At 67.2% G+C, this 56,131-nt stretch carries 52 protein-coding genes (2 of these 52 running past the window's edge); 22 read left to right on the top strand and 30 right to left on the bottom strand.

Going from position 1 to position 56,131, the window contains the following annotated elements; all coding sequences use genetic code 11:
• A protein-coding gene (gene trmFO / locus JF542_RS16495) for a methylenetetrahydrofolate--tRNA-(uracil(54)-C(5))-methyltransferase (FADH(2)-oxidizing) TrmFO (protein ID WP_040544808.1) crosses the window boundary here: on the top strand, positions 1-194 show its final stretch. Its footprint begins 1,159 nt before the window's first position; only the last 194 of its 1,353 coding nucleotides appear in the window; the start codon falls outside the window, past its left edge; it ends in the stop codon at positions 192-194.
• Positions 191-412: a hypothetical protein gene (locus JF542_RS16490; RefSeq protein ID WP_207076641.1), complete on the top strand. Its 222-nt coding sequence runs from the start codon at positions 191-193 to the stop codon at positions 410-412. The genes trmFO and JF542_RS16490 overlap by 4 nt, the downstream gene beginning before the upstream one ends.
• 56 nt (positions 413-468) lie before the next feature.
• On the opposite strand, the gene JF542_RS16485 is transcribed toward JF542_RS16490, so the two are convergent.
• Positions 469-1,002 carry a YbhB/YbcL family Raf kinase inhibitor-like protein gene (locus JF542_RS16485; protein ID WP_207076640.1) on the bottom strand — a complete coding sequence of 178 codons (534 nt, stop codon included), beginning with the start codon at positions 1,000-1,002 and terminating at the stop codon, positions 469-471.
• 178 nt (positions 1,003-1,180) lie between these two features.
• Between JF542_RS16485 and gluQRS the strand changes: the two genes are divergently transcribed.
• Positions 1,181-2,038 carry a tRNA glutamyl-Q(34) synthetase GluQRS gene (gene gluQRS, locus JF542_RS16480; RefSeq protein ID WP_207076639.1) on the top strand — a complete coding sequence of 286 codons (858 nt, stop codon included), beginning with the start codon at positions 1,181-1,183 and terminating at the stop codon, positions 2,036-2,038.
• A 123-nt stretch (positions 2,039-2,161) separates the two neighbouring features.
• Here gluQRS and hisI read toward each other — a convergent pair whose 3' ends face one another.
• Positions 2,162-2,524 carry a phosphoribosyl-AMP cyclohydrolase gene (gene hisI, locus JF542_RS16475; protein WP_207076638.1) on the bottom strand — a complete coding sequence of 121 codons (363 nt, stop codon included), beginning with the start codon at positions 2,522-2,524 and terminating at the stop codon, positions 2,162-2,164.
• 69 nt (positions 2,525-2,593) lie between these two features.
• Between hisI and JF542_RS16470 the strand changes: the two genes are divergently transcribed.
• A complete protein-coding gene (locus tag JF542_RS16470; RefSeq protein WP_007800225.1) occupies positions 2,594-3,046 on the top strand; it encodes an iron-sulfur cluster assembly scaffold protein in 453 nt (150 codons plus the stop codon).
• 525 nt (positions 3,047-3,571) lie between these two features.
• Here JF542_RS16470 and recG read toward each other — a convergent pair.
• The 4 genes from recG to sciP all read right to left on the bottom strand — a co-directional run bounded on the left by recG (position 3,572) and on the right by sciP (position 9,152).
• Entirely contained in the window at positions 3,572-5,662 is a 2,091-nt protein-coding gene (recG, locus tag JF542_RS16465; protein WP_207076637.1) for an ATP-dependent DNA helicase RecG, read from the bottom strand.
• A 4-nt stretch (positions 5,663-5,666) separates the two neighbouring features.
• Positions 5,667-7,940 carry an NAD-dependent DNA ligase LigA gene (ligA, locus tag JF542_RS16460; protein WP_207076636.1) on the bottom strand — a complete coding sequence of 758 codons (2,274 nt, stop codon included), beginning with the start codon at positions 7,938-7,940 and terminating at the stop codon, positions 5,667-5,669.
• A gap of 72 nt (positions 7,941-8,012) precedes the next feature.
• The gene (ctrA, locus tag JF542_RS16455; RefSeq protein ID WP_207076635.1) at positions 8,013-8,729 is read right to left on the bottom strand and encodes a response regulator transcription factor CtrA; all 717 of its coding nucleotides are present in this window, start codon (positions 8,727-8,729) and stop codon (positions 8,013-8,015) included.
• A 123-nt stretch (positions 8,730-8,852) separates the two neighbouring features.
• The gene (gene sciP, locus JF542_RS16450; protein ID WP_007800123.1) at positions 8,853-9,152 is read right to left on the bottom strand and encodes a CtrA inhibitor SciP; all 300 of its coding nucleotides are present in this window, start codon (positions 9,150-9,152) and stop codon (positions 8,853-8,855) included.
• A 143-nt stretch (positions 9,153-9,295) separates the two neighbouring features.
• Here sciP and mnmA point away from each other — a divergent pair, with 143 nt between their 5' ends.
• Positions 9,296-10,438, top strand: a complete 1,143-nt coding sequence (mnmA, locus tag JF542_RS16445) for a tRNA 2-thiouridine(34) synthase MnmA (RefSeq protein ID WP_207076634.1) — start codon at positions 9,296-9,298, stop codon at positions 10,436-10,438.
• A 321-nt stretch (positions 10,439-10,759) separates the two neighbouring features.
• Here mnmA and JF542_RS16440 read toward each other — a convergent pair whose 3' ends face one another.
• Positions 10,760-10,987: a hypothetical protein gene (locus tag JF542_RS16440; RefSeq protein WP_242533797.1), complete on the bottom strand. Its 228-nt coding sequence runs from the start codon at positions 10,985-10,987 to the stop codon at positions 10,760-10,762.
• Between the two features lie 236 nt (positions 10,988-11,223).
• On the opposite strand from JF542_RS16440, the gene JF542_RS16435 reads away from it, so the two are divergent.
• The 3 genes from JF542_RS16435 (at position 11,224) to JF542_RS16425 (ending at position 14,679) form a co-directional block, all read left to right on the top strand.
• Positions 11,224-11,583 carry a DMT family transporter gene (locus JF542_RS16435; protein ID WP_207076633.1) on the top strand — a complete coding sequence of 120 codons (360 nt, stop codon included), beginning with the start codon at positions 11,224-11,226 and terminating at the stop codon, positions 11,581-11,583.
• A gap of 534 nt (positions 11,584-12,117) precedes the next feature.
• Entirely contained in the window at positions 12,118-13,935 is a 1,818-nt protein-coding gene (gene typA, locus JF542_RS16430) for a translational GTPase TypA (protein ID WP_207076632.1), read from the top strand.
• Positions 13,936-14,022: 87 nt separating this feature from the next.
• Entirely contained in the window at positions 14,023-14,679 is a 657-nt protein-coding gene (locus JF542_RS16425) for a DUF6639 family protein (protein ID WP_207076631.1), read from the top strand.
• Positions 14,680-14,824: 145 nt separating this feature from the next.
• Here JF542_RS16425 and JF542_RS16420 read toward each other — a convergent pair whose 3' ends face one another.
• Together JF542_RS16420 and JF542_RS16415 are read right to left on the bottom strand one after the other, a co-directional pair.
• The gene (locus JF542_RS16420) at positions 14,825-15,490 is read right to left on the bottom strand and encodes an alpha/beta hydrolase (protein ID WP_040545432.1); all 666 of its coding nucleotides are present in this window, start codon (positions 15,488-15,490) and stop codon (positions 14,825-14,827) included.
• Positions 15,487-16,116, bottom strand: coding sequence for a DNA-3-methyladenine glycosylase family protein (locus tag JF542_RS16415; RefSeq protein ID WP_207076630.1), 630 nt, complete (start codon positions 16,114-16,116; stop codon positions 15,487-15,489). Before JF542_RS16415 ends, JF542_RS16420 begins: the two co-directional genes overlap by 4 nt.
• Positions 16,117-16,222: 106 nt before the next feature.
• Here JF542_RS16415 and JF542_RS16410 point away from each other — a divergent pair, with 106 nt between their 5' ends.
• Positions 16,223-17,437 carry an MFS transporter gene (locus tag JF542_RS16410; protein ID WP_207076629.1) on the top strand — a complete coding sequence of 405 codons (1,215 nt, stop codon included), beginning with the start codon at positions 16,223-16,225 and terminating at the stop codon, positions 17,435-17,437.
• Positions 17,438-17,446: 9 nt separating this feature from the next.
• On the opposite strand, the gene JF542_RS16405 is transcribed toward JF542_RS16410, so the two are convergent.
• From JF542_RS16405 to JF542_RS16365, 9 genes are all read right to left on the bottom strand, one after another.
• Positions 17,447-18,223: a squalene/phytoene synthase family protein gene (locus tag JF542_RS16405; RefSeq protein WP_207076628.1), complete on the bottom strand. Its 777-nt coding sequence runs from the start codon at positions 18,221-18,223 to the stop codon at positions 17,447-17,449.
• Positions 18,224-18,261: 38 nt separating this feature from the next.
• The gene (locus JF542_RS16400; RefSeq protein ID WP_207076627.1) at positions 18,262-18,978 is read right to left on the bottom strand and encodes a class I SAM-dependent methyltransferase; all 717 of its coding nucleotides are present in this window, start codon (positions 18,976-18,978) and stop codon (positions 18,262-18,264) included.
• Complete coding sequence (cimA, locus tag JF542_RS16395) at positions 18,962-20,599, bottom strand: citramalate synthase (protein ID WP_242533796.1); 1,638 nt, start codon at positions 20,597-20,599, stop codon at positions 18,962-18,964. The genes JF542_RS16400 and cimA overlap by 17 nt, the downstream gene beginning before the upstream one ends.
• 115 nt (positions 20,600-20,714) lie before the next feature.
• The gene (gene cysS, locus JF542_RS16390; protein ID WP_207076625.1) at positions 20,715-22,100 is read right to left on the bottom strand and encodes a cysteine--tRNA ligase; all 1,386 of its coding nucleotides are present in this window, start codon (positions 22,098-22,100) and stop codon (positions 20,715-20,717) included.
• A gap of 208 nt (positions 22,101-22,308) precedes the next feature.
• Positions 22,309-22,689 (bottom strand): VOC family protein, encoded by a 381-nt coding sequence (locus JF542_RS16385; RefSeq protein ID WP_007800099.1) that lies wholly within the window; start codon positions 22,687-22,689, stop codon positions 22,309-22,311.
• 128 nt (positions 22,690-22,817) lie between these two features.
• Positions 22,818-23,726 (bottom strand): DMT family transporter, encoded by a 909-nt coding sequence (locus JF542_RS16380; protein ID WP_207076624.1) that lies wholly within the window; start codon positions 23,724-23,726, stop codon positions 22,818-22,820.
• A gap of 127 nt (positions 23,727-23,853) precedes the next feature.
• Positions 23,854-25,014: an endolytic transglycosylase MltG gene (gene mltG / locus JF542_RS16375; RefSeq protein WP_207076623.1), complete on the bottom strand. Its 1,161-nt coding sequence runs from the start codon at positions 25,012-25,014 to the stop codon at positions 23,854-23,856.
• A gap of 1 nt (position 25,015) precedes the next feature.
• A complete protein-coding gene (fabF, locus tag JF542_RS16370) occupies positions 25,016-26,272 on the bottom strand; it encodes a beta-ketoacyl-ACP synthase II (protein WP_207076622.1) in 1,257 nt (418 codons plus the stop codon).
• A gap of 81 nt (positions 26,273-26,353) precedes the next feature.
• The gene (locus tag JF542_RS16365) at positions 26,354-27,154 is read right to left on the bottom strand and encodes a glycosyl transferase (protein WP_207076621.1); all 801 of its coding nucleotides are present in this window, start codon (positions 27,152-27,154) and stop codon (positions 26,354-26,356) included.
• A gap of 327 nt (positions 27,155-27,481) precedes the next feature.
• Here JF542_RS16365 and JF542_RS16360 point away from each other — a divergent pair, with 327 nt between their 5' ends.
• Positions 27,482-27,688: a cold-shock protein gene (locus JF542_RS16360; protein WP_007800089.1), complete on the top strand. Its 207-nt coding sequence runs from the start codon at positions 27,482-27,484 to the stop codon at positions 27,686-27,688.
• A gap of 120 nt (positions 27,689-27,808) precedes the next feature.
• Here the strand turns inward: JF542_RS16360 and JF542_RS16355 are convergent, their stop codons facing one another.
• The 6 genes from JF542_RS16355 to JF542_RS16330 all read right to left on the bottom strand — a co-directional run bounded on the left by JF542_RS16355 (position 27,809) and on the right by JF542_RS16330 (position 35,443).
• Positions 27,809-28,975 carry a M20 aminoacylase family protein gene (locus JF542_RS16355; protein ID WP_007800087.1) on the bottom strand — a complete coding sequence of 389 codons (1,167 nt, stop codon included), beginning with the start codon at positions 28,973-28,975 and terminating at the stop codon, positions 27,809-27,811.
• A 212-nt stretch (positions 28,976-29,187) separates the two neighbouring features.
• A complete protein-coding gene (locus JF542_RS16350) occupies positions 29,188-30,537 on the bottom strand; it encodes an NAD(P)/FAD-dependent oxidoreductase (RefSeq protein ID WP_207076620.1) in 1,350 nt (449 codons plus the stop codon).
• Positions 30,534-31,700: an acetylornithine deacetylase gene (gene argE / locus JF542_RS16345; protein WP_207076619.1), complete on the bottom strand. Its 1,167-nt coding sequence runs from the start codon at positions 31,698-31,700 to the stop codon at positions 30,534-30,536. Before argE ends, JF542_RS16350 begins: the two co-directional genes overlap by 4 nt.
• A 110-nt stretch (positions 31,701-31,810) precedes the next feature.
• A complete protein-coding gene (locus tag JF542_RS16340; protein WP_207076618.1) occupies positions 31,811-32,731 on the bottom strand; it encodes an endonuclease/exonuclease/phosphatase family protein in 921 nt (306 codons plus the stop codon).
• An 8-nt stretch (positions 32,732-32,739) separates the two neighbouring features.
• The gene (locus JF542_RS16335; RefSeq protein WP_207076617.1) at positions 32,740-33,534 is read right to left on the bottom strand and encodes an aldolase; all 795 of its coding nucleotides are present in this window, start codon (positions 33,532-33,534) and stop codon (positions 32,740-32,742) included.
• A gap of 88 nt (positions 33,535-33,622) precedes the next feature.
• Complete coding sequence (locus JF542_RS16330; RefSeq protein WP_207076616.1) at positions 33,623-35,443, bottom strand: ABC transporter ATP-binding protein; 1,821 nt, start codon at positions 35,441-35,443, stop codon at positions 33,623-33,625.
• 245 nt (positions 35,444-35,688) lie between these two features.
• Here JF542_RS16330 and JF542_RS16325 point away from each other — a divergent pair, with 245 nt between their 5' ends.
• From JF542_RS16325 to JF542_RS16315, 3 genes are all read left to right on the top strand, one after another.
• Complete coding sequence (locus JF542_RS16325; protein ID WP_007800075.1) at positions 35,689-37,395, top strand: peptide ABC transporter substrate-binding protein; 1,707 nt, start codon at positions 35,689-35,691, stop codon at positions 37,393-37,395.
• Positions 37,396-37,674: 279 nt separating this feature from the next.
• Complete coding sequence (locus JF542_RS16320; protein ID WP_007800073.1) at positions 37,675-38,712, top strand: ABC transporter permease; 1,038 nt, start codon at positions 37,675-37,677, stop codon at positions 38,710-38,712.
• Positions 38,705-39,709, top strand: coding sequence for an ABC transporter permease (locus JF542_RS16315; protein ID WP_207076615.1), 1,005 nt, complete (start codon positions 38,705-38,707; stop codon positions 39,707-39,709). The genes JF542_RS16320 and JF542_RS16315 overlap by 8 nt, the downstream gene beginning before the upstream one ends.
• Positions 39,710-39,983: 274 nt before the next feature.
• Here JF542_RS16315 and JF542_RS16310 read toward each other — a convergent pair whose 3' ends face one another.
• A complete protein-coding gene (locus JF542_RS16310) occupies positions 39,984-40,682 on the bottom strand; it encodes an anti-sigma factor (protein ID WP_207076614.1) in 699 nt (232 codons plus the stop codon).
• The gene (locus JF542_RS16305; RefSeq protein WP_007800063.1) at positions 40,679-41,236 is read right to left on the bottom strand and encodes a sigma-70 family RNA polymerase sigma factor; all 558 of its coding nucleotides are present in this window, start codon (positions 41,234-41,236) and stop codon (positions 40,679-40,681) included. The genes JF542_RS16310 and JF542_RS16305 overlap by 4 nt, the downstream gene beginning before the upstream one ends.
• Before the next feature lie 157 nt (positions 41,237-41,393).
• On the opposite strand from JF542_RS16305, the gene cobS reads away from it, so the two are divergent.
• The 6 genes from cobS to JF542_RS16275 all read left to right on the top strand — a co-directional run bounded on the left by cobS (position 41,394) and on the right by JF542_RS16275 (position 47,768).
• Complete coding sequence (gene cobS / locus JF542_RS16300) at positions 41,394-42,377, top strand: cobaltochelatase subunit CobS (protein ID WP_007800061.1); 984 nt, start codon at positions 41,394-41,396, stop codon at positions 42,375-42,377.
• Between the two features lie 166 nt (positions 42,378-42,543).
• Positions 42,544-42,951 (top strand): hypothetical protein, encoded by a 408-nt coding sequence (locus tag JF542_RS16295; protein ID WP_207076613.1) that lies wholly within the window; start codon positions 42,544-42,546, stop codon positions 42,949-42,951.
• 53 nt (positions 42,952-43,004) lie between these two features.
• Positions 43,005-44,882: a cobaltochelatase subunit CobT gene (gene cobT / locus JF542_RS16290; protein WP_007800056.1), complete on the top strand. Its 1,878-nt coding sequence runs from the start codon at positions 43,005-43,007 to the stop codon at positions 44,880-44,882.
• Between the two features lie 82 nt (positions 44,883-44,964).
• Positions 44,965-45,288 carry an SH3 domain-containing protein gene (locus tag JF542_RS16285; protein ID WP_207076612.1) on the top strand — a complete coding sequence of 108 codons (324 nt, stop codon included), beginning with the start codon at positions 44,965-44,967 and terminating at the stop codon, positions 45,286-45,288.
• A gap of 300 nt (positions 45,289-45,588) precedes the next feature.
• Entirely contained in the window at positions 45,589-47,364 is a 1,776-nt protein-coding gene (locus tag JF542_RS16280; protein WP_207076611.1) for an aminopeptidase P family protein, read from the top strand.
• Between the two features lie 59 nt (positions 47,365-47,423).
• Entirely contained in the window at positions 47,424-47,768 is a 345-nt protein-coding gene (locus JF542_RS16275) for a DUF427 domain-containing protein (protein ID WP_040544788.1), read from the top strand.
• Positions 47,769-48,079: 311 nt separating this feature from the next.
• Here the strand turns inward: JF542_RS16275 and JF542_RS16270 are convergent, their stop codons facing one another.
• The gene (locus JF542_RS16270) at positions 48,080-48,631 is read right to left on the bottom strand and encodes a CHAP domain-containing protein (protein WP_207076610.1); all 552 of its coding nucleotides are present in this window, start codon (positions 48,629-48,631) and stop codon (positions 48,080-48,082) included.
• A 215-nt stretch (positions 48,632-48,846) separates the two neighbouring features.
• Complete coding sequence (locus JF542_RS16265) at positions 48,847-50,523, bottom strand: chloride channel protein (RefSeq protein ID WP_207076609.1); 1,677 nt, start codon at positions 50,521-50,523, stop codon at positions 48,847-48,849.
• Between the two features lie 111 nt (positions 50,524-50,634).
• Between JF542_RS16265 and JF542_RS16260 the strand changes: the two genes are divergently transcribed.
• The 3 genes from JF542_RS16260 (at position 50,635) to JF542_RS16250 (ending at position 54,339) form a co-directional block, all read left to right on the top strand.
• Entirely contained in the window at positions 50,635-52,008 is a 1,374-nt protein-coding gene (locus tag JF542_RS16260) for an FAD-binding oxidoreductase (protein WP_207076608.1), read from the top strand.
• A gap of 150 nt (positions 52,009-52,158) precedes the next feature.
• A complete protein-coding gene (locus JF542_RS16255) occupies positions 52,159-53,433 on the top strand; it encodes an NAD(P)/FAD-dependent oxidoreductase (protein ID WP_207076607.1) in 1,275 nt (424 codons plus the stop codon).
• A 6-nt stretch (positions 53,434-53,439) separates the two neighbouring features.
• A complete protein-coding gene (locus JF542_RS16250) occupies positions 53,440-54,339 on the top strand; it encodes a LysR family transcriptional regulator (protein WP_207076606.1) in 900 nt (299 codons plus the stop codon).
• A gap of 7 nt (positions 54,340-54,346) precedes the next feature.
• On the opposite strand, the gene JF542_RS16245 is transcribed toward JF542_RS16250, so the two are convergent.
• Both JF542_RS16245 and JF542_RS16240 read right to left on the bottom strand, forming a co-directional pair.
• Complete coding sequence (locus tag JF542_RS16245; protein WP_207076605.1) at positions 54,347-55,627, bottom strand: TRAP transporter large permease; 1,281 nt, start codon at positions 55,625-55,627, stop codon at positions 54,347-54,349.
• Positions 55,628-55,631: 4 nt separating this feature from the next.
• Positions 55,632-56,131: the 3' portion of a TRAP transporter small permease gene (locus JF542_RS16240; RefSeq protein ID WP_207076604.1), read on the bottom strand. 10 nt of this gene lie beyond the right edge of the window; 500 of the gene's 510 nt are visible here — the last part of the coding sequence; its start codon lies off the right edge, out of view; its stop codon occupies positions 55,632-55,634.

Raw genomic sequence — 56,131 nt, 5'->3', positions numbered from 1 at the left:
CACTGATCCACCACATCACCGGCGGCGCCGAGGCCAAGACCTTCCAGCCGATGAACGTCAATTTCGGCCTGTTCCGCCCGGTCGACGGGCTCAAGGGCGGGCGCCGCGGCCGCAAGGACCGCTATAAGGCCTACACCGACCGCGCCAAGGCGGAATGGACCGGCTGGCTCGCGACGCAGGAGGTGCCCGCATGAATTACGTCCTCGCGCTGCTACTGCCGCCGCTGTCGATCCTGTTCACCGGGCGGCCGATCCTGTCGATCGTGGTGTTTCTCGTCTGGGTGCCGGCGATCATCTTCTCGGGCGGACTGACCCACCCGATGTTCATTCTGCTGGCCTGGATCCTGATCTACCAGTCCGGCGAAGAGCGCCGCACTCGCCGCATCGAGCGCGCCTGGCGCGACGAGGACTGAGCGAGACAAACACACGAGGGCGGCCCGCAAGGCCGCCCTGTCTTCTTGGCCGCAGCTCAGCGCCCGTAGGTGCCGCTCAGAACCGCCTTGTCGAGCGCCTTGGCATTGACGGTGAAGCCGATCACCGCCTTCGAGGCGCCCTCCATCGGGCCAAGCGCCTCGGGCAGCGCGTAGAGCGTGATGTTGTAGCGATGGGCGCCGTCGCCTTCGGGCGGGCACGGGCCGCCCCAGCGCTCGGCACCGAAATCATTGGCGATCACCGTCACGCCCTCGGGCATGCCCTCGGCGCTGGCGTTCTGCCCGAGCCCGTCGGTGTCGGCGGGGATGTCGAGCACGATCCAGTGCCAGAAGCCCGCACCACCGGTCGGCGCGTCCGGGTCGTGCACCATCAGCGCATAGGACGCCGTGCCCTCCGGAGCGCCGGACCAGGACAGCTCCGGCGACACATTCTGGCCGGGACAGCCCCAGCCATCGAAGACGAACCTCTCGTCTATGGGTGCGCCATCGCCGATATCGGGGCTGGTCAGATCGAGGGCAAAGGCCGGTGTGCCGGCGCAGAGCGCGGCAAGACAAAAGACAAATCTCTTCATCTGAACTCTCCATTGCAAAGAAACAGGACAACCCAAAAATGCATATCGCGAGTCGCCTGCACCCATAGAGTGCCAAACGCGCAAGAACGTAAAGGCCCGCGCGCCCTGCCCCCGCATGCCTTGCCATTGTGTCGCAGGCGCTTGCCGCCGCGCGAGGCTCCGCCTAGGGTCGCGCGCCATGATCACCCGCTTCGCCCCCTCGCCCACCGGTCCACTGCATCTCGGCCACGCCTACTCGGCGCTGCTCAACTTCGACATGGCCACGGCGGCGGGCGGCACCTTCCTGCTGCGCATCGACGATCTCGACCGCAGCCGCGCCCGCCCGGAATGGGAGGCGCAGCTCAAGGACGACCTGCGCTGGCTGGGCCTCGACTGGCCCGCCCCCTGCCGGCGCGAATCCGAGCATCTCGACGCCTACGACGCCGCGCTCGACCGGCTGTGGGAGAGCGGCTTGCTTTATCCCTGCCACTGCACCCGCCGCGACATCCGCGAAGCGCTCTCCGCGCCGCAGGAGGGCGCGCCGCTCACCGGACCGGACGGGCTGATCTACCCCGGCACCTGCCGCCCTGCCACGCCGCCGACCGGCCCCCGGCCAGAGGACACAACGCTGCGGCTCGACATGGCCCGCGCTTGCGCGACCCTGACCCGGCCGCTGCACTTCGTGGAAACCGGCGCCGGTCCCGACGGCCAGACCGGCGCGATCGAGACCTCGGCGCACGAGATGATCACCACCATCGGCGACGTCGTGCTGGCGCGCCGAGAGATGGGCGCCGCCTACCACCTCGCGGTGGTGATCGACGACGCGGCGCAAGGCGTCACCGACGTGGTCCGCGGCCGCGACCTTTTCGAGGCCACGCGCATCCACGCGCTGCTCCAGGGCCTTCTGGACCTCACAACCCCGCGCTACCACCACCACCGCCTGATCCGCGACGAGAGCGGCAAGCGTCTCGCCAAACGCGACGACGCCCGCGCCATCGCGCTCTACCGCAGCGAGGGCCGCACCCCGCAGGAGATCCGCAGCATGGTCGGCCTATGAGCCCCACGCCCCGATCTTCTCTGGTTCAAAAATACCTCGGGGGAGTCGCGGCAAGGCCGCGACGGGGGCAGCGCCCCCAAACCGCCATCGCCGCCAGCGCACCCGGCGGACAGAGCGCCCGGCTCACTCCGCCATCGGCGCCATGATCTCGACCTCGTCCCCGTCGCGCAGCGCGGTATAGAAACACGAGCGCCGGTTCGTGTGGCAGGCCGGTCCGGTCTGGCGCACCAGCGCGAGCACGCAGTCGCGATCGCAATCGACACGCAGCTCCACCAGTTCCTGCAGGTGGCCCGAGCTCTCGCCCTTGACCCAGAACGATGCGCGCGAGCGCGACCAGTACGTTACCCGGCCGGTCTCCAGCGTGCGTGCCACCGCATCAGCGTTCATCCACGCCATCATCAGCACCTCGCCGGTCTCGGCCTCCTGCGCGATGCAGGGGATGAGGCCCTTGGCATCGTAGACCAAAGTCTCGGGATCGAAGCTCATGGGGCAAAAATCCTTTTGCAGCCGGGAAATCCGCCCCTATTTAGGAGACAAGACCGGAAAGGGAAAGCCATGTCCGCCGAGACCGACCTCATCAAACTCTATTCGCAGCGCATCCTCGCCCTCGCGGCAGACATTCCGCGCACCGGCCGGCTCGAGGCGCCCGATGCCAGCGTCAAGAAACGCTCGCCGCTCTGCGGCTCGACGGTGACGGTCGACCTGACCATGCGCGATGGCGTGGTGTCGGATTACGCGCAGGACGTGAAGGCCTGCGCGCTTGGCCAGGCCTCTGCGGCAGTGGTGGGCGACGCCATCGTCGGGCGCACCCCGGAAGAGATCGCCGCGGCGCGCGACGCGCTGCGCGCGATGCTGAAGGAAGACGGCCCGACCCCGCCGGCGCCGTTCCAGGAGCTCGAGGTGCTGCGTCCGGCGCAGGCCTACAAGAACCGCCACGCCTCGATCCTGCTGGCGCTCGACGCCGCCACCGAGGCCGCAAGCCAGGCCGCCGAAGCGCAAAGCGCCTGAGGCCTCGGCGGCCCGCCCGCACCCCTCGCAAACTCCCTTAGCACATAAAAAAACCGCCGCGCTCCGGGGGACATGGAGGCGGCGGTCAGTGGCGTGTCTTATCAAGGGTCGGACCGGCCATCGCTCCCAGGCAGTGGAGCATCAGGCGGGGACAGCCGCCGCGCATCGGGGACAGATGACGCGCAGACCGGACCGACCGGAAAGACCGCAGGCAGAAACTGTCAGAAACCGGGCAGGTGAAGCGCCCCCATCAGGATGACGACCAGAGAGACGCCGCCGATCATATCGTGGATCAGCGTGTTGTCCGTGCGCGAAAGAACCTTGCGAAGCGTATCAATCATGGTGTCGATCCCTGTTCTCAATTTTGTTGCCACTTTGTTCTCACAGGGGGAACGGCCTGTAAAGAACTTTTTGAGAACATATGTGAACACGAAGAGGAACATGCGGACAGATCGCTGCTAAGACATTGATTTTCCGAAGATCGCAGGTGTGAACAAAATAGGAACAGTCGGACGCAGAACGGGGCTACCCGACCGAAATCAGCCGGATCGCCTCGTCCTGCCGCATCAGCCAGAGCAACATCTTCGCGGCCCGCCCGCGCGGGCTCTCGAGCGTCGGGTCGTCGGCCAGCAGCTTGCGCGCGTCGCTCTGCGCCATCGCCATCAGGCCGGACTGGTGCTCGAGATCGGCCACCTTGAAGCGTGGCAGGCCCGATTGCGCCGTGCCGATAAGGTCACCTGCGCCGCGCATCTCGAGGTCGACCTCCGAGATACGGAACCCGTCCTCGGTTTCGCGGAGGGTCTTGAGGCGCCTCATGCCCGCCTCACCCAAGGGGGGCTGGTACATCAGCAGGCAGGTGCTGTCGCCCTCGCCCCGACCCACGCGGCCGCGCAGCTGGTGCAGCTGCGCCAGACCGAACCATTCGGCGCGCTCGATCACCATGATCGTGGCGTTTGGCACGTTGACGCCAACCTCGATCACCGTGGTCGCCACGAGGACCTGAGTCTCGCCCGCAACGAAGCGTGCCATGGCGGCGTCCTTCTCCGCCGGTGGCATCTGTCCGTGAACAAGGCCGACCATGCCCTCGCCCAGGACCGCGCGGAGCCGTTTGAACCGCTCCTCGGCCGCGGTCAGGTCGACTGCCTCGCTCTCCTCGACCAGCGGACAGACCCAATAGGCCTGCCGCCCCTCGGCCACCGCCTGTACGAGATGCTCCACCACCTCCTGCATGCGCTCGGCCGAGACCAGCGCGGTGCGGATCGGCTTGCGCCCCGGCGGCTTCTCGTCGAGCACCGAGACATCCATGTCGCCGTATTGTGCCAGCGCGAGGCTCCGCGGGATCGGCGTCGCGGTCATCACCAGAACATCCGCGCCGGCTCCCTTGCGCCCCAGCTCGAGCCGCTGCCGCACGCCGAAACGATGCTGTTCGTCGACGATGGCGAGGCGCAGGTCACGGAACGCAACGTCGGCCTGAAACACCGCATGCGTGCCCACGAGGATCTGGATGTCGCCGCGCTCCAGCGCCGCCAGCTTGGCCTTGCGCTCACTGCCCTTGTCGCGCCCGGTGAGGATCTCGACCACCACGCCGGCGCTCTCGGCAAGGGGTCGCAGCCCCTCGAGATGCTGCCGCGCGAGGATCTCGGTGGGGGCCATCATCACGCCCTGCCCCCCGGCCTCGACCGCAACCAGCAGCGCCATGAAGGCCACCAGCGTCTTGCCGGCGCCCACGTCGCCCTGCAGCAGGCGGTTCATGCGCTCACCGCCCGCCATGTCCTCGGCGATCTCGTCCATCGCCCGCATCTGCGCGCCTGTGGGCCGGAACGGCAGCGCCGCCAGCACCTTGCGCCGGAGCGCCCCGTCACCGCGCGTGGACCGCCCCTTGCCCTTTCGACGATGCACCCGAGCCAACGCGAGGGTGAGCTGATGCGCCAGCAACTCGTCATAGGCCAGCCTTGCCCGCGCAGGCGCCGCCGGGGACAGAGCGTCGGCGCCATCGGGGGCGTGTGCCGCCTCCAGCGCCGCGCGCCAGTCCGGCCAGCCTTCGCGCGCTTTCAATGGACCGTCGATCCATTCGTCGAGCTCCGGCGCCTTGGTCAGTGCATCCGCGCTGGCCCGTGCCATGAGCTTCTGCGTCACCCCGCCGGTGAGCGGATAGACCGGCTCGAAGGCGGGCAGGCTCGCGGCCTCATCGGGCGGCAGGATGTGGTCCGGGTGGACCATCTGCGCCATGCCGTCGAAGAGCTCGACCCGCCCGGACACGATGCGCCGCGATCCCTCAGGCAACACCCGTCCGAGATAGTCCGAGCGGCCGTGGAAGAACACCAGCTGGAAGCCGGTCTGCGCGTCCTCGACATGAATGCGATAGGGGCGCCCCTTCTGCGCCGGCTTCATGTGCCGCCCAACCGTGACCTCGACCGTGACCACGCCCGGAAGGTTTGCATCCTGCACACTGTCGCGCGGGCGGCGGTCGATCACCCCGTGCGGCAGAGTGAAAAGCAGATCACGCGGCGCGACGATGTCGAGCCCCTCGAGCGCCTGCGCGGTCTTCGGCCCGACCCCGTCCAGCGTCTTGAGCTCGGCGAAGAGCGCCCAGAGGGCTTCGGGCCTCTGGCTCATCGGCTCAGCCTCCGATCAGCGCCAGCCAGGCGTCCTCGTCCATCAGCTCGACCCCCAGTTCGCGCGCCTTGGCCTCCTTCGACCCCGCGCCCGGGCCCGCCACGACGATGTCGGTCTTCTTGCTCACCGAGCCCGAGACCTTGGCGCCGAGCGCCTCGGCCCGCGCCTTGGCTTCGGCGCGGGTCATCTTTTCGAGGCTGCCGGTGAAGACCACGGTCTTTCCGGCGACAGGGCTGCCGTCGGTGGCTGGCCGCTCGGCATCCTGAATGTCGAGCTGAGCCACCAGCCGGTCGATCGAAGCGCGTTCTGTGGGCTGGCCCATGGACGTGACCAGCGAAACCGCAACCGTTTGGCCGATGCCGTCGACACCGACGAGATCGTCCCACGCGGCGCGCGCTTCGGTCGAGACCGCCGGGTCTTCGGCCCAGGCGGCATCGCGGATCTCCTTGAGCCGGGCACGGCGGCCCTCGGACTTGGCCGCCACGCGCTCGGCCTCGACCGCCTGCTCGGCACGCCGATAGCGCTCGGCGGCGGGGCGCGCCGCGTCGATGGCGGCGATCATCGCGGACCAGCTCAGGTAGTGGCGCGCGAGATCGTTGGCGACCACCTCGCCCACGTGGCGGATCCCGAGCGAGAAAAGCACGCGACCGAGTTCTATTTTCCGTTTTTCATCAATGGCATCAAAGAGGTTATTCGCGCTCTTCTCCCCCCAGCCCTCGCGGTTCTTGAGCTGCTGCAGCCCCGAGCCGTAACGCTCTCGCAACGTGAAGATTTCCGCCGGTTCAGAAATCCAGCCGTCACGGTAGAACTGCTCGACCTGCTTGGCCCCGAGCCCCTCGATATCGAAGGCGGATCGAGACACGAAATGCTTCATCTTTTCAACCGCTTGCGCTGGACAGATAAGACCACCCGAGCAGCGACGTACGGCGTCGCCCTCCTCGCGGATCGCCTCGGAGCCGCATTCCGGGCAGGTCTCGGGGAAGGCGTAGGGCTCGGCCTCGTCGGGGCGCTTCGACAGGTCGACATCGGCGATCTTCGGGATCACGTCGCCTGCGCGATAGACCTGCACCCAATCGCCGACGCGGATGTCCTTGCCGTCGCGGATCGGGTTGCCGCTGGCGTCGCGCCCGGCGATGTAATCCTCGTTGTGCAGCGTGGCGTTCGACACCACGACACCGCCCACCGTCACCGGCGTGAGCCGCGCCACCGGCGAGAGCGCGCCGGTGCGACCGACCTGAATGTCGATGGCCTCGAGCCGGGTCCATGCGAGCTCGGCGGGAAACTTGTGGGCGATGGCCCAGCGGGGTGTGGTCGAGCGAAAGCCGAGCCGCGCCTGCAGCGCGAGATCGTTGACCTTGTAGACCACGCCGTCGATGTCATAGCCCAGCGTCGCGCGCTGTTCCTCGATCTGGGCGTAATGATCCAGCATGTCCTGCGGGCCATCGCAAAGCCGGGTCAGCGGGTTGGTCTGGAAGCCGAGCTGGGCCAGACGCTCGATGGCGTTCATCTGGGTCTCGGCCAGCGGCGCGGAGAGCTCTCCCCAGGCATAGGCGAAGAATTTCAGCGGGCGCGCACGGGTGATCTCGGGATCGAGCTGCCGCAGCGAGCCGGCGGCAGCGTTGCGCGGGTTGGCGAAGGGTTTGCCGCCGCGCGCCTCCTGCCGTTCGTTCAGCGCCTCGAAATCGGCGTGGCTCATGTAGACCTCGCCGCGCACCTCGAGCAGCTCAGGCGCACCCTCGAGCTGTTGCGGAATGTCGTCGATGGTGCGGGCATTGGCGGTGACGTTCTCGCCCGTGGCCCCGTCGCCGCGGGTCGCGGCCTGGATCAGGGCACCGTTCTCGTAGCGCAGCGACAGCGACAGCCCGTCGATCTTGGGCTCGGCGGTGAAGGGCAGCGGCGCGTCCTCGGCGAAACCGAGATAGCGGCGGATCCCCCGGTCGAAGTCGCGCACCTCGTCTTCATCGAAGGCATTCGACAGCGACATCATACGCTGCGCGTGACGGATCTTGCCGAACCCCTCGGCCAGCGCGGCGCCGACCTGCTCGCTTGGGCTGTCCTCGCGCTTGAGCTCGGGGAATCGCTCTTCGATCGCGACGTTCCGACGCTTCAGCGCATCGTAGTCGGCATCGCTGATCTCGGGCGCGTCCTCGGTATGATAGGCGAGGTTTGCCTGCGCCAGAAGCCCCGCCAGCCGCTCAAGCTCGGCCCGCGCCTGATCTTCGCTCAGGGCCTCGACGTCAATCTCGCCCGTGGTTTCGCCTATCGCCTGCTCTGCCATCTCGGGGCCCCCGTCTTTCAGCCGTCTGGCGGAAGGTTTAGGGCGCGGGAGCGGCGGCGTCCAGCCGACAGCTCAGGCGGAGGCGGCCATCGCGGGCGGCTCATCCGATCGCGGCTCGGGATCGCGCAGCACGTAGCCCCGGCCCCAGACGGTTTCGATGTAGTTCTCGTCGCCCGTCGCTTCGCTCAGCTTCTTCCGGAGTTTGCAGATGAACACATCGATGATCTTGAGCTCGGGCTCGTCCATGCCGCCATAGAGGTGGTTGAGGAACATCTCCTTGGTGAGCGTGGTGCCCTTGCGCAGCGAGAGCAGCTCGAGCATCTGGTATTCCTTGCCGGTAAGGTGCACCGATTTGCCGCCCACCTCGACGGTCTTGGCGTCGAGATTGACGGAGATCTTTCCGGTGCGGATCACCGACTGGGAATGCCCTTTAGAGCGGCGGATGATCGCATGAATGCGCGCCACCAGTTCGTCGCGATGAAACGGTTTGGTGAGGTAATCGTCGGCGCCGAAGCCGAAGCCCTTGATCTTGCTGTCCGTATCATCGGCCCCGGACAGGATCAGGATCGGCGTGCTGATCCGCGCCATGCGCAGCTGGCGCAGCACCTCATGCCCGTCGATGTCGGGTAGATTGAGATCGAGCAGGATCAGGTCGTAGTCGTAGAGCTTGGCCAGATCGATCCCCTCTTCCCCGAGATCGGTGGCGTACACGTTCAGATTGGCATGGGTCAGCATCAGCTCGATGCTCTTCGAGGTGGTCGGATCATCTTCCACAAGGAGGATTCGCATTGAAGGTTCTCCGCTTGTTCTGTCCTGTCGATCCGACCCTGAGGCAAATAAGTTAATGCTTCTTTACTGTAGACATCCGGATTTTCTTTTCAATCATCGGTTGCGATTTCAGGAGGGGCGAGATCAGGGATCGGACGGTTCGGCGCCCGGCGCGCGAAAGCGCTGCACCAGCGTTGCCTTCAGCGCCTCTTCGCCGTGATGGGCCACCGCGCGCACCCATTCGCCAAGCTCCTCCGCGCTCAGCCCGTAGCGATCCATCGCCTGGTTTTCCGAAAGCAGCCCGTATGTTACCGCCTTGACCACCGCGGCCTTGCGGGAGGCGACCCAGCGGCGCGTCTCGGCCGGGGGCAGATCGGCGCGGGTCATGATGGTGCCGTCAGGGAGCGTCACTGCGCGCGGGCCTTTGATCTTCTTGAGGTACATCCCGTTTCCGTTCCGCTCTGTTCTGTCCCGCTGTTTCCGGCTGGACGCTATTTGAGCGCGGTGGATTTAACGCGGTCTAAAAACCGCCCCTTGAGAGTGCAAAGCATTTTCCTATATTCGCGACCTGTTCCCAGGAGACCGCCATGCCCCTCGATGCCCCGCCCCTCAATTCGCTCGGCCTGCCCAAGCCGCCGTCCGAGACGCGTGTCGTGGTCGCCATGTCCGGCGGCGTCGACAGCTCCGTGGTGGCCGCGATGCTGGCCGAGGAAGGCTATGACGTCGTCGGCGTCACCCTGCAGCTCTATGATCACGGCGCGGCGCTGGCCAAGAAGGGCGCCTGCTGCGCCGGCATCGACATCCACGATGCCCGTCGCGTCGCCGAGCAGATGGGCTTTCCGCATTACGTGCTCGATTACGAGAACATCTTCCGCGACGCGGTGATCGACGAATTCGCCGAGAGCTATCTCGGCGGCGCCACGCCGGTGCCCTGCATCCGCTGCAACGAGCGGGTGAAGTTCAAGGACCTGCTCGAGACCGCCAAGGATCTCGACGCCGACTGCATGGCGACCGGGCATTACATCCAGCGCATGGTCGGAGACCAAGGTGCCGAGCTGCACTCGGCGGCGGATGCCAACCGCGATCAGAGCTATTTCCTGTTCTCCACCACGCCCGAACAGCTCGATTACCTGCGCTTCCCGCTCGGACACCTCAAGAGCAAGGCCGAGACCCGCGAGCTGGCAGCGAAATACGGGCTGAGCGTGGCCGACAAGCCGGACAGCCAGGACATCTGCTTCGTGCCCGACGGCAATTACGCGAGCGTGATCGAGAAGCTGCGCCCGGGCGCCGCCGAGCCGGGTGAGATCGTGCACGCGGATGGCCGCGTGCTGGGAGAGCATCGCGGCGTGATCCATTACACCATCGGCCAGCGCCGGGGCCTCGGGATCGGCGGCCTGACGGAGCCGCTTTACGTGGTCAAGCTCGACGTCGACAACAAGCAGGTGATCGTCGGCCCGAAAGAAATGCTGGCGACCCGCAAGGTGCCGGTGCGCGAGATCAACTGGCTGGGCGACGCGCCATTCACCTCGCGCGAGGAATGGCATCTCTCGGTCAAGGTGCGCTCGACGCGCCCCCCGCGGGAGGCCATCGTGCGGCCGATCTCGGAAACCGAGGCCGAGGTCGAACTCGTGGTCGCCGAGGAAGGCGTCTCGCCCGGCCAGGCCTGCGTGTTCTATGATCCGGACAGCAGCCGGATCTTCGGCGGCGGCTGGATCTGGCGCGGGTATTGAGGGCGTCGGTGGCGCATTTAGCGTAGCATCTCCCCAAGATCCCACGAGCGGCCCTAAGACGCCGCCGCGCATCGCCGGTCCGCGGGGTAGCGATCTTACTTCGGACTCCCTCGATTTGTCCCGGCCACGTCCGAAGGACCTCGAAGCTGTGCACCCAGCGCCCCCAAATCGCCGGCCCGGGGGGACGGGTCATGCCGGAGGCATGCTTTCACCATGACCGATGCGCGGCGGCCTTCGGCCTTGAGTCCGCGCGGGTGGTTCGCGCGCGGATCGTGGCGTAACGTCCACCTCACCGTGGCGAGCGTGAACGGCCTTGGCCCGCTACCGCCCCTGCCCGCGCCGGCTGAGGAAGGTGTGCAGCAGCGCCCCCGCCAGCCCCAGCAGCGGCGACAGCGGCACCGTCATGGCGGCGACGTAGAGCGAATTCCCGAAGCAGCTCACGAAGCGGCCCCGGTCGAGGGCGCGCAGCACCGGGTCGGCGCGCAGCGCCTCCTCGGGCATCCAGAAGAACCCGTACCACGTGGTGAAGAAGCCGCGCCACCAGGTCACCGAGGGGGCGAGATGTCGTTGAAGGACGACAGGATCATCGGCAAGCGCGGCAGGACCATGAGCACGGTTCGTATTCATAGCTGTGACGAAGTGGTAACAAGCGGATGACGGCTGGCAATGGATTGATCCACCTATGGGCAACCTTGACCCGACGTCGCTCAAGGCAGCATGCCACCGACGGCAGCGCCCGGAACAGGCGGTTCCGACAGGGCTGGCCCTCGGGCGCGATCCGGTCCATGAGTGGCCACCACCCCCGGAGTTTCGCCATGACCTACGTGATCCTCGCCTTCGCCGTGCTTGCCGAGACCATCGGCACCGCCGCTCTGCAGGCCAGCCAGCAATTCACCCGCCCCCTGCCTTCGGTGCTGGTGGTGATCTCCTACGCTCTGGCCTTCTGGCTGCTCTCGATCGTGCTGCGCAGCTTCCCGGTCGGCATCGCCTATGCGCTTTGGTCCGGGCTCGGCATCGTGTTCATCGCGATCATCGGGCTGGTGGTGTTCGGGCAGCGGCTCGACTGGCCGGCGATCATCGGCATCGGGCTGATCCTTGCGGGGATCGTGGTGATCAACCTGTTTTCCGCCACCACGGGGCATTGAGGGGAGCGAGACGACCAGCCCCTCCGGCAGGGCACGAGACTGTGCGCCGTAGACATCGGGGGGACTTCGGTCCCGCTCGACCAAGCCCCAATGCCATCGCTCTCGCCAGAGCCCCAGAAAACCACGAGCAACCGCGGGACGCCGCCGCGCCATCGCCGGCCCGCGGGATGGCGAAATGCCTCACGAGCCTCTCGATTTATCCATGCCAAATCCGAAGGACCTCAACACGCGGCGCTGACGTCATCAAGTCGCCAGCCCGATGGGGCAGGCCTTGCCGGAGGCGCGCTTCCAACATGACGTTGGCGCGGCGGCTTCTCCTCGATTCCGCGCCGGGGCAACGACCGACCCTCCGCCTCGGCGGTCCCGGCACGCACCGCGCGGCAGGCGACCCAACCTCCCTCGACGCCCCGCCCAAACCCGCGCCCACGCGGAAACGCATCGCCAGTATATGAAGGCGCAACGGGCAAGCGGCTTGCCTTTTGCGGGGTTCCCCGGTAGGGGGGCGCGCAACCCTCCCCTTTAAAGGCTCTCCTTATGGACCTGCGCAATATCGCAATCATCGCTCACGTGGACCACGGCAAGACCACGCTTGTCGACGAATTGCTGAAACAATCCGGCGCATTCCGCGAAAATCAGGCCGTCGCCGAGCGCGCGATGGACAGCAACGACCTCGAGCGCGAGCGCGGCATCACGATCTTTGCCAAGCCGACCTCGGTCGAGTGGAAGAACACCCGCATCAACATCGTCGACACCCCCGGTCACGCCGATTTCGGCGGCGAGGTGGAGCGCATCCTGAGCATGGTCGACGGTGTCGTCCTGCTGGTCGATGCCGCCGAAGGCCCGATGCCGCAGACCAAGTTCGTGACCTCCAAGGCGCTGGCGCTTGGCCTGCGCCCGATCGTGGTGCTCAACAAGGTCGACAAGCCCGACGCCGAGCCCGACCGCGCGCTCGACGAGTGCTTCGACCTCTTCGCCTCGCTCGATGCCGACGAAGACCAGCTTGATTTCCAGCACATGTACGCCTCGGGCCGCAACGGCTGGGCGGATGCCGAGCTTGACGGACCGCGCAAGGACCTGTCGGCGCTGTTCAACCTGATCGTGAACCACGTGCCTGCGCCGAAGCAGATCAAGCATTACGACGACGATTTCCGCATGCTGGCCACCACGCTCGGCTCCGACCCGTTCGTCGGCCGCCTGCTGACCGGCCGCATCGAGACCGGTCGCGTCAAGGTCGGCCAGACGGTGCAGGCGATCTCGCGCATCGGCCAGAAGATCGAACAGTTCCGCGTCACCCGCGTGCAGGCCTTCCGCGGCCTTGCCCAGGCCGACATCGAGGAAGGCCTTGCAGGCGACATCGTCAGCCTCGCCGGCATGTCCAAGGCCACCGTGGCCGACACGATCTGTGCGCTGGCGGTGGACGAGCCTCTCGACGCCCAGCCGATCGATCCGCCGACCATCACCGTGACCTTCGGCATCAACGACAGCCCGCTGGCGGGCCGTGACGGCAAGAAGGTGCAGTCCCGCGTGATCCGCGAGCGCCTGATGAAGGAAGCCGAGGGCAACGTCGCGATCAAGATCCAGGACACCCCCGGCGGCGAGGCCTTCGAGGTCTCGGGCCGCGGCGAACTGCAGATGGGCGTCCTCATCGAAAACATGCGGCGCGAGGGCTTCGAGCTCAGCATCTCGCGCCCGCAGGTGATCATGAAGGAAGAAGACGGCCAGCTCATGGAGCCGGTCGAGGAAGCCACCATCGACGTCGATGACGAGTACTCGGGCGCAGTGATCGAAAAGCTCACCGGCAACCGCAAGGGCGAGCTGGTCGAGATGCGCCCCGCTGGCGCCGGCAAGACGCGCATCATCGCGCATGTGCCCTCGCGCGGCCTGATCGGCTATCACGGCGAGTTCCTCACCGACACCCGCGGCACCGGCGTTCTGAACCGCGTGTTCCACGGCTGGACCGAGCACAAGGGCTCGATCCCCGGCCGCCGCGCCGGCGTGCTGATCTCCATGGAGAACGGCGAGACCGTGGCCTACGCGCTCTGGAACCTCGAGGACCGCGGCAAGATGTTCCTCGGTGCCCAGGCCCCGGTCTACCAGGGCATGATCATCGGCGAGCACTCGCGCGAGAACGATCTCGAGGTGAACCCGCTCAAGGGCAAGAAGCTGACCAACGTCCGCGCTTCCGGCACCGACGAAGCGGTCCGCCTGACCACGCCGGTCACCCTGTCGCTGGAAGAGGCCATCGCCTATATCAACGACGACGAGCTGGTGGAAGTGACGCCGAACGCCATCCGCCTGCGCAAGCGCTATCTCGACCCGCACGAGCGCAAGCGCATGTCGAAGAGCCAGTAAGCCAGCACCCCCTCTGAGGCGGGCCCATCGCGGCCCGCCTCAGTTCTTTGCGCTCCCGAAGCGGTGCGGCTGTGCTACTCTCGCGCCATGCGCCTGCCGTTTCAGCTCTTCGCCCTGGTCCTCGCCCTGCCTGTCGCCGCCGAGACGCGGTGCGAGGGCACGCCGGTCAGCATTGCCGCCCCGCCGCTCCATGCCGAGCGCCTCTGCACCGCTGTGCAGGCGGCGCTGCCGAAGCTCGCGGCCTGCGGGCTGGCACTTGAAACCCCGGTCTCGATCACCCTCACCGACCGCCTGCCGGGCGACTGCCTCGGCCTCTACCATTGCGGCGAACAGCGCATCGAGCTGCTGGCCCCGGACGCGCTCTCCGAGACGCGCCATGCCGACGGTGTCTTTGCCGGCCTGTCGGACGACCACTTTTTCGACAGCGTCGTGATGCACGAGCTGGCCCACGCCGCCCACGACGCCCGGCCCTGCCCGAGCGGCCTCTGCCTCGCCACCAGCGAGTACCTCGCCTACAATTTCCAGATCATGGGCCTCGCCGCCGAGGACCGCACCCGCGTCGAGGCCGCGCTCGACATGCAGAGCCCGGTCTCCCATGACGCGGTCAACAAGGTGATCCTGCTCTTCGCCCCCAACGCCTTCGCCGCCCGTGCCTGGGCTCATCTCAACCAGCGCGACGATCCCTGCGACTACCTGCGCCACGTCGCCGCCGGCGACTTCACCTTCGACCGCCCCGCCCGCTGAGCCCCGACGCGCCATGCCGACCATTGGCGCCGCGCCCTGCTCTTCTCTGGTTCTGAAATACCTCGGGGAGCGCGAGGGGCAGCGCCCCTCGCACCGGGCGACGGCCCGAAGGGCCGGCGCAATCCCTCAGGTCACGGGCGCGGCCTCAGAACCCGCACTTGTCGCGCAGGAACGCCAGAGCCACCGACAGCCCGTCCGGCGCGATTCCGTGGGCGGTGCCTTTCTGGATATGGGCAAAGACCTCTTTCCAGCCTGCACCTTGCAGCGCCTCGGCGGCGGCGGGCAGCGACTCGGGCGGCACCACGTCGTCCTGATCGCCATGCACCAGCAGCACCGGCGGGCGCGAGACCACCTCGTCCTCGAGCAACTCCGGCTGCAGCAGACGGCCCGAGAACGCCACCAGCCCCGCGACCTCGTCCTCGCGGCGCGGCGCCACGTGCAGCGCCATCATGGTGCCCTGCGAGAATCCGAACAGCGCCACCTGCTCCGGCAAAAGGTCCTCGTCGACCATCAGCGCGTCCAGAAAGGCGTTGAGATCGTCGACCGCGCGGCTCATGCCCTGCATCGCTTCCTCTTCGGAGGAATCGTCGATCCACGGGATCGGAAACCACTGGAAGCCCATCGGCGCGCCGGCACAGGCCTCGGGCGCGTCGGGCGCCACGAAGAGCGTGTCCGGCAGGTGCTCGCCCAGCGGATCGGCAAGGCCAAGCAGGTCGGCGCCGTTGGCGCCGTAGCCGTGCAGGAACACCACGCAGGAGCGTGTCTCGCCCGAGACGGGCTCCTTGCGGCCGGTTTGCAGAACGCGCGTCATACGATCCCCTCTCGCTGTTTTGCCACATGGTAGTAGGCCCACAGCGCTCGCGCCGCAACCGATCTCCATGGGCTCCAGGCCTCGGCCATCCGGCGCAGGTCGCGCTCCTTGGGGCGCGCTTCAAGCGCGAAGAGCAGCCGCGCCGCCTCCTGCAGCGCCAGATCGCCCGGCGCGAAGACATCCGCCCGTCCAAGCGAGAACATGGCGTAGATCTCCGCCGTCCAGATCCCGATGCCCTTCACCGCCACCAGCGTCTTGACCACCTCCTCGGTGGGCGCCGTGCGGAGGGCCTCGAAATCGATCCCCGCCTCGGACAGCGCCAGAGCGTAGCTCGCCTTCTGCCGCGACAGGCCGAGGGCGCGCAGCCCGGCCTCGTCCGTGGCGAGAATCGCCTCTGGCGTGGTCATGCCCGCGGCCTCGAGCCGGGCCCAGATCGCCCGCGCCGAGGCCACGCTGACCTGCTGGCTGACGATCGCCGACAAGAGCTGCGCGAAGCCGTCGGGGCGGCGCCGCAGCGGCAGCGGCCCGGTCAGTTCGACCGCCTCGGCAAAGCGCGGCTCGACGGCACAGAGCCAGTCGACCCCTTCGGCCACGCAGGCCTCCGTCTCGATGATGCGTCCGACCATGTCGTCCTCCCTGTCTGCCTCGGTTCCGGCCAGTGCGCCACAGCGCCAACCTGCCACACCGCCTGCCCCTTGCCCTATCAGCCAACTCCCCCTACCGCTATGGCGCATGGAGAGCACTCAAGACAGCCGCGCGAAGCGCAACGTGATCGTGTTGGTGATGGCGCAGGCCATCCTCGGCGCGCAGATGCCGATGATCTTCACCATCGGCGGGCTCGCCGGCCAGTCGCTGGCCAGCAATGCCTGCTTCGCCACACTGCCGATCTCGCTGATCGTGCTCGGATCGATGTGTGCCGCGACCCCGGTCTCGGCCTTCATGCAACGCTTCGGTCGCCGCGCGGGCTTTGCGCTCGGTGCCCTCGGCGGTGCGCTCGGCGGCGCGGTGGGCGCCTACGGGCTCTACAGCGCCTCCTTCCCGATCTTCCTCGCCGGCAGCTTCCTCACCGGCATCTACATGTCGGCGCAGGGCTTCTATCGTTTCGCCGCCGCCGACACCGCCTCCGAGGCGTTCCGCCCCAAGGCGATCTCCTACGTCATGGCCGGCGGGCTGCTGGCGGCGGTGCTGGGCCCGCAACTGGTGAAATGGACCGCCGACGCCTTCGTGATCCCCTTCCTCGGCACCTATGCCGCGGTGATCGCGATCAACCTCGTGGGCGCGCTGGTCTTCCTGTTCCTTGACATCCCCAAGCCCCCGGTGCCCTCCGAGGACGCCCCCAAGGGCCGCACCCGGCGCGAGCTTCTGGCCACCCCGCGGATCGCCGTGGCGGTGATCTGCGCCGCAGTCAGCTACGCGCTGATGAACCTCGTGATGACCTCGACGCCGCTCGCCGTGGTCGGCTGCGGCTTCGAGACCGCCGATGCGGCCAATATCGTCACCGCGCACGTGCTGGCGATGTACATCCCGTCCTTCTTCACCGGCCACATGATCGCCCGTTTCGGCGTCGAGAAGATCGTCGCGCTCGGGCTCGTGATCCTCGCGGGGGCCGGCGGCGTGGCGCTCACCGGCGTCGAGCTCGAGCAGTTCTTCGTCGCGCTGGTGCTGCTGGGCGTGGGCTGGAATTTCGGCTTCATCGGGGCCACCACCATGCTCGCCGGTGCGCATGAGCCGCATGAGCGCGGCCGCATGCAGGGCCTGAACGACCTGCTGGTCTTCGGCGCGGTGACCAGCGCCTCGCTGGCCTCCGGCGGGCTGATGAACTGCTCGGGCGGCAACCCGCAGGAGGGTTGGACCGCGGTCAACATGGCGATGGCACCGTTCCTGATGCTGGCCGGCGGCGCGCTGATCTGGCTGGTCCTGAGCCCGCGCGCGCAGGCGGCCGAATGACGCCCCGCTTCAGATCCGTCCGGTCAGCGCCGCCCGCATGAGCCCGGTGCGGCGCCTGAACTCCGAGAGCTGCAGCATGCCTTCGGCCACCCGCTGCGGCGCCTGAACCGCCTGTTTCAGCAGCGGCCCCGCCTGCCAGCCCGCCAGCAGAGCCGCCCGCGCCGGTGTGTCGACCTCGCCCAGCCGCGCCCGCGCCCGGTCCAGCCGCGCCAGGCCTTCTTTCGCCAGAGCAACCACCGCCTCGGGACGCCCATCCACCAGTGGCACCCGCCCCTTGTCCTCAAGCTCCGGCACCGCGCGCAGGAACTGCGCCAGCCCGGACGCGTAGCCCGCATCGAGCGCGACATCCTCCGGCATCTCGCCAAGAGCGCGTCCTGCCGCCAGCACCAGCTCGCCCGAGGTCTCCTCGAGATAGCGGGTAAAATGGGCCTCATCCTCGAAGGCATCGCGGTAGATGTCCCATCGCCGCGCGCCCACCAGCCGGTCGAGCCGCCCGGCGCTGTCGGCGTCGAGCACGTGCGCCAGTGGCGTCACCACCTCGTGCCGGCGCACCAGGCCGCCCGCCCGGATCTCCTCGAGCGCATCGCGCCACCATTGCAGGCGCATCTCGGCGATCATGCTCTCCTGCGTGAGCCACGGCGCCCGCGCCACCTCGAGATTGAAGGCATAGAGCGGGAACAGCGCGGCCCGTGCGCGCACCGGCGCCGCCATCGCGGCGGCGAAGCGGTCTGGGTCGCCGCGCTCGACAAGCTGGGCGCAGGCGGTGAGATCGTCATCGAAGTCCATGCGGCTGACCTAGGCCGCGCGGGCCGGAAAGGAAAGCCTCAGTCGGGCCGCGCCAGCACCAGCTCATAGGCGATGCGGTCCGGCGCCTGCCGCCAGAGCGCGACCTCGCGCTCGGAGGCGTCGAGCACGTCGGCCATTGCCGGGCTCGTCCCCGGGCGCAGTGCCGCGATCTCGCGTGTCACGCTGCCATAATAGGCCTCCCATGGCGCGCCGATGAGCAGCCGCGTGTCGAGGATCTCGTAGCCGGCCTCCGCCACCTGTGCCCGCAGCCCCTCGCGGTCGGTGAGCGCCGGTTCGGGGGCCCAGAAGTCGCGCACCGCCTGCGGCTCGTCGCCGCCAAGGAAGACCCCTTGCGAGAAGGCCACGACGCCCCCCGGCGCCAGCGCCGCGCGCCAGGCCCGCAGCCCCTCCGTCACGCCGAGGAAATAGATCGCACCCGCCGACCAGATCAGGTCATAGGGCCCTGTGAGCGCGCCCATGTCGCCGACCCGCAGCTCGGCATTCGGCAGATCCGCCACCCGCGCCTGCCCGGCCTCTATGAAGGCCGGCACCGCGTCGAGCCCCTCGACCTGCGCCTCTGGCAGCGCCCGCGCCAGCGTCACGCTGTCCGCCCCGGTGCCGCAGCCCGCGTCGCAGACCTGCAGCATGCCCGACAGCCCAAGCCGCCCCAACGCCCAGAGCACGTCCTCGGGCGTCCCGGGGCCCTGCCGGTCGAGCCGGCTGTAGAGCGTCAGGAACTCAGGCGGCAGGTCCATCGCGCCCGTCCTCTCCGCAATCGCGAATGAGCTTCCAGCGCACCGCGTCGAGCAGCGCCTCGAAGGAGGCGTCCACTATGTTGGCGCTCACCCCCACGGTCTGCCAGCGCCGACCCGAGCCGTCCTGGCTGTCGATGATGACCCGCGTCACCGCCTCGGTGCCGCCCTGGGTGATGCGCACCTTGAAATCGACCAGCCGCATGTCGTCGATCACCGACTGGTACGGCCCCAGGTCCTTGGCCAGCGCCTTGGCGAGCGCGTTGACCGGGCCGCGGTCGAAGCCGGCATTGTCGAGACTGTCCGAGACCGAGAGCTTCTTCTCGCCGTCGACCTTCACGACCACCACCGCCTCCGAGAGCGAGACCATCTGGTCGTACTTGTTCTTGCGCCGCTCGATGGTGACCCGGTAGCGCTTGACCTCGAAGAAATCCGGGCAGCGGCCCAGCTCGTCCCGCGCAAGCATCTCGAAGCTCGCCTGCGCGGTGTCGTAGGTGTAGCCCTCGGCCTCGCGCGCCTTGATCCGTTCGAGGATGCGGGCCAGCGCCGGATCCCCCTTCTCGACCTCGAGTCCCGCCTCGGCCAGGCGCCGGCGCAAGTTCGACTGCCCGGCCTGGTTCGACATCGGAATCACCCGGCGGTTGCCCACCTGCCCGGGCTCGATATGCTCGTAGGTCGACGGATCCTTGAGGATCGCGCTGGCATGCAGCCCCGCCTTGTGGGCAAAAGCCGAGGAGCCCACGTAGGGCGCCTGCCGCATCGGCACGCGGTTGAGGATCTCGTCGAGCATCCGGCTGGTCTGGGTCAGCCCCTCGAGCCCCTCGCGGCTGACGCCGATCTCATAGGCGCTGGCATAGGGTTCCTTCAGCAGCAGCGTCGGGATCAGCGAGGTCAGGTTGGCATTGCCGCAGCGCTCGCCAAGGCCGTTCAGCGTGCCCTGGATCTGCCGCGCACCGGCATCCACCGCCGCCAGCGTCGTGGCCACCGCCGTCTCGGTGTCATTGTGGGTGTGGATGCCCAGCCGGTCGCCGGGAATGCCGCCCTCGATCACCGCGCGCACGATGCCATGCGCCTCATGCGGCAGCGTGCCGCCATTGGTGTCGCAAAGCACGATCCAGCGCGCCCCGGCCTCGAGCGCCGCGCGCAGACACGAAAGCGCATAGTCCGAGTTGGCCTTCCAGCCGTCGAAGAAGTGCTCCGCGTCGAACAGCGCCTCACGGCCTTGCGCCACGATATGCGCCACCGAAGCGCGGATGTTCTCCACGTTCTCCTCGAGCGCGATCCCCAGCGCCGCGGTGACGTGGTAATCATGGGTCTTGCCGACAAGGCAGACCGCCTGCGTGCCCGCATTCAGCACCGCTGCCAGCACGTCGTCATTCTCCGCCGAGCGTCCGGCCCGCTTGGTCATGCCAAAGGCGGTCATCACCGCCCGCGTCGCGCCGACCTCGTCGAAAAAGGCCGAGTCCGTCGGGTTCGCCCCGGGCCAGCCGCCCTCGATGTAATCCACGCCCAAATCATCCAGCGCCTCGGCGATGCGCAGCTTCTCGGCGGTGGAGAACTGCACCCCCTGCGTCTGCTGCCCGTCGCGCAGCGTGGTGTCGTAAAGATACAGCTTCTCCGCCATCACCGCGCCCCCGCTTCTTCTGGCTCGAAATATCCTCGGGGGGGCTCGGCTTGCCCGAGCGGGGGGCAGACAGCCCCCCTCCCGCGCGTATCACAAGCGCATACGCACATGGTCATCACAGCCCCTCCAGCTTGGCCGCGTCGAACCCGGCCCCGGGCAGAAGCTCCACCCCGGCCTTCGACATGCGCACCTCGACCCCGGCCTCGAGCAGCGCGGCCTTCATGCGGTCGACCTCCGAGAAATCCTTGCTCTCCATCGCCGCGCCGCGCACCGCCGCGAGCTTGTCCGCGAGCTCCGAGAGATCGAAATCAGGACCTCTCGCCCAGTCTGGTATCCCGTGATCCAAGAAACCCAAGAGCTTTAGACTTGCGCGAAGCGATGGTGTATCCCCCGCCAAGGAAAGCTGATGCATCTCAGCGATGGCCTTTGCTGTATTGAGGTCATCCGCCAATGCGTTCACGACTCCAACGTAGGGAACTTCGTTGTCGAGCGCTTCGGTAATCTGTGCGTACCACTTTTTGAGGGTTGCCTCGGCCTGCGAGGCTTTCTCCGCCGTCCAGTCCATCGGTTTGCGATAGTGCGTCGAGAGCATCACGAAGCGGATCACCTCGCCCGGCACGCCCGCCTGCCCGTCACGCCCCTCGAGCAGGTCATGCACGGTGAAGAAGTTGCCCAGCGACTTGGACATCTTCTTGCCCTCGACCTGCAGCATCTCGTTGTGCAGCCAGACCTTGGCGAAGCCGCCCTCGGGATGGGCGCAGCAGCTCTGGGCGATCTCGTTCTCGTGGTGCGGGAACATCAGGTCGTTGCCGCCGCCGTGGATGTCGAAACTCTCGCCCAGAAGCTCGTAGCTCATCGCCGAGCACTCGATATGCCAGCCGGGACGGCCCCGGCCCCACGGGCTCTCCCAGCCCGGCAGCTCGGGCTCCGAGGGCTTCCAAAGCACGAAATCCATCGGGTTGCGCTTGTAAGGCGCGACCTCGACCCGGGCCCCGGCGATCATGTCGTCGACCGAGCGGCCCGAGAGCCCGCCATAGGCCTTGTAGCTCTCGACCGCGAACAGCACGTGACCCTCCGCCTCGTAGGCGTGGCCCTTCTCGATCAGGTCCGCGATCATCGCGATCATCTGGTCGATGAACTCGGTGGCGCGCGGCATGTGGGTGGGCTCCATGACGCCCACGGTCGCCATGTCGTCCAGATACCATTGCGTGGTCTCGGCGGTGATTTCACCGATGCTGCGACCGCTGGCCTGGGCGCGGGCGTTGATCTTGTCGTCCACGTCGGTGAAGTTGCGCACGTAGGTCACGTGCTCCGGCCCGTAGACCTGCCGCATCAGCCGGAACAGTACGTCGAAGACGATGGCCGGGCGCGCGTTGCCGAGATGCGCGCGGTCATAGACCGTCGGGCCGCAGACATAGATCCGCACGTTGTCCGGATCGATTGGCTCGAAGAGCTCCTTCTTCCGGGTCCGGGAATTGGTCAGCCAGATAGGGACGTCCATGGCGCGCTCCTTCGCACGAAGATCGCGGCGGGAGTAGCAACTTCATTTCTGGATTGGAATAGAAGACAGGCCCGCCGAAGAATTCAGCAGGTAATGCAGCAGATCCGAATAAGGGGTGCTTGCGTGGTCATGCCCCGCTCATACGCCGATGCGGGGCGTGCGTCCAGCCCTTCCGCCGAACGCACGCCCCGGTGTCTTCAAAGAGCCGTCAACCGTAGCTCACCACCTCGTATTCCACCCCGTCGGGGCCGTCGAAATAGAACCGCCGTCCCGGCTCGTAATCGGCATGGTTGTGCGGCGCAAAGCCCGCTGCCCGCACACGGGCCTCGGTGGCGTCGAGATCCTCGACCACCAGCCCGATATGGTTGAGCCCGCCCTGCCGGGCGTAACGCTCGGGATCGGTGAGGGTCTTGTCCGCGGGGCGGTAGAGCGCAAGGTAGTCGTCCTCGCCGCCCACATGCACCGACCAGCCGTCGCCGATGGCGGGCCCCTGCCAGCGGATGTGCCAGCCGAACAGCTCGCAGAGCAGCGCGGCGGTGGCGTCGGGATCGGGGACGGCGATGTTCACGTGTTCCAGTCGGGCGGTCATGTCGGGCTCCTTGCTGCCTCTTGATCTGATGGCAGGCAGGATCCGACCTCGAGTGCGGTTGAGGTCAAACGGAAAGTTTCATGCAGAACCGGCCACTTGCAAGCTTCGAGGCGCAGCAGCGCCAGCCCCTACACCCGAACGCCACCACCCCTGCGCCCGCGCCCGACCGGCCAGACCTCGAGCAGCCCCGCGGCTACGACCATGCCGCCGCCAACGATCTCCAGCGTGGCCAGATGCTCGCCCGCCAGCAGCGCCGCCGAGACCGCGCCGACAATCACCTCGGTCTGCATCAGGATGCCGACCCGGGCCGGGTCGAGCCGCATGGTGGCCCACATCAGCGCCGCCAGCGACACGCCCCACCACAGGACCCCGGTGGCCAGCGCGAGGCTCAGAAGGCCGACGCCATTGTCGCGCAGCCAAAGCGTGGGAAAGGGCTCGAAGAACGGCGCAAGGGCCAGCCCGGCGAGTGTCGCGCCGATGGCGAACACGAAGGTCGCCGGGATCACGCCGAGATCGGATCGCACCCGGATGCCGGTGGTGCCCACGGCCCACAGGATGCCCGCGATCAGCGACATCCACTCGCCCACACCGCGCGGCATCGGCAGCGTGCCACCGGCGCTGAGCATCACCAGCAGCCCGGCGATGCCGATGAAGATCGCGACGATGCGCAGCGCCGGGGTGTGCCAGCCCATGACGTAGCGCGCGATCAGCACGCTCCAGACCGGGGTGAGGAAGTACAGAAGGATGATGATCGCCACCCGACCATAGACCAGCCCGATGGAGTAGAGCGTGAAGGCCGCTCCCCCCGCCGCGACCGAGAGCAGCCCGACCTTGTCGGCCCGCAGCAACGCCCGCCAGCGCAGCGCGACCAGTGGCGCCAGCACGATCGCCGCCGTCACCGTGGCCAGCACCGTGCCCCAAGCCCCTGGCAAGCCGTGGTCGACCATCGCCCGCACCGGCATCCAGTAGAACCCCCAGAGCAGTCCGAACCCGGCCACCACCAGCGTGGCGATTGCGTTGATGCGATCCTGTGTCATGCGCTCACTCTTGCAAGGCCCCGCCCCGGCGCCAAGCCTGCGACGAGAAAACGGGCGGGACCGATGCTCCGGCCCCGCCCGCTTGGCGATTTACGATGCGGTTCCGGGCAGATGCGCCCGTCGCCGGCTACTGGTTGGCGCGCTCCGCCTCGAGCCGGCGATAGGCCGCCACGTTGGAATTGTGCTCATCCAGCGTTGTCGCGAAATTGTGCCCGTCCGCCGGATCGAGCGTCTTGGCGACGAAGTAGAGATAGTCGCTCTCGTCCGGGTTCAGAGCCGCCTCGATGCTGGCGCGACCCGGGTTGGCAATCGGGGTCGGCGGCAGGCCGGGGATGACGTAGGTGTTGTAGGGCGTCTCGGCGCGCAGCTCGGACTGGCGAATGCCACGCCCCAGCACACCCTGCCCGTTGGTGATGCCATAGATCACCGTCGGGTCGGTCTGCAGCCGCATGCCACGCTCGAGCCGGTTGACGAAGACGCTCGCCACCAGCGGACGCTCCTCGGCACCGCCGGTCTCCTTCTCGACGATCGAGGCCATGGTCAGCGCCTGCATCGGATCGTCGTAGGGCAGATCGTCGGCACGGTTTTGCCAGGCGGCCTCGAGGATCACCTGCTGGGCGTCTTCCATGCGGTCAATCAGGTCCGCGCGGCTGTCGCCCTTGGAGATCTCGTAGCTGTCCGGCGCCAGCGAGCCCTCGGCCGGGATCTCGGCGACCTCGCCCTCGAGGATATCGACCTGGCCAAGCTCCTGAACCACCTGCCAGCTGGTCACGCCCTCGGCCAGCGCCACGCGGAAGCGGGTGCCGATATCGTCGCGGAAGCCGGCATAATCCGCCGGGGTCTCCTCGGCCGGGTCGAACTCGAGCACTTCCTCGTAGCGGCCCGCCGCCGGGTCGAGCTCGCGCACCTGCACCTCGGCACTGTTGACGCCGATGCGGTAGACCACCTCGGTGCCGCAGGTCGAGGCACCGCCACGGGTGACGATATCGACGATCTCGGTCATCGAGGCGTGCTCGGGCACGAGGAACGAGCCGGCCTTCAGCTGGCTCGTCTTGTCGGTATACTCGGCCCCGAGACGGAAGATCGTGCCCGACGAAATCGCCCCCTGCGCCTCGAGATCGCCCGAGACACGGGTGAAATTGCTGCCACTGCGGACCTGCAGGCAGATAGGCGCGTCAAGCGGACCCTCGGCGGCGTACTCGTTCTGCGCCCAGAGCAGCACGCCGCCCATGAGGAAGACGAGCACGACCAGGAAGGTCAGCGCGTTGGAGGCGATGTTTCGCCACATGTCAGTCGACCTTTCCGAAGATCACGCTCGCGTTGGTGCCGCCGAAGCCGAAGGAGTTCGACAGCGCGTAACTCACCTTGCGCTCACGCTTGGCATTGGGCGCGAGGTCGATCGGGGTCTCCACCGCCGGGTTGTCGAGGTTGATCGTCGGCGGCGCGACCTGATCGCGGATCGCGAGGATCGAGAAGATCGCCTCGATGGCGCCGGCGGCGCCCAGCAGGTGGCCGGTCGCCGACTTGGTCGAGGACATGGTCACGTTGGAAGCATGGTCACCAAGCAGCTTCTCGACTGCGCCAAGCTCGATCGTGTCGGCCATGGTCGAGGTGCCGTGGGCATTGATATAGTCGATCTGGTTCGCGTCGAGACCGGCGGATTTCAGCGCCGCCCCCATCGAGCGCAGCGCGCCGTCGCCATCCTCGGACGGCGCGGTGATGTGATAGGCGTCGCCCGAGAGGCCATAGCCCAGAACCTCGGCGTAGATCTTGGCGCCGCGGGCCTTGGCGTGCTCGTATTCCTCGAGCACCACGATGCCCGCGCCCTCGCCCATGACGAACCCGTCTCGGTCGGCATCATAGGGGCGGCTGGCCTTCTGCGGCTCGTCGGCACGCTTCGTCGAGAGCGCCTTGCAAGCGTTGAAGCCCGCGATGCCGATCTTGCAGATCGCCGCCTCGGCGCCGCCGGCAACCATCACGTCGGCATCGCCGTACTTGATCAGGCGCATCGCGTCGCCGATGGCGTGGGCGCCGGTCGAGCAGGCGGTGACCACCGAGTGGTTCGGGCCCTTGAAGCCGTACTTGATCGACACCTGGCCCGAGATCAGGTTGATCAGCGCGCCGGGCACGAAGAACGGCGACACGCGGCGCGGGCCCTTCTGCTCCATCATGACGGCGGTGTTGGCGATCGAGTTGAGGCCACCGATGCCCGAGCCGATCAGAACGCCGGTGCGCTCGAGATCTTCCTTGTCGGTCGGGGTCCAGCCGGAATCCTCGACCGCCTGCTGGGCCGCTGCGAGACCGAAGAGGATGAAGGTGTCGACCTTGCGCTGTTCCTTCGGCTCCATATAGGCATTGGCGTTGAACTCGCCCTCGCCCTCGCCCAGCGGCACTTCGCAGGCATAGGTGGTTGCCAGCCCCTCGGGATCGAACCCAGTGATCCGACCGGCGCCCGACTGACCGTCGAGAATCCGTTCCCAGCTCTTTTCGACACCATCGGCCAGCGGCGTCACAAGCCCCAGCCCGGTAACCACAACGCGACGCATTGCTTGCCCCTTCCTCAGAATTCTTTCGTGGCCACGCTCTTACCCCGCCCGCCGGGGCGTCGGCAAGGGCATGAGGCCGGTTCAGGCCCAGTCCGGGCCGAGATCCGCCTTCGCCCGGTCGATCCAGTGCTCGCGCAGCCAGTCGCAGGGCTTGGAGTGGCGGATGATGCTGCCATTCCATCCCTCGAGCGCATCGGTCATCTTTGGGCGACCGTGGAAGCAGACCACGCGCGCATCCTCGGGAAGCCGCGGCGCGTGCATCCAATTGCCCGGGAACGGGTTGCAGTCGTACTTGAACGACACCACCCAAGGCTCTGGAATATATTTGAAACAGTCACGCTCCATCGCCTTGTGGCTGGTGTAGCGCTGCTCGGATCCGCGCGCCGCCTCGACCTCGCGATAGGCGTTCTTGGCGATGTCCTCGTAGAGGAACCCGTGCAAGGCGGGATCGAAGCGGAATACCGAGCCATGGCCGGTGGGCCGGCCCTTGCGCTTCTCGGTCCAGTCCTGGCGCATCGCCACCATGCCCGGCGCCATGTCGTGGATCTCGTCGAGGCTGCCGGTGATGACAACATCGAGATCAAAGCCCAGGAACGGCCCCTCGAGATCCGGCACCAGCCCGGGGCGGAACAGCGAGACCTTGCGCATCGCGCCCTGCCTGTTGGCCACCGCCAGCGCCGAGGCCATACGGTCGGCAAAGGGCTCCACCGGCAGCGGCAGCACCTCGATATCCGGGTGCAGCCCCTCGGCGTGCTCGGTCATGCAGAAGAAGCGCACGGGGCGTGAGATGTTGCGGCGGACGCCGGAATACAGCCGGTTGACGTATTCCGGGCCAAAGAGCGTGCCCCATTTGATGCAGATGATGTTGGCGCGTTCGGTCACGGACCCCTCCTGTGCGGGTTTGCCCGCGCTTTAGCTCAAACCTCGCCCCGGTGCCATCCCGTTGAGCGCGCCGCCGCGCAGACGCCCACCTGCGTCGCGGCGACCGCCAAGCCGAAGGCGAAGGCCGCCAGCCCTGCGGACCGGCAGGATCGCGCTGGAAACCGAATGAGGGATTGGCATTCGCTCACAAGCCATATACACGGTGAGGGCTTACGTTTTTCTATGTCGACCACTGTCTCCCTTACACGGCGCTCAGTCTATCGATCCGGACGGACATTGCCACGCTACCGCATCCTGCGGGTAGAATTTTTAGAGGAGACCACGGAAATGGCCACTGGCACCGTGAAATGGTTCAACACCACCAAAGGTTTCGGCTTCATCGCACCCGACGCGGGCGGCAAGGATGTGTTCGTGCACATCTCGGCTGTCGAGCGCGCTGGCCTCACCGGCCTGTCGGACGACCAGAAAGTGACCTACGACGTCGAAGCTGGCCGTGACGGCCGCGAGTCGGCATCGAACCTCGCCCTCGCCTAATCGGCGCAGCGACGCGAAAAAAGAACGCGGTCCTCTTCGGAGGGCCGCGTTTTTTTATGCCTTCAAGGTCGTGCAGAAGGTCGGACGCGCCCTGCCGTCGGCAAGGCGCGCAACAAAGGGTCAGGCGGCGGGCATCCGGCGCTCGACAATCTCTGCCCACCACGAGCAGCCCGCCGGGATCACCTCGTCGTTGAAGTTGTATTCCGGGTTGTGCACATCGGCGCTGTCGCCGTTGCCCACGAGGATATAGGCGCCGGGGCGCTCCTCGAGCATGTAGGCGAAATCCTCGCCACCCATGGTGATCGGCGCGTCGCGGTCGCAGGCGCCTGCGACCGCCTCGGCCACGTCGGCGGCGAACTCGGTCTGCGCCTCGCTGTTGACCATCGCCGGGTAGCCCGGCAGCCACGTGATCTCGGCCTCACAGCCAAAGGCCGTCGCGGTGGCGGCGACCAGCGCCTTGATGCGCTCCTCGCCGAGCTCGCGGTTGGTCTTGGACATGGTGCGCATGGTGCCGCGGAACATCACCGAGGCCGGGATCACGTTGAACGCCTTCGATGAGCTCTCGATGCCGGTGACCGAGATCACCATCTGGTCGTCGGGGTCGGAGTTGCGGCTCACGATGCTTTGCAGTGCGGTGACGATATGGGAGGCCGTGACCAGCGGGTCGATGGCCTGATGCGGCTTGGCGCCGTGACCACCCTTGCCCTTCACGTTGATCTCGAACTGGTCGGTGGCCGCGAAGAACGCTCCCGGACGGATACCGAAGCTGCCCGCGGGCATCCCCGGCCAGTTGTGCATGCCATAGACTTCCTGGATGCCCCAGCGCTCCATCATGCCGTCTTCGCACATCTCGCGACCGCCGCCGCCACCCTCTTCGGCGGGTTGAAAGATCACCACAACAGTGCCGTCGAAGTTACGGGTTTCGCTAAGATATTGCGCTGCGCCGAGCAGCATCGCGGTGTGCCCGTCATGGCCGCAGGCGTGCATCGCGCCCGGCGTCTTGGAGGCATAGTCGAGCCCAGTCACCTCGTGGATCGGCAGAGCGTCCATGTCGGCGCGCAGACCGATCACCTTGCCGGCGCTGTCGCTCTTGCCCTTGATGATGCCCACCACACCGGTGCGGCCGATGCCCTCGACCACCTCGTCGCAGCCGAAGGCGCGCAGCTTCTCGGCCACGATGCCCGAGGTACGGTGGGTTTCGAACAGGATTTCGGGGTGCTCGTGCAGGTCACGGCGCCAGGCGGTGATGTCCTGATGCAGTTCGGCGAAGCGGTTCTTGACGGGCATTCTTGGGAAGCTCCCTGTTATTTGATCATTTTCCGAGACCCTGCCACCGCGCGACGGGCCCTGCAAGCGGACCGCGGCGGAAGCCGGTGTTCCCCCCCCGGCGAGCCGGGCCAGTGAAAGACCCGGAACTGATTGGGCATAAGGCTTTATGAACAGATACTTGTCATGACTTCTTCATACCACATGAGAGCATCACCTTTGGCCGAACATGCTCAGAGGTTGGGCCCGGTGACCAGTTTCGAGCCGTCCGAGAAGCGCGACAGCCGGAAACGACTGAGATCGTGCCCGGGGTCCGTGCCCTGCGCAAGCGCCACCGCGATGCGCCCGAAGGCTGGGCCGATGCCGAAGCCGTGGCCGCACATGCCGGTCACCACGGTGAGGCCCGGCAGTGCTTCGCAGCGGTCGACCACCGGCACCACGTCGGGCAGCACGTCGATCATGCCGGCCCAGCTCGCCTGCAACGGCGCTTCGCCCATCTGCGGAAAACGCTGGCCAAAGCGCGCACGGCAGCCGGCAACCTTGGCGGCGTTGGGTTGGGGCGACAGGATGCGCATGCGCTCGAACGGCGTTTCCTCGTCGTCGGACCAGCGCCGCGGCGTGCCCCATGCATCCGGGTAGCCCGCCGGCGCCATGGTCTTGAGGCGCACGTCGAACTCGCCAGAGACCGCCAGCGCCAGGTAGGTGCGCAGTGCACGGAACGCGTCAGGCCCGATGAAGAGCTCGGAAAACGCTGCCGGCGCAAGGGTGTAGCCGCCGTCGGCGCGGGGCCGGAAGGCCAGCTTGTCGTCGACGGCGGCGGTGTTGACGCTCTGCGGCAGGCGTTCGGTCGCCATCGCGGTCGAGCGTACAGAGAGCTGCGGGATCTTCACACCTTGCCGACGCAGGAAGAGCGAGGACCACGCGCCGCCAGCCAGCACCGCACGGCTGCAGCGGATGCGGCCGGACTCGGTGATGATGCCGGCCACTTCGCCGGCCTGCATGTCGAGCCCGCGCACCGCGCAGCGCTCGCGGATCACCGCCCCGCTCGCCACCGCCAGCCGCGCCAGTTCCGGCACCGCGACCCAGGGCTCGCCCTTCATGTCGGTGGGCGTGTGCAGCGCCCCGACCCACGGGCTGTCCTCGGCGCCAAGCAACGCCTTGGTGGCCGCCGCATCGAGCAGTTCCGTGGACACGCCAAGCGGCTTGGCCTCGTCGAGCCAGCCGGCGAATCCCTGCATGTCTTTTTCGGAGCGGGCGAGATAGCTCACGCCCACCGTCCGGACACCGAGCTTGCCGCCGCATTCCGCATCCAGGTCCGGCCAGAGCCTTTGTGCCTCCAAGGCGATCGGGATCTCGGCCATGTCGCGGCCCTGTACCCGGATCCAGCCCCAGTTGCGCGAGCTCTGCTCTGCCGCCACGCGGCCCTTCTCGAGCAGAACCACCGACAGACCTGCGCGGGCTGCAAACAGTGCTGTGGACACGCCGACGACGCCGCCGCCGATCACGACCAGGTCGCAGGCCTCGGGCAGAGTGCCGTCATGCTCGACCGGACCCTCGTCACGGAACGGGAAGACCACGCTCATGCCAGCCGCTCCAGCAGGCGCTCCATGAAGGCCTGCCCCGCGTCGAGCTGGGCAATCTCGATATATTCATCGGGCTTGTGGGCGATGGCGATGTCCGAGGGGCCGCAGACCACGGCGTCGTAGCCAGCCGCCTGGAAATGACTGGCCTCGGTGCCGTAGCTCACCTGCATCACGCCGTTGTCGCCAGTGACCTGCCGCACCAGCTCTTCGGCGCTGTTGTTCTGCACCGGCACAAGCGGCGGCAGTTCGAAGAGCGTCTCCACCTCGATCCACGCCTCTGGGCAAACCGCCTGCATCTGCGCCTCGATCTCGGCGACCTTGTCCATCAGGCGCCGCTCCCAGTGCTTCGGATCTTCGCCCGGCACAACACGGAACCCGAAGCCGAACTCGCAATCCTTGGCGGTGATGTTGTGCGCCGTCCCGCCCTGGATCTGGCCAACATGCAGGTTGGTATAGGGTGGGTCGAACAGCGCTGCGATCTCGTCGGGCGTGGCGGCGGCGTTCTCGGCGTTCACCTCGTTGGCCCACTCGATCAACTTGGCCCCATACATGATCGCCGACACGCCTGTATGCAGGATCGAGCTGTGCACCTCGACGCCATGCACATGCACCCAGAAGGTCAGCCCGCCCTTGTGGCCGGTCACGGCCTTCATCTCGGTCGGCTCGCCAACGATCACCGAGGCGGCCTTGGGCAGCGCCGCACGCATCGCCTCGGCCACGTCCTTGCCGCCCATGCAGCCGATCTCCTCGTCGTAGCTCAGGGCGATCTGCAACGGCGTCGTCACCCCGCGATGCTGCGCCTCGACCATGGCCCAGACCGCAAGCGCGTCGAAGCCCTTCATGTCGGTCGAACCGCGCCCGTAAAGCTTGCCGTCGCGCTCGGTAAGCACCCACGGATCCGAGCTCCACGCCTGCCCGTCCACCGGCACCACGTCGGTATGGCCCGACAGGATGACGCCGCCGTCGACCTCTGGGCCCACATGGGCGAAGAGCGCCGCCTTCAGGTCAGGCTCGGCCGGCTTGGCATGGCGCTGGCTGTCGATGCCGTGGCTGGCAAGGTAGTCCGAGACCCAGTCGATCAGCGGCAGGTTGCTGTCACGGCTGACGGTCGGAAAGCTCACCAGTTTCTCGAGGATCTCGCGGGGCGAAAGGCGGGTCGGCATCGGGGCTCCTTCGTTTGTCTGCAAATGGCCTACGCTGCCCGGGACCGACGGGCAAGTGGGGCGCGCGCGAGGCAGTCTCCGGCCCCGCGCCCTGCCCGCTTTCGCAGCGTTCAGGGCCGCGCGAGATCGAGCACCACGGGATGATGGTCCGCGGGCCAGACGCCGTCCACCCGGATCTGCGGCACGTGCGGGCCGCTCACAGGACGAAGGCCAGCACTGTGGCCGATATGGTCGATGGCCGGCAGTAGGTGTAGGCCACGGTCCAGGTGATAGGTTGCGCCAGGCACCTTCGGAAAACGCAGCCCGGCGGCTTCGAGGCTCTCCATGACCTCCCAGCCCGCGAGGGCGTTGAAATCGCCGGCAAGCACCACCGGCGTGCCGGAGTCGATCACCGGGCGTAAGCGGTCCGCGATCAGCTCGGCCGACAGCCGCCGGTTGCTGGCGCTGCGATATTCGAGATGCAGGTTCATCACCCGAAAGACATCGCCCCCGCCGCGCGGTCGAAACGCGGCCCAGGAGGCAAAGGCCGGCCAGGAGCCATCAAAGGTCCGCGAATAGATCACGTCGGGCGTGTCGGAAAAGAAGAACCAGCCCTGATCCACCAGTTCCAGCTTGCCGGTGCGATAGAAGATCGGCTGGGTCGAGGGAAACGTCCGCCAATCGCCGATCGCCGCCGCCTCATAGCCGCTCAGCCGGTCGAGCAGGTAGCGGCGGGCGAGGTTGTCGGTATCGGCATTACCGCCGCGAAAGCTCTCCATCTCCTGAAACGCGACGACATCGGCCTCGAGCGCCTCGACCGCCGCACCGAGCGCCGGCTTGCGCCGCTCCCAGCCGGCGCGGCTCCAGCGTCCCTCGCCCTGCCCACGCAGGTCGATGTAATGCACGTTGAGCGTTGCAATCCGCAGCGCGTCCTCGGGCGGTGGCGGCAGCGCATCGCCCTCGCTGAGGCGGATCTGCTGGGCGCAGGCGACGAGCGCAATCAACGCCAACGCCGCCAGAAGCCCCTTGCCGATGCTCCGCACCACACGCATGGCCAGCGTCAGTGCCGGTACTGCGGCTCTTCGGCGTCGAGCTGCCGGCGGATCGCGGCGAGGTGCAGGCGCGCAGAATCCTCGTCACCCTCGCGCATCTGCTCGTAGGCGGCCTGCGCAACGTCATGCGGCACCGGCAGCACCTTGCGCCCAGTCGACATGGCGAGCGTCTGCACCTCGGCGGCACGCTCGAGATAGTAGAGATCGTCCCACGCCTCGGCGATGCTTGGCGCCAGAACCAAGACGCCGTGATGCTTCATGAAGACGATATCGGCCTCGCCCACGGCCCCGGCGATGCGCGCACCCTCGGCGTTGTCGAGCGCGAGCCCGTTGTAATCCTCGTCCACCGCGGTGCGCCCATAGAACTTGAGCGCGGTCTGGCCAGCCCAGATCAGCGGGTCGCCCTCGGTCATCGACAGCGCCGTGGCATAGGGCATGTGGGTGTGGAAGGCGACCTTGGCACGCGGCAGGCGGCGGTGCATCTCGGCATGGATATAGAAGGCCGTCGCCTCGGGCTGGCCCGCGCCCTCGACCACGTTGCCCTCGAAATCGCAGATCAGCAGCGACGAGGCGGTGATCTCGCGGAAGGCAAAGCCGTAGGGATTCACGAGGAACAGGTCCTCATGCCCCGGCACCACCGCCGAGAAATGGTTGCAGATGCCTTCCTCGAAGCCGTAGCGCGCCGCCATGCGGAAGCAGGCCGCAAGATCCTCGCGCGCCGTGCGGATCGCGTCGGTGGCAAGGTCGGGCCGGTTGCTGAGCGCCGGAGCGGCCTGTGTCGCGGTGGTGAGGCTGTGGGCCATGGGTCGTCCTGTTGGTTCGGTCTTTGGTTGCGTGACAGGACAGGCTCCCCCCGCCTCGCTGCCGCGAGGCCCTGCGCGTGCCGCTTCGTCAGTAGCCGCTGTCAGAGGTCAGCACGAGATGCCCGGGAGAAACCTCGCGGTAGGTGTTGGGCTCGGGCTCGTAACCCACCGGGTGGATGGGCGACGGGATCGGCTTGAAGTTGAGGTCCTTCTCGGACTTGCGCCGGTGCGGATCGGCCACCGGCACCGCCTTCATCAGCGCCTGCGTGTAGGGGTGCTGAGGATTCTCGAACACCGCCGCGCGCGGGCCGATCTCGACGATGCGGCCAAGATACATGACGCCCACGTTGTGGCTCACGCGTTCGACCACGGCCATGTCGTGGCTGATGAAGAGATAGGACAGCCCCAGTTCGGCCTGCAGTTCCATCATCAGGTTCACCACCTGCGCCTGCACCGACACGTCGAGCGCCGAAACGGCCTCGTCGGCGACGATGAGCTTGGGGTTGAGCGCCAGCGCGCGGGCGATGGCGATGCGCTGACGCTGGCCGCCCGAAAGCTCGTGCGGATAGCGGCGCATGAAGCTGCGCGGCAGCTCGACCCGGTCGAACAGCATCTCGACGCGGTCCATCATCTCGGAGCCGGCGTGCCTGCCGAAATTGCGCATTGGCTCGGCGACCTGGTCGGCGAGCTGCATCTGCGGGTTCAGCGAGGCGAAGGGATCCTGGAAGATCATCTGCATCTGCCGGCGCTCATCGCGCAGCATGTTGGGGCCGAGCCCCATCACATCGACCCCGTCGAGCGAGATCCGGCCGCGCATCGGCTCAACCAGACGAAGAATCGAACGCCCTGCCGTGGATTTCCCACATCCCGATTCGCCCACGAGGCTGAGCGTCTGCCCCTTGTTTAGGGTGAAGCTAACATCCTCAACCGCATGCACATTTGCCACAGTCCGGCGGAAAAATCCGCCTTTGACCGGGAACCGCGTCGTGAGGTTTTCAACCTGGAGCAGAGGCTGATCCGTGCCCGTGATGGGTTTGATCTCGTCCTGCTCGTGCCCGAGCAGCTTCATCGGCTCGGGCAGCGGCTTGCCCTTCATCTCGCCGAGCTTCGGAACGGCCGCCAGCAGCGCCTTGGTATAGGGGTGCTGCGGGTTCTCGAAGATCTCTTCGACGGTGCCTTCCTCGACCTTTCTGCCGCGGAACATCACCACCACGCGGTCGGCCATCTGCGCCACAACCGCCATGTCGTGGGTGATGAACATCACCGCTGTGCCCGTCTCGCGCTTGAGCCGGTCCATCAGGGCGAGGATTTCGGCCTGGATCGTCACGTCGAGTGCGGTCGTCGGCTCGTCCGCGATCAGCAGGCGCGGCTTGCAGGCCAGCGCCATGGCGATCACCACACGCTGGCGCATACCGCCCGAAAGCTCGTGCGGATACTGCTTGAGCCGGCGCTCCGGCTCGGGGATGCGCACCTGCTGCATCAGTTCGAGCGCGCGCGCCTGCGCCTGTTCCTTGCTCATGTCGCGGTGCACGCGCAGCCCCTCGGTGAGCTGGCGCTCGATGGTGAAGACCGGGTTCAAGGCGGTCATCGGCTCCTGGAAGATCATGCCGATCTCGTTGCCGCGGATGTCGCGCATCAGGTCCTGATCGGCCTTGGCCAGATCGAGCTCGTCGCCGTCCTTGCGATCAAAAATGAGGCGCCCGTTGGCGATCTCGCCTCCGCCGAACTCGATCAGACGCATCAGCGAGAGCGACGAAACCGACTTTCCCGAGCCCGACTCGCCGACGATACAGACGGTTTCCCCCGGCCCGACGTCGAAGCTGACGTCTTCCACGCCGGCAACGGTGCCGTCTTTCGTCTCAAATTCGACCCGAAGTTTCTCGATCCGGGCGATGGCGTTGTCGAGCATCCATTTTCTCCTGAGATGGCGGATGCCAAAGCTAAGGGCAGGTTTTGGACGGTGTCAAACCCTGCTGTCAGGTTCCGCCAAGGCAGTGCTTGCATTTTCATCTCGTTCTGTTTTCGATACCGGTCATGATCGGGATGGACGAGGGACCCGGCGATCGGTGACGGTCGTTCGTGTCCAAACGGACTCCGCTTTCAGACAAAACCAAAAAGCCGGCCAAAGCGCCGGCGTCCAACGAGGAGAACCCCATGACGCTCAAGACCCTATTGCTAGGGGCTGTCGCCACCGGTGCACTTGCCCCCGCAGCCTTCGCCGAGCGCGGCGAGGACGGGCACGTCAACATCATCTATTGGCAGGCGCCGTCCATCATGACGCCTTACCTGTCGAGCGGCACCAAGGATATCGAAGCCTCGTCGCTCGTGCTCGAGCCGCTGGGCCGCTACACCGAGACCGGCGAGCTGGTCCCCTACCTTGCGGAAGAGATCCCCACCGTCGAGAACGGCGGCGTGTCCGAGGATCTCAAGTCGATCACATGGAAGCTGAAAGAGGGCCTGCTGTGGTCCGACGGCAGCCCGGTGACCTCGGCCGACGTGAAATTCACCGCCGACTACTGCATGGATCCCGAAGGCGGCTGCGCGCAGCTGGCCAAGTTCGACCACATTGCGTCGATCGACACCCCCGATGACCTGACCGTCGTGGTGAACTTCGACGAGGCGATGCCGAACCCCTACGGCCCCTTCATGGGCGGCCAGTCCCCGATCCTGCAGAAGGCACAGTTCGAGAGCTGCACGGGCGCTGCGGCGTCGACCTGCACCGAAGCAAACTTCAACCCGATCGGCACCGGCCCCTTCGTCGTCGACGAGTTCAAGCCGAACGACGTGATCTCGCTCTCGGCCAACCCCAACTATCGTGACCCGGCAAAGCCGGCCTTCGCGACCGCCACGCTGAAAGGCGGCGGCGACGCGGAAGCGGCTGCGCGTGCGGTGCTGCAGACCGGCGAGTTCGACTATGCCTGGAACCTGCAGCTTGCGCCCGACGTGCTCGCCTCCATGGCAGAAGGCGGCCAGGGCACCCCGGTTTCGGCCTTCGGCACCCTGGTCGAGCGCCTCGAGATGAACATGACCGATCCGTCGCCGGACCTTCCGGAAGGCGAACGCTCGACGGTCGCGCATCCGCACCCGATCCTGTCCGACTTCAACGTCCGCAAGGCGCTGTCGATGGCCATCGACCGTGGGCTGCTGACCGAGATCGGCTATGGTCAGGCCGGCCGTCCGACCTGTAACCTCGTTCCCGCGCCTGCGCTCTACGCCTCGGACAACGAGGAATGCCTGACCCAGGATCTCGAAGGCGCCAAGGCGCTGCTCGAGGAAGCCGGCTGGACCGACAGCGATGGCGACGGTGTGCGCGAGAAGGACGGCATGAAGCTGTCGCTGCTCTACCAGACCTCGACCAATGCCGTGCGTCAGGATTTCCAGGCCCTGATCAAGGACTGGTGGAACCAGATCGGCGTCGAGACCGAGCTGCGCAACGTCGACTCGTCGGTGTTCTTCGGCGGTGATCCGGGCTCGCCCGACACCTTCCAGAAGTTCTATGCGGACGTCGAGATGTACGCCAACAACTTCGACGGCACCGACCCGCAGTCCTATCTGCAAATGTACCGCTGCGGCAACGAGCCGAAGCCGTCCTCGCAGTGGCAGGGTGAGAACATCAACCGCTTCTGCAACGAAGAGTACGATGCCCTTCTCGACGAGCTGGCGAAGACCGGCGAGCTGAGCAAGCGCGGCGAGATCGCCAAGCAGCTGAACGACATCATCACCAAGGAAACGATGACGATCGTTCCGCTGGTCGACCGTGGTCGTGTCTCGGCGCACTCCAACACGCTTGGTGGCGTGGTCCTGAACACCTGGGACAGCGAGCTGTGGAACGCGGCCGACTGGTACCGCATCGACGGCTGATCCTGTGACACGCACGCCTCCGCCCTGCGCGGGGGCGTGCCCCTTTTTGGAAGGTCTGCTAATGACCTCACCTCTCGGGAGCCCCGATCTCGGCCCGCGCGGCCGGTTCCCCTTTTCGGCCGCTGTCGCCGCATGGTGTCAGCCGCTTCCGCTGCACGGGCCCAACAACAAAGACACGGAATTCATGACGCATACAGCCCGCATCCATGACCGGTGCCGGACGCTGCCGCTGCAATCGCAGCGGCGCCGCGCCAGCGCCCCCGCCTGCGAGGTCCGCCAATGCTGACCTATGCGATCCGCCGCCTCGTCCTTTCGGTGCCCACGCTGCTGTTCATCAGCTTCGTGATCTTCATGCTGCTGCAGCTCGCGCCGGGGGATCCCATGGCGCAGGTGCCGCTGACCGTGCCGCCCGAGGTCAAGCAGAAGATGCGCGAGGCCCTCGGCGTCGGGGAGCCCGCACTGGTGCAATACTGGAAATGGCTGGTGCAGGTCTTCTGGACCGAGCCCAAGGTGTTCATCGACTGGCTGACCCGAGACAGTTTCCTGCTCGGCTGGCTGCCCGACACGAACCTTTACCAGGGCGAGCTGCGGGTCATCTCGTGGCAGACCCGGTCGCCGGTGATGGACATCGTGCTGCAGCGCATCCCGCAGACCCTCTGGGTCGTGGGCCTGAGCTACGTGGTGGGTGTGCTGATCGCGCTGCCGATCGGCATCTACTCGGCCTACCGGCAGTATTCGGTCTTCGACCAGGCGGGTACCTTCGTCACCATGGTCGGCTTCTCGATCCCGCCGTTCTTCACCGGCCCTCTGCTGATCGTGATCTTCTCGGTCTACCTTGGCTGGTTCCCGTCGATCTACGACACCACCCACGTCGTGAACGACTGGGAGAGCTTCAAGTACCAGCTCAGCCAGATGATCATGCCGGTGATGGTGCTGGCGCTGCAGACAACGGCGCAGCTGAGCCGTTACATGCGCGCCTCGATGCTCGACAACCTCAACCAGGACTACGTGCGCACCGCGCGCGCCAAGGGCCTGAGCGAGGCGGTCGTTGTGATGGTGCACGTGCTGCGCAACTCGATGATCCCGGTGATCACGGTGATCGCGCTTGGGGTTCCGGCAATCTTCGGCGGCGCCATCATCACCGAGAACGTCTTCAAGGTGAACGGCATCGGCCAGTTGCTGATCACGGCGCTCTTCGCCAACGACCTTCCCATGGTCATGACGCTGACCTTCATCTTTGCGTTCCTGATCGTGATGTTCAACCTGATCGCCGATATCCTCTACGGCCTTCTCGACCCGAGGATCCGCTATGACTGACAGCCCGCAAGACGACGTGATCCTCGCCGAGGGCGCCAAGGCCGCGCCGATCGAGGCACTCAAGGACAAGGGCCCGATGGCGCCGCCGCGCTCCAAGTGGCGCGACGTGTGGGAGCAGTTCCGGAAGCACAAGGGTGCGATGATGGGGGCGTTCTTCCTCTTCTTCATCACCTTCGGCGTGCTCATCGGCCCCTACCTCTGGACCCTCGATCCGCAGGCGCTCGACATCCGCAACAAGGACATGCGACCGATCTACACCGCGATCTGGAACAGCGAGGCCGATGTCGGCTGGAACCACCCGCTGGGCTCGGATCAGCTTGGCCGCGACAACCTCTCGCAGCTGATCGCCGGCGGTCGGGCATCGATGGCGGTGGGCTGGGCGGCGATGCTGCTGTCGCTGGTCATCGGCACCGGCGTGGGCGTGATGGCGGGCTTCTTCAAGAAGCTCGACGGCCCGCTGATGCGCCTCACGGACCTGTTCCTGTCGCTGCCGATCCTGCCGCTTCTGCTGGTCGCGGTGACGCTGTTCCGGCAACCGCTGCGCGCCAATTTCGGACCCGAGGGCGGCATGTTCATCCTGATCGTGACGGTGGTCGGCATCACCTCGTGGATGCCCACGGCGCGCATCGTGCGCGGCGACGTGCTCGCCCTCAAGGAGCGCGAATTCGTGCTCGCGGCGCGCTCCATCGGCACCCAGCCGTTCAAGATCATTAAGCGGCACCTTCTGCCCAACGTGCTGTCGCCGATCATGGTCTCGGCGACGCTGGGCCTTGCCACCGCGATCATTACGGAATCGGCGCTGAGCTTCCTCGGCGTGGGCTTCCCGTCGGACTTCCCCACCTGGGGCAAGATGCTGGCCGACGCGGTGGCGCGGATGGAGGACTTCCCCGAGCGGGTGTTGCTGCCCGGCGTGGCGATCTCGCTGACGGTGCTGGGGGTGAACTATCTCGGCGACGGCCTGCGCGACGCGCTCGACCCCCGCATCCGCGGCCGCTGACGCGGAACACCCTGCAAGTTCATAAGGGGCGGGAGATCATCTCCCGCCCCTTTTTCTTTGGCTCATCGTGATTGACTGGTGCGATGTCCGCGGCCGTTCGAACGGACAGAATGCAGCGCTGAGACCCTGCCCCCAAGCAGCCGAAGACCGCGCCATCCCTTGTCTGTATCGCGCAGGCAACCTGTTCAGACCCATTGACCTGACGAGGATCTCTGGCTGGAAACGCTCGGGGTGATCGCACGGGGATGCGGACCCGCCCCGATCGGGGCGGCGCCTACAGCTCCTCGCGGGGCTCGAGCTGCCCCAGAGACAGCACCGGGCCGGTGGCCACGCCGGTCGGAGACCCGCCGAGCGGTTCTTCCGAGATCGCGACGGTGGCGCCCGGAAGCTGGGCAGCGATCTCGTCGGAAACCGGAATCTCGGTCAGCTGCTCGCGGTCCACCAGACCGATGGAGACCGGCGGACTCTCAGGATCGGCGATCAGCCAGATCTCGAAGGACCGGTCGTCGGGGTAGTCACCCGCATCGCGGCGCACCATGAAGGTCTGACTGTCGGGCGCGTAATGCGCCAGCATCACCAGCCCGCGCGACGGCGTCTCGAGATCGGCCCAGAGATCGGGCTCGTCGCTCGATTGCAGCAACCCGCCGAACATCGCCATCCAGGCAATGGCCGCGGCGGCCACGGCGCCAAGGAAATACGGCAGGATCTGTTGCCAGAGCGGCGCGCGCGGCTTGCCGAAGAGCTGTGCCTCGGTGCGGCGCAGGATTTGCGGCGGCGGCGCGACTTCTTCGATGTCATCGGTGAAGGCGGCGAAATACGCCTCCCACGCCTCGACATCCTGCTGCAGCGCCTGATCCTGGACAAGCTGCGACTCGAAGGCGCGCAGTTCGTCCTCCGGCAGCAGCCCGAGGACATACTCCGCCGCCGCGGCTTCCCAGCCGCCCGGTAGATCCGTATCCTCAGGCCCGCTCATCGGCTCAGGCACTCCCTCAGTTGCATCAGGCTGCGGCGCAGCCAGGTTCGTACAGTGTTGAGCTTGACGCCGGTGGCATCGGACAGCTCGTTATAGGTTGCGCCTTCGAGATAGGCGCGACGCACCATCTCGGCGCGCTCGGGCGGCAGCTCGGCCATGCAGCCGAACAGGGCTTCTGCCTCGGCCCGCGACTGCAGCTGTTGCGCCGGCCCGGGACCCGGATCGGCGATCATCTCGGCCGCATCGATCGGATCCTGCTTGCGCCGCTCGCCTGCATCGCGCTTGCGACGGCGGTCGATCGCAGCATTGCGCGCCAGCGTGATCAGCCAAGTCATCGGGGAAAACCCGTTGACCCGGTACTGGCCAGCCCGCGCCCAGATCTTGCAATAAACGTCCTGCAGCGCCTCTTCAGCGAGCGCCCTGTCATTCAAGACACGCAGGCAAACGCCAAAGAGTTTCGCCGCTGTCCGATCATAAAGTGACCGGAACGCCGCGCGGTCGCCCATGGCGATCCGGGCGATCAGGTCTTCAATCTCGGCTTGCGGGGTGGTCACGTGCTGCGGTGCCTGGCTTGGGTCGTTTCTTGCCGGCAGCCTAACGAGATGGCGCAGCGTTGCAATCCCTATCCGCGCCGCTCTGCCGCTCTTGCCACTGCCGGAGATATGGGGCACCACGGGGCAAAGCGTTTTACAGATCCGACAGAGGCCCGCCATGAGCAGTGATATCGACGTCAATGCGAAACCGACCGAGGAGATCGAGGTCCGTGAGGTCTTCGGCATCGACACCGACATGGTGGTGCACGGCTTCCCCGAGCGCACCGACCGGGTGCCGGACATCGACAGCACCTACAAGTTCGACCCCGACACCACGATGGCCATCCTTGCGGGCTTCCGCAACAACCGCCGGGTGATGATCCAGGGCTACCACGGCACCGGCAAGTCGACCCATATCGAGCAGGTCGCGGCGCGGCTAAACTGGCCCTGCGTGCGCGTCAACCTCGACAGCCACATCTCCCGGATCGACCTGATCGGCAAGGACGCGATCAAGCTGGTGGACGGCAAGCAGACCACCCAGTTCCAGGAAGGCATTCTTCCCTGGGCGCTGCGCAACCCCACCGCCATCGTGTTCGACGAATACGATGCCGGCCGTGCCGACGTGATGTTCGTCATCCAGCGGGTGCTCGAGACCGACGGCAAACTGACCCTGCTTGACCAGAACCAAGTCATCACGCCGCACAAGCATTTCCGCATTTTCGCCACCGCCAACACCGTCGGCCTTGGCGATACCACGGGCCTGTACCACGGCACCCAGCAGATCAACCAGGGCCAGATGGACCGCTGGTCGCTGGTCGCGACGCTGAACTATCTCAGCATCGATGCCGAGACCAACATCGTTCTCAGCAAGGCGCCGCATTACAACACCGAGAAAGGCCGCAAGACCGTGCGCCAGATGGTGACGGTGGCCGATTTCACCCGTCGCGCCTTCATGAACGGAGAGCTCTCGACGGTGATGTCGCCGCGAACCGTGATCGCGTGGGCCACCAATGCCGAGATCTTCCGCAACATCGGCTACGCCTTCCGCCTCTCCTTCCTCAACAAGTGCGACGAGCTCGAGCGCCAGACCGTGGCCGAGTTCTACCAGCGCTGCTTTGACGAGGAACTCCCGGAAAGCGCTGCGAGCCTCAGCCTCGCCTGATCGGCGTCTGCGAAGACATGAACGGGCCGCGCTTCTGACCGGAGGCGCGGCCTTTGTCTTGCGCAGGCGTTGCGGCCTCCGGACTCCCCTGATTTTTTGACCATCGGGTCAGAAAACCCCAAATTCCGCTAGGTGGGATTAATCATTTTGCGATAATGTTCAAAACATGGGCGCTTTGAAAACATTTCTCTGCGGCACTCTCGTCGCCCTCGTGACGGCTTCCGCATCGGAAGCCGTTCCGGCGCAGACGGCCGAACGCGTCCGTCTTTTCGCCAGTTGCGCTGGCCGCCTCTCTGCCACCATCGAACATGGCTGGCTCATCGACCGCAGCGACGGCAGCACCGCACAGCGCCAGCGCCGAGGCTTCGAGGAGCTGATCGCCGCCATCCTGCCGGACGCGAGGGCAGCCGGGCTCGACGGGCCGCGCATCCTGCACCAGCGCATCGCCGCGAAATTCGCGCAGGCGCGGCTGCTGCAGACCGCCAGCTTCCACCGCGACACGCGGCGCGCCGCCCGCGCCCGAATGCTGGCCGAGCAGGAGCTGGCACGCTGCACTGCCATCCTGCCCGGCTGAGCGGCGATTTTTGCCCCTTGCCAATCGCTTCCCAGAGCGCGAAACCTGTGCCCATGGCGCGCAATGACGACAACCCCGCAGATCCGTTCAAGAAGGCCCTGGCCGAGGCAACCAAGGTCATGGCCGACGATTCCGACCTCACGGTGAACTACACCGTCGACCCTGCCGGGGTCTCGGGCGACATCATGCGCCTGCCGCAGGTCAGCCGCCGCATGACCCGCGACGAGGTATTGCTGGCCCGCGGCACCGCCGACGCGCTGGCGCTCTATCGCCGCTACCACGACGCTGGGACCCACGCGCGCTACGCGCCCCCGGGCGATATCGCGCGTGAGCTCTATGAGGCGATGGAGACCGCCCGTTGCGAGGCCATGGGCGCCCGCGACATGCCCGGAACAGCCGGCAACATCGACGCCAAGATCGGCCACGAGGCCGCGCGCCGCGGCTATGGACAGATCACCCAGCCCTCCGAGGCACCGCTGCCGGTGGCCGCGGGCTATCTGATCCGTCACCTCGCCACCGGGCGCGAGTTGCCCAAGGATGCCGATCACGTCATGCAGCTGTGGCGCGGCTTCATCGAGGACCAGGCCGGCGGCACGCTGGACGGGCTCGAGGAGACGCTTGCCGATCAGGCCGCCTTTGCTCGCTTCGCGCGCAAGATGATCACCGATCTCGGCTATGGCGACCAGCTTGGCGAAGACCCCGACCAGATCGACGACGAGGACGAGGCCGAGGCCGAACCCGAGGGCGCCGACGAGGAGCAGCCCGACAGCACCGGTCAGGACGAGGACCAGCAGGACGAGGCCGAGGCCTCGCCCGAGCAGAGCCAGGACGAGACGCAGGACGCCTCCCAGGCGCAGGTCTCGGCCGACGACATGGCCGATCAGGAGATGGGCGAGGAAACCGAGATGCCCGAGGGCGAGGCGCCGATGGAGCCCCCCGCCCCCGCGCCCGCCTCAGAGGCCGACCCGCAATACCGCGTCTTCGACACCTCGCATGACGAGGAAATCGCCGCTGAGGAACTGGCCGAGGCGCAGGAACTCGAGCGTTTGCGCGCCTATCTCGACCAGCAGCTCGAGCCGCTCAAGGGCGCGGTCTCGCGGCTGGCCAACAAGCTTCAGCGCCGCCTGCAGGCGCAGCAGAACCGCAGCTGGGAGTTCGACCTCGAGGAAGGCATCCTCGATGCCGGCCGCCTCGCCCGCGTGGTCGCCAACCCGACCACCCCGCTGAGCTTCAAGGTCGAGAAGGACACCGAGTTCCGCGACACGGTGGTGACATTGCTGCTCGACAATTCCGGCTCGATGCGCGGCCGCCCGATCTCGATCGCGGCGATCTGCGCCGACGTGCTGGCGCGTACGCTCGAGCGCTGCAACGTCAAGGTCGAGATCCTCGGCTTCACCACCCGCGCGTGGAAAGGCGGGCTCGCCCGCGAGAAATGGCTCAACGAGGGGCGCGAACAACAGCCCGGCCGCCTCAACGACCTGCGCCACATCATCTACAAGCGCGCCGATGCGCCGTGGCGCCGGGTGCGCGACAATCTGGGCCTGATGATGAAAGAGGGCCTGCTCAAGGAGAACATCGACGGCGAGGCTCTGGAATGGGCGCATCGCCGCATGGCGGCCCGCCCCGAGGCGCGCAAGATCCTGATGGTGATTTCCGATGGTGCGCCCGTGGACGACTCGACGCTCTCGGTGAACCCGGCAAACTATCTCGAGAAGCACCTGCGCGACGTGATCGCCATGGTCGAGCGCAAGAAGCAGGTGGAACTGCTGGCCATCGGCATCGGCCACGACGTGACACGCTACTACGACCGCGCGGTGACCATCACCGATGTCGAGCAGCTTGCCGGAGCGATGACCGAGCAACTCGCGGCGCTGTTCGACAGCGACCCGCGCGCCCGCGCCCGCTTCATGGGCATCAAGCGCGCAGGCTAGCCCTGATCGGCGCCCGCGCCGCTAGGGGATGCGGGCGCGCTCTGCTATCCTGATCCGGCATTTCGAGATCAGGAGCATTGTCATGAAGCTATTCACGGGCCTTGGACTCGCCCTGTGCTGCGCGACCTCGCTGCAAGCACAGAGCATTGTGCCGCCGCGCGGCGAGATCATCACCGACACCGGCTGCCTCGTCACGGGGCTCGACCCCAACGGCGACGGCTTTCTCGCGCTGCGCGCCGGCCCGGGCTCGGGCTATGCGCAGATCGGCAGCCTGCACAATGGCGACGCCGCCTACCTCCGCGCCTGCGAGGGCAAATGGTGCTTTGTCCGGAACGGTGCCCTGAACGGCCGCGAAGCCCGGTTCGAGGGCTGGATCTACACCGCGTGGTGCGAATTCTACCCGTGAGCCGCCTCCCCCCTCCGGGCCTGACGGCTGCGGCATCCGCCGGATCACGTCACGGCACTGCCGGGCGACAAGTCGAGTCACAAGACCTGCGACACTGCAGGGCCGGGCGAGGCGAAGCAGTTCAGCAAATTCGAAGGGTGAGACCATCAGCGCCCCGAGCGCTCGGGCCCCGCTCACGGCGCGTCTCCGCCCCCCACGGCCGCCTTGAACAAGTGCCCGGGTGTCGCGCCCCGGCCGACGCAGTTGCCACTGGCACCCGGGCGCAGGCCTGATAGGGTCCGCGAAAAAGGAGGCCGCGCCATGTTTCAGACCTTTCAGGAGACCGCCCGCCCCGAGCAGGGCCCGCCGCGCCTGACCAGCCTGCGCGAAGAGCTCGCCCGCGAAGGGCTCGACGGATTCATCGTGCCGCGTGCCGATGCGCATCAGGGCGAATACGTCGCCCCCCGCGACGACCGGCTGGCCTGGCTCACCGGCTTCACGGGCTCGGCCGGGTTCTGCGTGGCGCTGACCGAGGAGGCCGGCGTCTTCATCGACGGCCGCTACCGGGTGCAGGTCAAGGCGCAGGTGGCAGAGGACTTCACCCCGGTCGACTGGCCGGAAACCGGCCTCGCCGACTGGATTGCCCGAAAGCTGCCCGAGGGCGGCCGGATCGGCATCGACCCGTGGCTGTTCTCGGTCGACCAGCTGCGCGGGCTTGAGGCCAAGCTCGAAAGCCACGGCTTCATCCGCACCGACAACCTCGTCGACCGGATCTGGCCCGACCAGCCCAGCCCCCCGCAGGGCGCCGTCTTCGCCCAGCCGCTGGAGCTCACCGGCGAGCCGCACGCCGACAAGATCGACCGGCTGGCGCGCGATCTCAAGGCCGCGACCTGCGTCATCACACTGCCCGACAGCATCGCATGGCTGCTGAATATCCGTGGCTCCGACATCCCGCGCAACCCGGTGCCACACGGCTTCGCCCTGCTCAACGAGGACGGCACGGTCGAGCTCTTCATCGACGCCGCCAAGCTCGAGGGCCTGGGCGATCATCTCGGGCCAAAGGTCAAGGTGCTGCCGCCCGAGGGCTTCCTTGCCGCGGTCGCCACGCTGGGCGGCAAGGTGCAGATCGACCCGGCCAGCTGCCCGGTCGCGGTGGCCGACGCGCTCGCCACGGCCGAGATCGTCGAGGCCCCCGATCCCTGCGTGCTGCCCAAGGCGCGCAAGAATGCCGCCGAACTCGAGGGCGCCCGCGCGGCACATCTGCGCGACGGCGCCGCGATGGTGCGCTTCCTCGCCTGGCTAGACCGCCAGACCCCGGGCAGCCTCACCGAGATCGGTGTCGTCACCACGCTCGAGGCCGAGCGCCGGGCCACCAACGCGCTGCGCGACATCTCCTTCGAGACCATCGCCGGCGCCGGCCCGAACGGCGCCATCGTGCATTACCGCGTCACCGAGGCCACGGATCGCCGCGTCGGCGAGGGCGAACTGCTGCTGGTCGACAGCGGCGGGCAATACGTGGACGGCACCACCGACATCACCCGCACCATTGCCATCGGCGACGTGGGCGAGGAGGAATGCGCCAATTTCACGCGCGTGCTCAAGGGCATGATCGCGCTGTCGCGGCTGCGCTTCCCGGCGGGTCTGGCCGGGCGCGATATCGACGTGCTGGCCCGCGCGGCACTCTGGGAGGAAGGGCTCGACTATGGCCACGGCACCGGCCACGGCGTCGGCGCCTATCTCAGCGTGCACGAGGGGCCTGCGCGCATCGCCCGCACCGGCGTGGTGCCGCTCGAGCCGGGGATGATCCTGTCGAACGAGCCGGGCTTTTACCGCGAGGGCGCCTATGGTATCCGGATCGAGAACCTCATCGCCGTGGAGACCGCTGACGCCCTGCCGGGCCAGACGGTGCCACGGATGTTGCGCTTCGAGACCCTGACATGGGTGCCGATCGACAGGCGGCTGGTGGTGCCGGCGCTGCTGACGCAGGCCGAGCGCAGCTGGCTCGACGCCTATCACGAAGAGGTGCTGGCCCGCATCGGTCCGCTCGTCGAGGGCGCCGACGCGGAATGGCTGGCAGCGGCCTGCGCGCCGCTTTGACACAGGACTGTCGCAAGACGGCTGGTATATGATCCGCGAGGAAACGGGGAGAAAACGACATGATGAACCACATCACCATCCGCCCGACCGAGGGCACCTGGGTGATCCGCGCCGGCGGCGCGGTGCTGGGCGAAAGCAACCGGACGCTGGAACTGACCGAGGGCGACATGCCCGGCGTGATCTTCTTCCCGCGCGAGGACATCGCCATGGCCTTCCTCGAGCCGTCCGACTACCGCACCATCAACCAGCATATCGGCGAGGCAACCCATTTCACCATCGCCTCCAAGAGCCGCAGCTACGAGAATGCTGTGCTGTCCTATGAAAGCCCGAGGGACGAAGCGGCGCCGCTCGCCGGCTACCTCGCCTTCCAGGTCCAGGACGGCGTCGCGGTCGAGCAGGTCTGATCTTCCGACCATCCACCAAAACCGAAAAAGGCAGGCCCCGCGCCTGCCTTTTCTCATTGCAGGCGCCACCCGCCACGAAAACGCCCCCGCCTTCTGAGCGCCCCCGTCCCCTCAGCGCCCCCGCCTTCTCAGCGCCCCTGTCTTCTCTTCGTCAAAAATACTCCCGCCGGAGGCAGGCCGCCCCAAGCATCCGGCCGCAACGCCCGAAAAAGGCGTCAGCTCTCCACCCACGCCCCGAGACCGCGGCCCGAGGGCCGCGGGCGAGACGACCAGCGCGCGCCCAAGGCGCGCACCATATTGCAGGGAAAGACTTACTGGACCCGGCTGGGATAGATGAAACCGTTGATCGGGTAGACCTTGCCGAAGCTGCCCGGGTTGCTCTCGACGCGCACTTCCGACCAGTCATTGGCCGCCGAGACGTCCTGGACCGTCATGCCCAGCGTCACCTTGTTGCGCTTCCAGTTGGCGTGATCGATCCGGACCTCGCGCGGCGACAGGATGTCGGAGACCACGGCGACGTGGCCCATCGGCATCCCACCGGTGGCCGCGAACGCCATCACGGCGCCCTCGACGGGTTGCACGCCGCGCTCGTAAAGCCCATGCGCCTTGCCCCACCAGGTGTTGGCGTTGCCGCGGATCTCGACACCGCTGGCGTTGCGGGCGAAGGGCACGCACCAGACGCGGCGGCCGGCATCCTGCAGCTGGCGCACCTCGCGCAGCGCCATGGCGCGGCGCTCGAGATCGATGCCACTCGAGCTGTAGGCGATGTCGGGCGCCTTGGTCGAACAGGCCGCGGTGGCCAGAATAATTGCACACAGGATGGGCAGGCCAAATCTGGCCTTGCGGGCGCCGGTAACGCTCATTCGTCCCTCGAACGGTTGTTTCTGCTCGGCCGCCTGTTTCCGGCAGCTCGCGGATATCCTTTTACCAACCGTAAACTTTTGCAAAGTCCGGTGATGTGGGTTCGGCAGAAATCCGCGCATGTTCGGGCAACGTTCCGCAGCCCCGCCGCGGCTCGGAGGGACACCACGCTCCAGCGCCTAAAATTTAGTCACAGCCCGACGAAAGCGCCGCGGCGTCACGAATGCTCTTCTGCCGCGGTGGCGGCAAGCGCGCGGTTGTAGGCCTTGAGCGCGTCGACATGGAACAGCGCTCCCTGCAGCACCGGCGTCTGCGCCGCGCCCTCGAGGGTCACCACGGGCAGGTAGGCAACGCCGGACTTCTCGAAGCGCGGCAACGCGGTCTCGAGCGTCGCGCCCTGTTGCACGTAGAGCCCCTGCTCGATCATCCGCAGGCAGGCTTCCTCGTCCGCCGCCCCCGGATCTCCCGGCTTGCGCATCACGCCCGCCACGCGGAACATCGCCAGAAGGTAGGCCTGCGGCCCGGCGGCAAGATGCACGTTGCGCCGTTCGAGCTGGCTGAGGAAGAAGCTTCGGTCGACCAGCCGCGACGCCACCGCCGTGGACATCGAGACCGAGACCATCACCGCAAGCCCGGTCTGCCAGTCTCCGGTCAGTTCGAACACGATCAGCGTGGTCGAGATCGGCGCGCCCAGCACCGCCGCCGCCACCGCGCCCATGCCCGCCAGCGCATAAAGCGTGAAGGCCGAGCTCTGCTCGGGGAACAGCCCGGTGGCGATATGGGCGAAGGTCAGCCCGGTCAGTGCGCCGACCATCAGCGAGGGCGAGAACACGCCGCCGCCCATGCGCCCGGCCATGGTGATCGACACCGCCGCCACCTTGACGATGGTGAACAGCAACGCCTCGCGCAGGCCGAGCCCGCCGGTCAGTGCCAGCGAGGTGGTCTCGTAGCCCACGCCGATGATATGCGGGAACTCGATGGCGATGGCGCCAAGCAGCAGCCCCGTCACCGCCGGGCGCAGCCAGATCGGTAGCCCCATGCGCTTCTGCAGCCGGTTGCCGAGATCGTCGGACCAGAAGATCGCCCGCATCATCACGACGGCCACCAGCCCGCAGACCAGTCCCATCAGGAAAAAGGCGGGCAGCTCGAGGTAGAACTCGACCGTGGTGGTGCCGGGCAGCAGGAACTCGGTGACGTCGCCAAAGGCCAGCCGGTTGATCACCGTGCCGGCGGCGCTGGCCACCACGATCGGGGCAAAGGCGTGCAGGGCGAAATGGCGCAGCACCACCTCGAGCCCGAACAGCGCCCCGGCGATCGGGGCGTTGAAGCTTGCCGAGACCGCCGCCGCCACCGCGCAGCCCAGAAGGTCGCGCCCGGTGATGCCGTCGACCCGCAACAGGTTCGACACCCACGAAGAGATCATTGCCGCAATGTGCACCACCGGCCCCTCGCGTCCCGTCGAGCCGCCGGTCGAGAGGGTGATCCACGAACACAGCGCAGAGGCGATGCCGGCCTTCTTTTCGACCCGGCCATCGTTGAGCGCCGCGCCCTCGATCACGTCCGAGACCGAGCGCACGCGGCCATCTGGTGTCAGGAACTGGATGATGAGGCCGACCACGATGCCGCCGCCGAGCGGGATCAGCAGCACCCAGAGCCAGTGCAACTCGCTGGCGAAGCTGGCCAGCGTGTTGACGTCCTCGGTGCCGTAAAGCGCAGCCTGAAGGCGATTGATCGCAGAGCGGAACAGGATAGCGGCAAAGCCCGCCGCGGCGCCGACCACCAGCGCGATGAGCCAGAAGGTCACCTGCCCCGGTGCCTTGTGCCTCAGCGTGTCCCAGCCGCGCCCGCAGGTGGCGCGCATTTCGTGCCACTGGCGGGCAACCTCGCGCAACATTCCCTCTCCCCTTTGGCTTTCGCCGGGCCCCTTTGGCTTTCGCCGGCCCCTTTGGCTTTCGCCGGGCGAGCGGCATCGCTATGGTCCCCGCGATTTCCCCGGAGGTTACCAATGCCCAAAGACGCCGCCCTTGATGCTCTCGCCTCTCTCCTAGGCGAACGGCTCAGCCGGTCCAAGCCCGATCTGGCCGAACACGGCCGATCCGAGTCCCATTTCCCGACCACGCCGCCCGACGCGGTGGCCTATCCCGAAAGCACCGAGGAGGTGCAGGCTCTGGTGAAGATCTGCGCCGAGCACGATTGCCCGGTGATCGGCTGGGGGGCCGGCACCTCGCTCGAGGGCCACGGGCTCGCGGTGCATGGCGGCGTGGTGGTGGATTTCTCGCGCATGAACAAGGTGATCGAGATCCGGCTCGACGACATGGACGTGACCGTGCAGCCCGGCGTCACCCGCGAGGCGTTGAACGAGGAACTGCGCGCCACCGGCCTGTTCTTCCCGGTCGATCCCGGCGCCAACGCGAGCCTCGGCGGCATGGCGATGACCCGCGCCTCGGGCACCACCACCGTGCGTTACGGCACCATGCGCGACAACGTGCTGGGTCTGACCGTTGTGCTGGCCGATGGCCGGGTGATCCGCACCGGAACCCGCGCCCGCAAGAGTGCCGCCGGTTTCGATCTGACCGCGCTGATGGTGGGTTCGGAGGGCACGCTGGGCCTCGTGACGGAGCTGACCCTGCGGCTGCACGGCATCCCCGAGGCCACCAGCGCCGGGATCTGCGCCTTCCCCGACATGGGCTCGGCGGTCACGGCGGTGATGGAGACCATCCAGATGGGCATCCCGATGGCGCGGATCGAGTTCGTCGACGCGGCCACCGCGCAAGCCTTCACGGCCTATTCCGGCATGGAGATGTCGCAGGCGCCGCACCTTCTCGTCGAGTTCCACGGCTCGCCCGAGAGCGTGGCGCAGGATGCCGAGCGCTTCGGCGAGATCGTCGCCGAGCACGGGGCCTCGCCGTTCCAGTGGTCGGCCCGCGAAGAGGAGCGCCGGGCGCTCTGGGCGCTGCGTCACAACGGCTATTACGCCATCCTCGCCTCGCGCAAGGGCGCGCGGGCGGTGGTGACCGACATGTGCGTGCCGATCTCGCGGCTTGCCACCGCGGTCGAGGAAACACAGGCCGACATCGCGCAAAGCGGCGTGCCCGGCCCGATCCTCGGCCATGTGGGCGACGGCAATTTCCACGCCATCCTGCTGATCGACCCCGACAAGCCGGAAGAGCTCGACGAAGCCAAGCGCCTGTCCCACCGCATGGCCGAGCGCGCGCTGGCGCTTGGCGGCACCTGCACCGGCGAGCACGGCGTCGGCCTCGGCAAGATGGCCTACATGGAGGCCGAGCACGGTGACGGCTGGCAGGTCATGGGCCAGATCAAGCAGGCGCTCGACCCCAAGGGCATCATGAACCCCGGCAAGCTGGTGCCGCAGGGCTGAGCCTGCCAATCCTTCGGGCGCCGGGCTCTCCCGGCGCCCGTCGCCTGTTCACAGGCTCTTCCATCCCAGCCCAACGCTGTTACACCTCTGTCACGGGACAGATTTCGGGACTTCCGCAGGCGGCGGATCCGGCGACCTAGGACGGACAAGATGACAGCTTCGCAACACGGCAATCTCTGGCGCGCCTCCAGCAAGGAGGTGATCTCGGCCGGCCCGCTCGATCGCGCCCTCAGCGTCGATCTGGCGGTGATCGGTGGCGGCTTCAGCGGTAGCGCGGCGGCGCTTCAGGCCGCGCGTAGCGGTGCCTCGGTGGCGCTGCTCGAGGCCCGGACCATCGGTCACGGCGGCTCGGGGCGCAATGTGGGCTTGGCCAATGCCGGGCTGTGGCTCAAGCCCGACGAGATCCTCGCCGAGCTTGGCGAAGATGCGGGCCGCGCGCTGATCGCCCGTCTCGGGGCGGCCCCCGATCTGGTCTACGGGATCATCGAGCGCGAGGAAATCTCCTGCGAGGCCACCCGCAACGGCACCCTGCATTGCGCCCACGCCCCATCCGGCATGGATGACCTGCGCGCCCGCTTTCGGCAGGGCAATGCCCACGGCGCGCCGTTGCAACTGCTCGACGCCGCCGAGGCACAGGAACGCGTCGGCAGCGCGTCGGTGCATGGCGCGCTCTTCGATCCGCGCGCCGGGACGGTGCAGCCCCTGGCCTATTGCCGCGGGCTGGCGCGCGCAGCAACGCGCGCCGGGGCTCGGATCTTCGAAGACAGCCCGGTGACGAACATCGCCCGCGCGGGCGACAGCTGGCGTGTCACCTGCAACGGCCAGACCGTGCAAGCGGGCGCCCTGCTGATGGCGACCAATGCCTACCATGCGCCGCTCGCGGGTGCACAGCCGCCAGCCTACACGCCGGTGCATTTCGGCCAGTTCGCCACTGCCCCGATGCCGGCCTCCGCCCGCGCCCGCATCCTCGCCCGCGGCGAAGGCTGCTGGGACACCGCGCTGGTCATGTCGTCCTTCCGCACCGATCACGCTGGGCGAATGATCCTCGGCGGGATGGGCAATCTCGACGGCCCCGGCGGCGGCATTCATGCCGGGTGGGCCCGGCGCAAGTTGCGCCAGCTCTTCCCCGAGATCGCCGATCTGCCCTTTGAGCATGCCTGGTGCGGGCGCATCGCGATGACCTCGGACCATATCCCGAAAATCGTCGAGATCGGGCCCAACGCGCTGTCGTGCTTCGGCTATTCCGGGCGCGGCATCGGCCCCGGCACGGTGTTCGGCACGGCCAGCGCCGAGGCACTGCTTTCGGGCGATCTCTCGGGCCTGCCGCTGGTCCCTGTGAAAGGCCACGATGAAAGCCTCACGGCGCTCAAGGGCAGCTACTACGAGTTCGGCGCGACGCTGATGCACGCGGCCGGGGCACGCTGAGCGCCGATGAGCCTGCAGCGCCGCCACCTGCCCGACCTGCGCGTGCTCCAGACCTTCGAGCAGGCCGCGCGACACGGCAATTTCACCCGCGCCGCCGAGGAGCTGGCGCTGACCCAGAGCGCCGTCAGCCGCCAGATCCGCGAGCTCGAGGAGCAGATCGGCAAACCGCTGTTCGAGCGCGCGCCGGGCCGCGTGGTGCTCACCCGCGCGGGCGAAGACCTGCTGCCCGAGGCGCAGCGCCTGCTGCGGCTGGCCGAGCGCGCCCTGCGTCACGCCGGGGCTGGCGGTGCCCAGGAGACGGTGCTCTCGATCAACGCGCTGCCGACCTTTGCCGCGCGCTGGCTGATGCCGCGCCTGCCCGGCTACCTTGCGCAGCATCCCGGGTTGCGCATCGATCTCAGCACCCGAAAGGGCGTGTTCGACTTCAATGACAGCCCCTGCGATCTGGCCATTCACTACGGCCAGCCCAACTGGCCGGGCGGGATCTGCAGCTACCTTTGCTCCGAGATCATGGTGCCGGTGATCGGCGGCGGCGCCCCGCAGGTTCCCTCCGCTCCGGCCGAGCTCGCCCCTCTGCCCCGCATCCACCTCTCCGAGCGGCCCGGTCTCTGGCCCGACTGGTTCGCCCATCACGGCGTCGCCGTCGAGCGCGCCGGCGAGGGCCACTGGGTCGACCAGATCTCGCTCGCCATCGAGGCGGTGAAGGCCGGCATGGGCTGCGCGCTGCTGCCGCGCTACCTGATCGAACGCGAGCTTTCGGACGGTCTGCTGCGCGTGGCGCTCGACGCGCCCTACTCGACCGAAAAAGCCTATTACCTCGTCACGCCGGAGGGCCGCTCCGAACGGGTGGCCGCGTTTCGCGACTGGCTGATCGGAGAGGTCTCGTTCCGGCCGCTTGCGGACTGAGCCACGCTCAGGTCAGCAGCAGCACCAGCCCCGGAAACGCGGTGAGCAGCGCCACGCGCAGCACGTCCATCGCGACGAAGGGCGCGAGCCCGCCGAAGATCGTGCCGAGCCGCACATCGGGCACCACCGAGCGCAGCACGAAGGCGTTCATCCCCACCGGCGGGGTGATGTAGGAGATCTCGGTCACCATGACGACGAAGATGCCGAACCAGATCAGGTCGATGCCCTGCGCCGCCACGATGGGGTAGAAGACCGGCACGGTCAGCATGATCATCGACAGGCTTTCGAGCACGCAGCCCAAGACAAGGTAGATGCAGAGCATCACGAGAATGGTCATCATCGGCGTGTCGCCGAAGACGCTCAGCGCCGCCTGGATGTCGCGGGTCATGCCCGACATGTTGACGTAGTTGGTGAAGGTCAGCGCGCCGAACAGGATGAAGAACATCATCGAGGTGGTCTTCATGGTGTCGTAGAGCACCGCGATCATCTTCTCGCGGCTGAACCGTCCCGAGAGCAGCACCAGCAGGAACGCCCCGCCCGCGCCCATGCCGGCGCTTTCGGTGGGGGTGAAGACGCCGAGATAGATGCCGCCCATCACGAAGACAAAGAGGATCAGCGCGCCGGCGGTGCCTTTGAGCGCACGGATGCGGTCAAGGAGAGGCAGCTTGGGCTCGACCGGCAGATCGATCTTCTGGGTCACCAGCGTGATGCGCACGGCGATGGTGTAGCCGATGATGCCGATCAGCCCGGGGATCAGCCCCGCGAGGAACAGCTTGCCGATGTCCTGCTGGGTCATGATGCCGTAAAACACGAGGATCACCGAGGGCGGGATCAGGATGCCCAGCGTACCGCCGGCGGCGATCGAGGCGGTGGAGAGCCGGTCGGGATAGCCGTAGCGCCGCATCGAGGGCAGCGCGATGCGGGTCATCGTGGCCGCCGTGGCCATCGACGAGCCGCAGACCGAGCTGAACGCACCGCAGGCGATGACGGTGGCCGTGGCCAGCCCGCCCTTGCGGTGGCGCAGCCAGGCATACGCCGACTTGTAGAGCTCCTCCGCGATGCCCGACTGCACCACGAAATTGCCCATCATCAGGAACAGCGGCAGCACCGAGAGCGAGTAGTCGCGCCCGTTGTCGAAGAAGGCCGAGCCCAGCAGCGACAGCGCCGGGGTCCAGCCGATGATCGAGGCCACGCCCACGAGCCCCACGCCCGCGAGGGCCATCGAGATCGGCACGCCCACGAGAAGCAGCACGCCGAGAATGGCCATGCCGACCGGCCAGCTTTCCATGATGTCAGTGTCCTTTCAGGTGCCGGATCAGCGCATGTGCCGGCACGAGCGCGGTCAGGAGAGCACCAAAGCCGGTGCAGACCGCACAGAAATAGCCCAAGGGGGCGATCGGGATCGCCAGCGTCGTCGTGGTTCCGCCATAGCCGCCGATCTGCGCCGCGTAGACCCAGACCCGCCACGCCACCACCGCCAGAACCACCGCCGAGAACAGCCCCGTCACTGCACCCCGCCACGGCTTCACCGCCGCCGGCATCCGGTCGGTCACCAGATCCACCGTCACGTGTTCATCGGCCAGCGCCACCGCTGGCAGACCAAGAAAGACGACGGCGGCGAGCAGCAGCTCGGTGAGTTCGGTGGCGCCTCTGAGTGGCGCGTTGAAGAGGTAGCGCCCGATCACGTCGGTCACCGTCATCCCCATCAGCGCCATCAGCAGCACGCCGCCCAGCACCGCAAGCGCCGCGCGCAGGCCAAAGGCCCCGCGCGGGCGCGTCGTCTCGGGCAGGG

Source organism: Salipiger bermudensis (assembly GCF_017309175.1).
Classification (GTDB): Bacteria; Pseudomonadota; Alphaproteobacteria; order Rhodobacterales; family Rhodobacteraceae; genus Salipiger; species Salipiger bermudensis.
The sequence above is the reverse complement of the archived record's forward strand: the minus strand, read 5'-3'. Positions and strand labels throughout refer to the sequence as shown.

Excerpts from the sequence above, each read along its gene's own strand:
- JF542_RS16490 (WP_207076641.1), top strand. The coding sequence starts at position 191 with ATGAATTACGTCCTCGCGCTGCTACTGCCGCCGCTGTCGATCCTGTTC.
- JF542_RS16485 (WP_207076640.1), bottom strand. The coding sequence starts at position 1,002 with ATGAAGAGATTTGTCTTTTGTCTTGCCGCGCTCTGCGCCGGCACACCG.
- gluQRS (WP_207076639.1), top strand. The coding sequence starts at position 1,181 with ATGATCACCCGCTTCGCCCCCTCGCCCACCGGTCCACTGCATCTCGGC.
- hisI (WP_207076638.1), bottom strand. The coding sequence starts at position 2,524 with ATGAGCTTCGATCCCGAGACTTTGGTCTACGATGCCAAGGGCCTCATC.
- JF542_RS16470 (WP_007800225.1), top strand. The coding sequence starts at position 2,594 with ATGTCCGCCGAGACCGACCTCATCAAACTCTATTCGCAGCGCATCCTC.
- recG (WP_207076637.1), bottom strand. The coding sequence starts at position 5,662 with ATGAGCCAGAGGCCCGAAGCCCTCTGGGCGCTCTTCGCCGAGCTCAAG.
- ligA (WP_207076636.1), bottom strand. The coding sequence starts at position 7,940 with ATGGCAGAGCAGGCGATAGGCGAAACCACGGGCGAGATTGACGTCGAG.
- ctrA (WP_207076635.1), bottom strand. The coding sequence starts at position 8,729 with ATGCGAATCCTCCTTGTGGAAGATGATCCGACCACCTCGAAGAGCATC.
- sciP (WP_007800123.1), bottom strand. The coding sequence starts at position 9,152 with ATGTACCTCAAGAAGATCAAAGGCCCGCGCGCAGTGACGCTCCCTGAC.
- mnmA (WP_207076634.1), top strand. The coding sequence starts at position 9,296 with ATGCCCCTCGATGCCCCGCCCCTCAATTCGCTCGGCCTGCCCAAGCCG.
- JF542_RS16435 (WP_207076633.1), top strand. The coding sequence starts at position 11,224 with ATGAGTGGCCACCACCCCCGGAGTTTCGCCATGACCTACGTGATCCTC.
- typA (WP_207076632.1), top strand. The coding sequence starts at position 12,118 with ATGGACCTGCGCAATATCGCAATCATCGCTCACGTGGACCACGGCAAG.
- JF542_RS16425 (WP_207076631.1), top strand. The coding sequence starts at position 14,023 with ATGCGCCTGCCGTTTCAGCTCTTCGCCCTGGTCCTCGCCCTGCCTGTC.
- JF542_RS16420 (WP_040545432.1), bottom strand. The coding sequence starts at position 15,490 with ATGACGCGCGTTCTGCAAACCGGCCGCAAGGAGCCCGTCTCGGGCGAG.
- JF542_RS16415 (WP_207076630.1), bottom strand. The coding sequence starts at position 16,116 with ATGGTCGGACGCATCATCGAGACGGAGGCCTGCGTGGCCGAAGGGGTC.
- JF542_RS16410 (WP_207076629.1), top strand. The coding sequence starts at position 16,223 with ATGGAGAGCACTCAAGACAGCCGCGCGAAGCGCAACGTGATCGTGTTG.
- JF542_RS16405 (WP_207076628.1), bottom strand. The coding sequence starts at position 18,223 with ATGGACTTCGATGACGATCTCACCGCCTGCGCCCAGCTTGTCGAGCGC.
- JF542_RS16400 (WP_207076627.1), bottom strand. The coding sequence starts at position 18,978 with ATGGACCTGCCGCCTGAGTTCCTGACGCTCTACAGCCGGCTCGACCGG.
- cimA (WP_242533796.1), bottom strand. The coding sequence starts at position 20,599 with ATGGCGGAGAAGCTGTATCTTTACGACACCACGCTGCGCGACGGGCAG.
- cysS (WP_207076625.1), bottom strand. The coding sequence starts at position 22,100 with ATGGACGTCCCTATCTGGCTGACCAATTCCCGGACCCGGAAGAAGGAG.
- JF542_RS16385 (WP_007800099.1), bottom strand. The coding sequence starts at position 22,689 with ATGACCGCCCGACTGGAACACGTGAACATCGCCGTCCCCGATCCCGAC.
- JF542_RS16380 (WP_207076624.1), bottom strand. The coding sequence starts at position 23,726 with ATGACACAGGATCGCATCAACGCAATCGCCACGCTGGTGGTGGCCGGG.
- mltG (WP_207076623.1), bottom strand. The coding sequence starts at position 25,014 with ATGTGGCGAAACATCGCCTCCAACGCGCTGACCTTCCTGGTCGTGCTC.
- fabF (WP_207076622.1), bottom strand. The coding sequence starts at position 26,272 with ATGCGTCGCGTTGTGGTTACCGGGCTGGGGCTTGTGACGCCGCTGGCC.
- JF542_RS16360 (WP_007800089.1), top strand. The coding sequence starts at position 27,482 with ATGGCCACTGGCACCGTGAAATGGTTCAACACCACCAAAGGTTTCGGC.
- JF542_RS16355 (WP_007800087.1), bottom strand. The coding sequence starts at position 28,975 with ATGCCCGTCAAGAACCGCTTCGCCGAACTGCATCAGGACATCACCGCC.
- JF542_RS16350 (WP_207076620.1), bottom strand. The coding sequence starts at position 30,537 with ATGAGCGTGGTCTTCCCGTTCCGTGACGAGGGTCCGGTCGAGCATGAC.
- argE (WP_207076619.1), bottom strand. The coding sequence starts at position 31,700 with ATGCCGACCCGCCTTTCGCCCCGCGAGATCCTCGAGAAACTGGTGAGC.
- JF542_RS16340 (WP_207076618.1), bottom strand. The coding sequence starts at position 32,731 with ATGCGTGTGGTGCGGAGCATCGGCAAGGGGCTTCTGGCGGCGTTGGCG.
- JF542_RS16335 (WP_207076617.1), bottom strand. The coding sequence starts at position 33,534 with ATGGCCCACAGCCTCACCACCGCGACACAGGCCGCTCCGGCGCTCAGC.
- JF542_RS16330 (WP_207076616.1), bottom strand. The coding sequence starts at position 35,443 with ATGCTCGACAACGCCATCGCCCGGATCGAGAAACTTCGGGTCGAATTT.
- JF542_RS16325 (WP_007800075.1), top strand. The coding sequence starts at position 35,689 with ATGACGCTCAAGACCCTATTGCTAGGGGCTGTCGCCACCGGTGCACTT.
- JF542_RS16320 (WP_007800073.1), top strand. The coding sequence starts at position 37,675 with ATGCTGACCTATGCGATCCGCCGCCTCGTCCTTTCGGTGCCCACGCTG.
- JF542_RS16315 (WP_207076615.1), top strand. The coding sequence starts at position 38,705 with ATGACTGACAGCCCGCAAGACGACGTGATCCTCGCCGAGGGCGCCAAG.
- JF542_RS16310 (WP_207076614.1), bottom strand. The coding sequence starts at position 40,682 with ATGAGCGGGCCTGAGGATACGGATCTACCGGGCGGCTGGGAAGCCGCG.
- cobS (WP_007800061.1), top strand. The coding sequence starts at position 41,394 with ATGAGCAGTGATATCGACGTCAATGCGAAACCGACCGAGGAGATCGAG.
- JF542_RS16295 (WP_207076613.1), top strand. The coding sequence starts at position 42,544 with ATGGGCGCTTTGAAAACATTTCTCTGCGGCACTCTCGTCGCCCTCGTG.
- cobT (WP_007800056.1), top strand. The coding sequence starts at position 43,005 with ATGGCGCGCAATGACGACAACCCCGCAGATCCGTTCAAGAAGGCCCTG.
- JF542_RS16285 (WP_207076612.1), top strand. The coding sequence starts at position 44,965 with ATGAAGCTATTCACGGGCCTTGGACTCGCCCTGTGCTGCGCGACCTCG.
- JF542_RS16280 (WP_207076611.1), top strand. The coding sequence starts at position 45,589 with ATGTTTCAGACCTTTCAGGAGACCGCCCGCCCCGAGCAGGGCCCGCCG.
- JF542_RS16275 (WP_040544788.1), top strand. The coding sequence starts at position 47,424 with ATGATGAACCACATCACCATCCGCCCGACCGAGGGCACCTGGGTGATC.
- JF542_RS16270 (WP_207076610.1), bottom strand. The coding sequence starts at position 48,631 with ATGAGCGTTACCGGCGCCCGCAAGGCCAGATTTGGCCTGCCCATCCTG.
- JF542_RS16265 (WP_207076609.1), bottom strand. The coding sequence starts at position 50,523 with ATGTTGCGCGAGGTTGCCCGCCAGTGGCACGAAATGCGCGCCACCTGC.
- JF542_RS16260 (WP_207076608.1), top strand. The coding sequence starts at position 50,635 with ATGCCCAAAGACGCCGCCCTTGATGCTCTCGCCTCTCTCCTAGGCGAA.
- JF542_RS16255 (WP_207076607.1), top strand. The coding sequence starts at position 52,159 with ATGACAGCTTCGCAACACGGCAATCTCTGGCGCGCCTCCAGCAAGGAG.
- JF542_RS16250 (WP_207076606.1), top strand. The coding sequence starts at position 53,440 with ATGAGCCTGCAGCGCCGCCACCTGCCCGACCTGCGCGTGCTCCAGACC.
- JF542_RS16245 (WP_207076605.1), bottom strand. The coding sequence starts at position 55,627 with ATGGAAAGCTGGCCGGTCGGCATGGCCATTCTCGGCGTGCTGCTTCTC.